Below are 57,671 nucleotides of genomic sequence, written 5' to 3'. Positions count from 1 at the left end.
AACCTGGTCCTCGATGAGGCACCAGCCGCCCCCGCCCACGACGTGTACTCCGGAGTCCTTCACGACGCCCTCGGTTACGCACGCATGACCCCGGTGCAGAAGAAGAAGGCGAGGGAGCAGTGCGTCGTCGTGTCAGGCCTGTGGGGGGCCCTCGGTTTCGGTGACCGTATTCCGGCCTACCGCCTGTCGATGTCGGTCGATCTTCCCGGCATGGGCCGCCTCGCCGCCTACTGGAGGAAGCACCTCTCGGCTCCGCTGCTCGAGCACGCCGGGTCAAAGCTGGTCGTCGACTGCCGCTCCAGTACATACACCGCAGCCTGGGCTCCGCCGCCGCAGCAGACCGCCGCTGTCAATGTGTTCCAGTTCCGCGGTGGAAAGCGGACTGTCGTCTCGCATTTCGCCAAGCACACGCGGGGCGAACTGGCCCGGCACCTCCTCACCCGGCGCGGGTCGGCACCCTCGACTCCTGCTGCCCTGCTTCGCGCAACGCATGAGAAATGGGCCGCGGAGCTGGAGCCTGCAACGAGCAGGAAGCCCGCCCAGCTCAATATCCTGCTCGACTGACCACCGACCGAGGCCGACTGACGACCGACTGAGGCCGCTTGACGGCCGCGGAACACGGACTGTCAGTCGGCGACCAGTTCCACCTCGAACCCCTCTTCATTCTCCAGGTAGGCGGCGTAGTGGTCGGGGCCTCCGGCGAAGGGATGGCGATCCGGGAACAGCACCGACCAGCCGTGGCTTGCAGCGCGGCGTGTCAGCAGATCGACGTCGGCACGGGAACCGGCGCTGAAGGCGAGGTGGTTGACACCGGGGCGACGACGATCGTGGGCACTGTCGGCGACATCGGGGCCGCTTTCCAGAACTACGTAGAATTGGTCCGAGCCGAAGCTGGTCCCGGTGTCCCAGGCTTCCCTGCGGGGAAAGCCCAAACGCTCGAGCAACCAGCCGAGGCTTGCGTCAGCCCGCTTCAGGTCCTTCGTCCACACCTCGACGTGGTGGAGCCTGCCTGCGGGACGGGGCGCGTCGGGGGGCGCCACAGATTCCTGCTGCGGCTCGGCGGCACGTCGCGGCTTCCATTCCACCCCCGCCATGCCTGCATCCATCCCCTCGTTCGACAGGCGGTCGGCATCCTTGTTGCGCTCACGCGGTATCCATTCGTAGGTCACGCGCCGCGGATCGAGGACCTTCCGCGCCTTCGCTGCGAGGACGCGCATGTCCGCGTGCTTGATCTGCCACCGGCCGGACATCTGCTCGACGACCAGCTTGGAGTCCATCTTGACGTGTACGGACGCCGTCGGGTTGATGTCCCGCGCCAACTCCAGTCCGGACACCAGGCCCGAGTACTCCGCGACGTTGTTGGAGGCCTTGCCGATATAGGCGGCCTTCTCCATCAGGATCCGTCCTGTGTCGGGATCGCGCACGAGCGCTCCGTAGCCGGCGTGCCCGGGGTTACCTCGGGACCCGCCGTCGGCCTCGACGATGAGGCGTGGGGGCGCACCCTCCGTACTTCTGTCGTCGCGCTCATAGGGGTCGAACAACTGCTGATCCGTCACGGCTGCTGGTTCCCCCAGTCACTCGAGCGGATCAGGATGCACCCCGAGTCGGGGCACAGGACGATATCGTCCGGTGCGGCGCCCGAGATGTCGGCCAGGTCACCGGGGCTCAGCTGCATTCCGGAGCCTTCCGACTTGCCGTGGAACAACCGTGCTGCTCCGACGCCGCGCCGTGCGAGGATCCGCTCGTAGATCGCCAGAAGTGCGGTATCGAAGGTTGCGGCGAGTTCGTTGCGCTGCGCCTGCACCTTCCCGCGCTGTGCCTCGATCTCGGCGAGCTCTGAGTCGCGAGCCTCTTCGAGGGCACGCAGTTCCTCGCGCACGGCGTTGGTCCGACCCTGCACTTCGGCCCGGGCCGTTCGCGCCGATTCGACGCGCTCCATCACGTCGAGCTCCACGTCCTCGAGGTCTGAACGCCGCTTCGTGAGCGAAGCCACTTCGTGCTGCAGGGCCGTCAGGTCTTTAGAGGTACCCGTACCGCTGTTGAGTCGTTTGTCATCGCGTTCGAGCCGTGTCACGACTGCCTGCACCTCGTCCTCCGCGCGGGTCAGTTCGCGTTCGAGGTCGCCGAGTTCGGTGGTGGCTCGCACCAGCTCGCCGTCGACCTCCGCCACACGTGACGCCACGACCCCGAGCTCGGGGTTGCTGCGCGCGGCGGTCGCCCTGCGGGCAAGCTTGTTGAGGGTCGAGTCGAGGGCCTGCAGGTCCAGCAGGCGGAGTTGTTCCTCGGGTGCAGCCTTGGCCACGGTTAAACCTCCAGGATGGTCGGATGGCGCACGACGAGCGGGCGTGGGCGTCGCTCAAGCCTAGGCCACGTCAGCTGCTCGAGGGGTCAGGCGGGGCACCAGCCGAGGCGCCAGGCGGGGCAGCCGTGAGCGCGCGCGTCGGAGTGTCAGCGGCCGGGGGTGAGGACGAAGTCCCAGGGGTCGGTATTGACACCGCTCACGCGGATGTCGGTGCTGAACCCCTGATCGGAGAGGACGTTCGCCAGGGCGTCGGCCGCAGGCGTGAGCCACAGCCACTCGCTGCCGAAGTGTGACACGTCGATCAGGTACGGCGTCGCTCCCCCGGCCGCTTCCCGCACCTCCGACGCGGGATGGTGCCGCAGGTCGGCCGTCACATAGACATCCGCGCGACTCGAGCGGACTCGGTCGAACAGCGAGTCCCCCGCGCCACCGCACACGGCAATACGGCGCACCAGTGCATCCTTGTCCCCTGCGACCCGCACCCCGCCGGCCACGGCCGGCAGGATCGAGAACACGGATTCGGCGAAGACTCCGAGGGTCACGGCGGACTCGAGGTTCCCTACGCGTCCGATCCCCTCCTCGGGCAGGCCCTCCGCTGCCCGGGTCAGCGGTTCGATGTCCTGGAGACCAAGGGCATCGGCGAGCACATCGGACACGCCCCCGACCGCACTATCGCCATTCGTGTGCACCGTGACCAAAGCGCAGCCCGCCTCGATGAGGCGATGGATCGCGTCGCCCTTGAACCCGGACGCCGCGACCGTCGATACGGGCTTGAGGAGGAGGGGATGGTGCGAGACGATCATCGTCGCCCCCCAGCCCAGCGCCTCGTCCAGGACGGCGGCCGTGGGGTCGACGGTGAACAGGATCTTGTCGACACGATTGCCCGAGCGTCCGGCAACGAGGCCGACGGCATCCCAGCTCTCCGCGAGACTCTCCGGCCACAGCTCTTCAATGGCGACGAGCACATCACCGACGGTCGGCGTTGTCGTGGGCGACGGTTCGGTCGGGGCTGCCCCGCTCGTCCCGGGTACCGACGGTCCGAGGCCGGCGTCGTGCTCGTTGTGTTCCATGACACCAGTAATACCCGTCGCCCGCGCACCCCTCCAAGTCTGTGCGTTCCTCTGCAGGCTGATCCGCATCGGGAATCTTCGGTGCGCGCCGTGCATTGACCTAGTCATGAAGACTTTTGTGCTTGGAGGGGGCTGTTTCTGGTGCCTCGATGCCCTTTACCAGAAGACCGTTGGAGTAACCGAGGTCGTCTCCGGCTACACCGGCGGCCATACGAAGCACCCCGACTACGACTCCGTCTGCTCCGGCATGACGGGCCACGCGGAGGTCGTCGCTGTCAGTTTCGAGGAGACCGTCGTCCCCGAGGATGTCATCCTCGACATGTTCTTCGTCTCCCATGACCCGACGACGCTGAACCGTCAGGGGTACGACGTCGGCACGCAGTACCGCAGCGTCATGTACTACCAGGACGCGGAGCAGAAGGCGACCTTCGAGGACGCCATAGCCAAGAACCAGGAGAACTGGAAGAACCCGATCGTGACCGAGGTCAGCCGACTCCCGGAGTTCCATGTCGCTGAGGACTGGCACCAGGACTACTACGCGAAGCATCCCGAGCAGGGCTACTGCCAGGTCATCATCAACCCGAAGCTGGCCAAGGCCCGGAAATATTACTCCCAGTGGCTTGCCGCGTAGGCGCCTCGACCCCCACCCGTTAAGCTGACCGCCGTCCGTCCGGTAGCGGTTTCCTTTTCTGCTGTCCGGCGCGCGACGTCCCGCAATACTCCCGATTACTGAACAGGCAGGCCCAGCATGGCAAAGATCTACGACGACGTCACCCAGTTGGTCGGTGGCACCCCCCTCGTGCGCCTCAACCGCCTCACGGAGGGGCTCGACGCGCAGGTCGCCGTCAAGCTGGAGTTCTACAACCCCGCCAACAGCGTGAAGGATCGGATCGGCGTCGCCATCATCGACGCAGCGGAGAAGGCCGGAGCCCTCCACCCTGGTGGGACCATCGTCGAAGGGACCTCGGGCAACACCGGGATAGCCCTCGCGATGGTGGGCGCTGCCCGCGGATACAGGGTCATCCTCACCATGCCCGAGACGATGTCCACCGAGCGCCGGGTCATGCTGCGCGCCTATGGTGCGGAGATCGTCCTCACCCCGGGCTCGGAGGGCATGCGAGGCGCCGTCGATCGGGCGAAGGACATCGTCGCGACGACGGAGAACGCGATCTGGGCGCAGCAGTTCGCCAACGCCGCCAATCCCGCCATCCACCGCGCGACGACGGCCGAGGAGATCTGGGAGGACACCGACGGCGCGGTGGACATCTTCGTCGCGGGGGTGGGCACCGGCGGCACGATCACCGGCGTCGGCCAGGTCCTGAAGAAACGCAAGCCCGGCGTGCAGATCGTCGCCGTCGAGCCCGCTGATTCCCCGATACTGAACGGCGGAGCTCCCGGGCCCCACAAGATCCAGGGCCTCGGCGCGAACTTCATCCCGGAGAACCTCGACCGCGACGCATACGACGAGGTCCTCGACGCGACGGTGGAGGACTCCGTGCGCGTGGCCCGCGCCCTGGGTACACAGGAGGGCATCCTCGGCGGGATCTCGTCCGGCGCCATCGTGTGGGCGGCGCTCGAACTTGCGAAGCGTCCGGAGAACGCCGGTAAGCTCATCGTGGCCATCGTCTGCGACTTCGGCGAGCGGTACATCTCCACGGTGCTCTTCGACGACATCCGCGGCTGAACAGGGTCCGACGGGACTCCTGACCCATCAACCCAGCACGACAACCCCATGTGAAGGTAGCCGGTGAGCTTTCTAGCACGATTGCACGAGGACCTCGAGACAGCGCGTACTCATGATCCTGCTGCCCGCGGGTCCCTGGAGAACACCGTGGTGTACTCCGGACTGCATGCCATCTGGGTGCACAGGCTCACGCACCGTATGTGGCGCAACGAAAGACTGCGCTTCCCGGCGCGCGCCCTCGCCCAGCTCGCGCGGGCCCTCACCGGAGTCGAGATCCATCCGGCAGCGACGATCGGGCGACGCTTCTTCATCGACCACGGCATGGGAATCGTGATCGGCAGTACTGCCGAGATCGGCGACGACGTCATGCTCTACCAAGGCGTGACGCTCGGCGGTCGGTCACTCGAGAAGGTGAAGCGACACCCCACCATAGGTGACCGCGTCACCATCGGCGCAGGGGCGAAAGTGCTGGGCCCCATCACCATCGGGGCGGGCAGTGCGGTCGGTGCCAACGCCGTCGTCGTGAAGGACACCCCCCCTGACTCGATCGTCACGGGCATCCCCGCAACCTTCCGCCACAGGGACTCGCGCCGCGAGACCCTGCCGGCGGTCGATCCGGCGGAGTACGTGGACCCCGCCATCTATATCTGAACCCTGAACGAGGAAGCCCCCGGACAAGCGTCCGGGGGCTTCCTCGTTCAGGGTGCGATCAGTGGGTGTCGACGGCTTCGATTTCCGATTTGTCCTCGCCCCAGAGGGTGTGGAATGTGCCTTCGGTGTCTACGCGGTTGTAGGTGTGCGCTCCGAAGAGGTCGCGTAGTCCCTGGGTGAGGGCTGCCGGCAGGCGCTTGCGGCGCAGGCCGTCGTAGTAGGCCAGCGATGCCGAGAAGACGGGCACGGGGATGCCGAGCTGAACGGCCGTCGCGACCACGCGGCGCCAGGCGGGGACGGCTCCTGCGATGGCTTCGGCGAAGGCGGGGGCGAGCAGGAGGTTGGCCGGGCGGGTGTCCGCTTCGGCGTAGGCCTTCATGATGTCGTCGAGGAGTTCGGCGCGGATGATGCAGCCGGCGCGCCAGAGCGAGGCGATCTCGTCGAGCTTGAGCTCCCAGCCGTACTCCTTGGCTGCGGCGGTGAGCATGTCGATGCCCTGGGCGTAGCTGACGAGCTTCGAGGCGTACAGGGCGAGCCGGACGTCCTCGACGAAGGTCTCGGGGAGATCGACCGACCCCTCATGACCCTGCAGAATGTCCTGGGCCAGCACTCGCTGCTCGAGCTGCGATGACAGCGCACGCGCGAACACCGATTCGGCGATACCCGAGGTCGGACTGCCCAGTTCCAGCGCGGACACCACCGTCCAGCGGCCGGTGCCCTTCTGCCCGGCGGCGTCGACGACGACGTCCACGAAGGGCTTGCCCGTACGCTCGTCGGTATGTCCGAGGACCTCGGCGGTGATCTCGATGAGGAAGGAGGACAGGGTGCCCGAGTTCCAGTCCGTGAAGATCTTCGCCTGGTCCGCCGGCTCGATACCGGCTCCTGACCGCAGGAGATCGAAGGCCTCCCCGATGACCTGCATGTCCGCGTACTCGATACCGTTGTGCACCATCTTCACGAAGTGGCCGGCTCCGTCGGTGCCGATCCACCGGCAGCAGGGCTCACCGTTGTACTTGGCGGAGATCTTCTCGAGCATCGGGCCGAGGGAATCGTAGGACTCCCGCGATCCGCCGGGCATGATCGACGGGCCCAGAAGCGCTCCCTCCTCGCCGCCCGAGACGCCGACACCGACGAAGTGCAGGTCATGCCGGGAGAGCGCGGCTTCGCGCCGGCGCGTGTCCTCGTAGTGGGAGTTCCCGCCGTCGATCACGATGTCGCCGGGCTCCAGGAGCGGGGCGAGCTGGTCGATCACGGAATCCACGGGCTTGCCCGCCTTGACCATGATCAACACCCGGCGCGGCTTCTCGAGCGAGTCGACGAGCTCCTGCAGGGTCTCCGTGCGGATGAACTCGCCGTCCCCGCCGTGCTTGTGCAGCAGCGTGTCCGTCTTCTCGATGGACCTGTTATGCAGGGCCACGGTGTAACCGTTCCGGGCCAGGTTCCGGGCCAGGTTCGCCCCCATCACTGCCAGGCCTGTAACGCCGATCTGTGCGCTCAATGTGTTCTCCGTCGTTTGTCAGCTGCATGCATGACGCTGCATGTACCGGTGCTCGGGCGCGTTCCTGCGCGGGCCGACCGGTCGCTTTCACACTATTACCGTCTGAACACCCGCCGCCACACCGGTGGGTGTGAACGGCGTTTTGTGTCTCCGGGCCCAGCAGGAGGGACGTGTCCGACCCGACAGGTTCCCGACTGGGACGCTGGCGCGATCCATGAAAGAATGGTAAGGATGTCCGACGTTACCCTTACCCCTGCTCCCCCCGCCCCGTCTTCCGCGCGCCCGCAGGTGCGTCCGGAGGTCGAGGGCGCACAGCCGATCGTCTCGAGCGATGGCCGGCCCCTGCTGCAGTTCAAATCCCCCCGCGTCAGTCAGCCGCCGGTCCACCTCGCCGATCTCACGCTTGCGGAGCGGCAGGATCGCCTGAAGGAACTTGGACACCAGGGCTTCCGTGCCAAGCAGCTGTCCAAGCACTATTTCTCGCACTACACCACGGATCCGGCCGCCATGAGCGACCTCCCGAAGGCCGGCCGCGAGGAACTGGTCAGTGCCATGTTCCCGCCGCTGCTCACCGAGGTGAAGCGCCTGACGACGGACAACGGCGACACCATCAAGTTCCTGTGGCGGCTCTTCGACGGTGCCCTCGTCGAGTCCGTCCTCATGCGCTATCCCGGCCGCGTCACACTGTGCGTGTCCTCGCAAGCCGGCTGCGGCATGAATTGTCCCTTTTGCGCCACCGGGCAGGCGGGCCTCACCCGGAACATGTCGACCGCGGAGATCGTCGATCAGGTCGTAGCGGCCAACCGCGCCCTGGCCGAGAACGCACTGGGCGGGTTGCGTACCGACGGCGGGCACGACGCCGACCGCGTCACCAACATCGTCTTCATGGGCATGGGCGAGCCCCTGGCGAACTACAAGCGCGTCATGGGTGCCCTGCACCGCTTCATCGATGAGTCCCCCGAGGGCCTCGGCATGTCGGCGCGGAACATCACGGTCTCCACCGTGGGCCTGGTGCCGGCCATCAACAAGCTGGCTGCGGAGTCCCTGCCGGTCACCTTCGCGCTGTCCCTCCACGCACCCGACGACGAGCTGCGCGACGAACTCATCCCGGTCAACACCCGGTGGAAGGTGGACGAGGCCCTCGATGCCGCCTACAACTACTACCGGACCACCGGCCGCCGCGTCAGCATCGAATATGCCCTGATCAAGGACATGAACGACCACGCCTGGCGTGCGGATCTGCTCGCGAAGAAGCTGAACCAGCGTGGACGCGGGTGGGTGCACGTCAATCCGATCCCCCTCAACCCGACGCCCGGCTCCATCTGGACCGCGTCCGAGAAGAGTGTCTCGACGGAGTTCATCAACCGCCTGCGTGCAGCCGGCATTCCGACCACGCTGCGCGACACCCGCGGCAAGGAGATCGACGGCGCTTGCGGCCAGCTCGCCGCCGGCGAATAGCGGTACGCAGCTCTTCCCCGATTGGCGCGATCGCTCGCCGAGCCGGTATAGTCGACCCTCGTGATGATGCCCGATCCGCCGAACACGGCGAGGGTGCAGCACATGCGTCAGGGTCTTTAGCTCAGCTGGTAGAGCGCCACGTTTACACCGTGGATGTCATCGGTTCGATCCCGGTAGGACCCACAGATTGATCAGGTAGAAGAAGGGAGCTCCGCGGCTGCGGGGCTCCCTTCTTCGTTGCGCTGATCCGTGGTCAGGTCAGTTCCCTGCCGGCCGCACTTCCTGCGCTTCGACCCCGGCGGCGTCGGTGCCCGTGCCCGGTTCCTCGAAGATCGGCTCGAGGAGCTCCGGGGGGATACCCGGAGGAGTGGGTTCATGGAAGGGGATCGACTGCGGGGGAAGGCAGGTGTAGGGATCCGACGGTTCCGTCCACCAGGCCCCCGCCTCTGTGATGGGGCACTGAGGGTAGGACGGCTCGGGCAGCGTCTCCGGCGGTAGGTCGCCGCCCATTCCGCTGCCGACTCCCCCGCCACCCTGGCCACCCGTTTGTGGGGCATCCGCACCCGATCCGGCTGCTGCGGGACCGACGTCGGCCGGAAGCGGCTGATCGATGACAGGGGCTGGTGTGACAGTGACCACGCCAACCGACGGGTCGATCGTCGACGGGCTGGTTCCAGGGAGGTCGACAGGAAGGTCGATCGTAGGCTCGAGCGGAGGGATGACCAAGGGGTCGATCGCGGAAGAACCGGGGGTAGCCGCATCGGCAACAGCTGCAGCACTGGTCGCCCAGGCAGTTTGGCCCGATGTCGATGCCGATTCCGGCACGGCGGCAACAGGGCTCTGCAGGCCGGCGGGCACCGCGCCGGCAACCACCAGGCCGGGAGTGCCCGGGCCGGCAGAATGGCGGCTGGGCGTGTCCGGAGTCGGCAATACCTCCTGGGGTGCGACCGATGCGGTAGCGCTGCCGGCTTCCTCACCCGGGGTGCTGACTGGCAGGACATCGCGCTGGACAGATCCGAAGGCCCAGGTGTGACCCGGCCCCTGGAAGTCGCAGGCAAGGGGCGCGACGACGACGGCCGCTACGGCACTGAGAGTTACGGCGAGAGACTTGATCGAAGAACGCATTTTCCACCCCGGCTTAGAGACCTATGGGATGACCATAGGGCGAACCGGCGGGAGCTGAACCAGTAACCCCTACTCACATCCGGGAGGGACTACTTGCACGGGCGGGAAACGACACCTAGTCCTGTGTCAGGTCAGGCAGGCGCTCGGCGAGGTAGGACAGGGCCTCGGAGACCCCGACTTCGACCTTCAGCGAGGCGAACTCGTCACCGCGTGTCCAGCCGCGGTTGACGATGACCACCGGCTTACCCGCTTTGTAGGCGTGGCGGACGAACCTCAAGCCGCTCATCACCGACAGGGAGGAGCCCGCAACGAGGAGGCCACCAGCCGCATCCACCATGGCGTAGGCATCGGCGACGCGGTCCTTCGGTACGTTCTCACCGAAGTAGACGAAGTCGGGCTTGAGCATGCCCCCGCAGACGGGGCACGGCGCCACGATGAAACCAGCCGTGTCGTCGACCTCGGCATCGGCATCGGGTGCGACGTCACCGGCGTCGGATTCACGCTCGAGATAGCCCGGATTCAGGTCCTCCAGGATTTCGGCGATACGGGCTCGCGGAAACGCGGAGGAACACTGGAGACACACCACCAGGTCGAAGGTGCCGTGAAGGTCGATGACGTTCGTGCTTCCTGCCGAGGAGTGCAGCTTGTCGACATTCTGCGTGATCAGGCCGGACAGCAGTCCGCGCTGCTCCAACTGCGCCACGGCTTCGTGTCCCATGTTCGGGTCGGCCCGGCGGAGGTGCCGCCACCCTACGTGGTTACGCGCCCAGTAACGGCGCCGCAGGGCTTCGTCGCCCACGAACTGCTGGTAGGTCATGGGGCTGCGCGGCACCGATTGCGGACCGCGGTAGTCGGGGATCCCGGAGTCGGTGCTCAGTCCCGCTCCAGTGAGGACGGCCAACCGTAGGCCGCTGAGGAGGGCGACAGCCTGATCCAGCAGTCTCCGCTCCTGCGGGTCGAGCAGCTTGAGCTCCCTGGTCGGCATGCCGCTGACGAAGCCGGTCAGACCGAGCCTCGGATGGGACTCCGGTCCGGGCTGGTCCTCACGCGCGCCCGAACCGTCACCCGCTTGGATCATCGGAAGGTCCGCTCCGGGATCATTGCAGGGTCACAGCGCCGCTTCGACCGCAGACAGTGCTCGGGAGTAATCGGCGATGGGGCGTCCCTGTCCGTGCTCGGAGGACACGACGGCTCGGACTGTACCGGCACCATCCAGGACATAGCTCACGCGTTCGGCATAACCCTTGGTCTCGTCGAAGGCAGCGAAGGTTCGGGTGACCGAGCCGTGCGGCCAGAAGTCGGCCAGGAGGTCGAAGGAGATATCGTTCGCGTCCGCGAAGGCACGCAGCGTGTACTTGTGGTCGACGGAAATCGCCGCGAGGGTGACGCCGGCGGCGTCGAACAGATCGAGGTTGTCCCGCAGTTGCCCCAGCTCGTCGGTGCACACGCGTGAGAACGCGAACGGGAAGAACACCAGGACGGAACCGCCGACGAGGGACGAGCTCTCGACCGTCTCCCCGAACTGGTTCGCGAGGGTGAAGGTCGGCGCGACAGACCCTATCTCCAACGGCACGGTCTACTGCTTCCGTCGGCTGACGAGCCGCGTCGCCGACCATTCCCTGGACACGCCCGCCGAGGAGGTCGAGTGCAGTCCGGCCGTCGGTGCAGCCTCCTGGACGTCGGCGGGAGAGACATAGCCGGGACGGCCGGACTTGGGTGTGAGGAGCCACACCACGCCGCCGGCTCCGAGCGAGGTGAGCGCGTCCACGAGAGCATCCACGAGGTCGCCGTCACCGTTCCGCCACCAGAGCATCACACCGTCGACGACGTCCTGGTCGTCCTCCGTGAGCAGTTCAGCTCCGAGCCCGTCCTCCAGTTCCTCCCGGAAGTCGAAGTCGACGTCGTCGTCGTAACCGAGTTCCTGAACAAGGTCTCCATCCTTGAAACCCAACTTGCCTGCCACGTTGACCGCAGTGGCGGCTTCAGCCTCGCTCACTTAGCTCCTCCTGGAAAAACGGGACTGTCGCCTGACGTGTCCTCGTATAGATATACATTGCTACCAGCCAACACCTTTATACGCCAAGCATCAAGCCGGAGGGCGCTTTTGGCCGCTCGGGCGGCCAAGGAGGTGCGGCAGCCGCCCATCCCATGGTGTCCGTGCACGCCCTCGGCGTAATCTGCCGGGCGGCCCTCCCCCCGCTACGCAGAGGAGGCACGGCGGCGATAGAGTGAATGGATAGATGGCCGCGGTGCTAACGCCGGTCGGCCCAGCATGCAACTCTGCGTGGGCCCATGAGCCGTGCGCAGGCATTAAGCGACACAGACATAATCTGTGGAAGTGGAGAGATATCGCGTGGCTGTAGAACAAGGTACGGCGGATATTCTGAGCGGTCTGACGGTCGGCAAGCCCGACGGGGATCCCGAGGAGACCGCCGAGTGGATCGAATCCCTCGACCAGCTGATCCGCACCCAGGGCACCGAGCGCGCGCAGTACATCATGCGCTCGCTCCTTCAGCGTGCGGGTGCGCAATCCGTGGGCGTGCCCATGGTCACGACGACGGACTACGTGAACACGATTCCGGCGGATCAGGAGCCCGAGTTCCCCGGCGATGAGGAGATCGAGCGGAAATACCGTGCCTGGCTGCGCTGGAACGCTGCCGTCATGGTGCACCGTGCGCAGCGCCCCGAGATCGGCGTCGGCGGTCACATCTCGACCTATGCCGGAGCTGCAACCCTCTACGAGGTGGGCTTCAACCACTTCTTCAAAGGCAAGGACCACCCCGGCGGTGGGGACCAGGTCTTCTTCCAGGGCCATGCCTCCCCCGGGATGTACGCGCGCGCCTATCTCGAGGGCCGGCTGACCGAGGAGGACCTCGACGGGTTCCGGCAGGAGAAGTCCAAGGAGGGCCACGCGCTCTCCTCGTATCCGCATCCCCGCCTGATGCCCAAGTTCTGGGAGTTCCCCACCGTTTCGATGGGCATCGGGCCCATGAACGCCATATACCAGGCACAGTCCAACCGCTACCTGCACAACCGCGGCATGAAGGACACCTCCGACCAGCAGGTCTGGGCGTTCCTCGGCGACGGCGAGATGGACGAGCCCGAATCACGCGGCCTGCTGCAGCTGGCGGCCAACGAGAACCTCGACAATCTCAACTTCGTGATCAACTGCAACCTCCAGCGCCTCGACGGTCCCGTCCGCGGCAACGGCAAGATCATGCAGGAGCTCGAAGCGTTCTTCCGCGGCGCCGGCTGGAACGTCATCAAGGTGGTCTGGGGACGGGAGTGGGACTCGCTCCTGGCCAAGGACGACGACGGCGCACTGGTCGACATCATGAACCAGACGCCCGACGGCGACTACCAGACGTACAAGGCCGAGTCGGGCGGATTCGTCCGGGACCACTTCTTCGGGAAGTCGCCTGCGACGAAGGCGATGGTCGAGGACCTGACGGACGCGGAGATCTGGAACCTCAAGCGCGGCGGCCACGACTACCGCAAGGTCTTCGCGGCGTACAAGGCCGCAACGGAGTTCAAGGGCAAGCCCACGGTCATCCTCGCCAAGACCGTCAAGGGCTACGGCCTGGGCCCGCACTTCGAGGGCCGCAATGCGACCCACCAGATGAAGAAGCTGACCAACGAGGACCTCAAGGCGTTCCGCGACCACCTGCGGATCCCCGTCACCGACGAACAGATCGACGACGACCTCTACAACGCCCCGTACTACCACCCGGGAGCGGATTCGCCCGAGATCAAGTACATGCTCGAGCGCCGCCGCGAGCTCGGCGGGTTCGTACCCGAGCGGCGCACGAAGCACGTCGACATCGTGCTGCCGGGCGACAAGGCGTACGAGATGGCCAAGCGCGGGTCGGGCAAGCAGATGGCCGCCACGACCATGGCCTTCGTCCGCATCCTGAAGGACCTCATGCGGGACAAGGAATTCGGCAAGCGGATCGCCCCGATCATCCCCGACGAGGCCCGCACGTTCGGCATGGACTCGTTCTTCCCCACAGCGAAGATCTACAACCCCAAGGGCCAGAACTACCTGTCCGTGGACCGTGACCTGATCCTCGCCTACAAGGAATCCGTCGAGGGGCAGATCCTCCACGCCGGCATCAACGAGGCCGGCTCCATGGCTGCCTTCACGGCAGCCGGAACGGCGTACGCCACCCAGGGACAGCCGCTGATCCCGATCTACGTCTTCTACTCCATGTTCGGATTCCAGCGCACCGGAGACTCCATCTGGGCCGCCGCGGACCAGATGGCGCGCGGCTTCATCATCGGGGCCACCGCCGGACGCACCACGCTCACCGGCGAAGGTCTCCAGCACGCCGACGGACACTCCCCGATCCTCGCGTCCACGAACCCCGCGGTGATCACCTACGACCCGGCCTTCGGGTACGAGATCGGACACATCGTCCGCGACGGCCTCAACCGCATGTACGGCGACGTCGGCGACAAACCCGAATCCTTCCGCAACGTCATGTACTACATCACCGTCTACAACGAGCCCTTCGTGCAGCCCGCGGAGCCGGAGGAACTCGACGTCGAAGGACTGCTCAAGGGCATCTACCTCCTCAAGCCCGCGAAGGTCGATGGGCCTCGCACCCAGCTGCTCGCCTCCGGCGTCGCAGTGCCCTGGGCGCTCGAGGCGCAGAAGATCCTCGCCAAGGACTGGGGAGTGTCCGCCGACGTATGGTCCGTCACGTCCTGGAACGAACTGCGCCGTGACGGCCTCGACGCCGAGGAGGAGGCCTTCCTCAACCCCGGCGCCGAAGCCCGCAAGCCGTTCATCACCCAGCAGCTCGAAGGCGCGACCGGCCCGATCGTCGCGGTCTCGGACTTCATGAAGGCCGTTCCAGACCAGATCCGCCAGTTCCTGCCCAACGAGTTCGCCACGCTCGGCGCTGACGGGTTCGGTTTCTCCGACACCCGCGCAGCGGCACGCCGGTTCTTCAAGATCGACAGCCACTCCGTCGTCGTCCGCGCCCTGGAAATGCTCGCCCGCCGCGGCGAGGTCGACGCCAACGCCCCCAAGGAAGCCATCGAGAAATACCGCCTGCTCGACGTCACCGCCGGCACCACAGGCAACGCCGGCGGCGACTCCTAACACGCAGCCCCCGGGAAGGGCGACGGCGGGAAGCAGCTTCGGGCTGCATCCCGCCGTCGCCCTTTTTGTAGCCTTCTCACAAATGGAGCCCAGCGGCGTCGAGACCGTATGCTCGAAGGATGCCGCAGCCCGAAGATGCTCCCGGTCGCTCTCCCGGCGCCGTCGGAGCGACGAATGCAGGAACCTCTCCCCCGGACCCCGCGACCGTCGAGAAGCTGCGCGCCACGATCGGGTCGCTGTCGACCGCGACCCTGAAACAGCTCGACGCCGACCTCCCGTGGTACCGCGGTCTTCGCCCGGACGAACGATCCGCCCTCGGGATGGTGGCTCAGAAGGGCATCGCCTCCTTCGTCAACTGGTACCAGAAGCCCGTGTCACCGGCGTGGGTGCTCAGTGATGTCTTCGGTACGGCGCCTACCGAGCTCACGCGGTCGATCAGCCTGCAGAAGGCACTTCAACTCATCCGGGTGGTGGTCCAGGTCGTCGAGGACCACGTGCCGTTCCTGGCGCCGGCCGCCGATCAGGCGCCGTTGCGGGAAGCAGTCCTCAGGTACTCGCGGGAGGTCGCCTTCGCCGCAGCAGATGTGTATGCCCGCGCAGCCGAGACGCGGGGGTCGTGGGACACGCGACTGGAGGCACTCGTCGTCGACGCCATCCTCCGGGGGGAGAGCTCCGACGCACTCCGCTCGCGCATCGCCGCCGTCGGGTGGAAGTCGCAGGCGCGCATCACCGTGATGGTGGGCAGCGCCCCGCAGGAACCCAATGCCGGCTTCCTCAACGAGCTCCGCCGCGTCACCGCGCGCCTCGCCGAAGATGTCCTCGTCGGCATTCAGGGTGACAGGCTCATCCTCGTGCTCGGTGGCGTGCGGGACCCGGGGAAGGCCTATCCGAGGATCAGCGAACTCTTCGGTGACGGCGCCGTGGTGTTCGGGCCGGAAGCGGAGTCGCTCGTCGCCGCCAGCAGTTCGGCGCAGGCCGCCTTCGCCGGTCTGACGGCTGCTCGTGCCTGGCCCGACGCGCCCCGCCCCGTCTCCTCGGAGGACCTCTGGCCCGAACGTGTGATGTCCGGGGACGACACCGCCCGACGCGCCATCGTGCGTAGCATCTACCGACCGCTCCTCGCGGCGTCGAACGGGCTGGAGCAGACCCTTTCCGCCTATCTCACCCTCGGTCACTCACTCGAAGCGACGGCGAGGTCGCTGTTCGTCCATGCCAACACCGTCCGCTACCGCCTGAGGCGTGTCTGCGACGTGACGGGTTGGGATCCCCTCATCCCGCGCGAGGCCTACGTCCTGCAGACCGCACTGGTGGTGGGACGGCTCGCTGCCGGCGCAGCCCCGCCGGCGTCCTCCGGCGGGACCACGGCCGGAATCACCCGGGCCGTCCGCTCGCGCGGCGCCGACAAGCGTGCACCTGCTGCCGTGGGCCGTCCCAACGGCTTGTAGACTTCCTACAAAGAGGCACAGCCAGCTTGGTTCAGCCGAACACCCGATAATGCTCCTTCTCTTTGGAAAGCTGGAACAGTGCTTGCAATCGCCTGCCCCGGACAGGGCTCACAGACCCCCGGCTTCCTGGCCCCCTGGCTCGACCTCCCCGGGGTCCGCGACCACCTCGAGCAGCTCAGCGACCGCGCGGGCACGGATCTGGTACGGCATGGCACCACCTCTGACGAGGACACCATCAAGGACACCGCCGTCGCTCAGCCGCTCATCGTCGCTGCCGGGCTCGTCACGGCCCGCCTGCTCCTGGCGGACTACTCGCTGACCGCAGCCACCGTCGTCGCCGGTCACTCGGTGGGTGAGCTCACCGCCTCCGGTATCGCCGGGGCACTGTCCGAAGACGACGCGGTCGCGTTCGTCCGGGTCCGGGCGAATGCCATGGCGGAAGCCGCCGCCGCAACGCCGACCGGCATGAGCGCGGTCCTCGGGGGAGATCCCGATGACGTAGCGGCGCGAGTGGCCGAACTCGGTCTCACCGCCGCGAACGCCAATGGGGGCGGCCAGGTCGTCGCGGCCGGGACGCTGGAGCAACTTGCGGCCCTGAGCGGGAACCCACCGGCAAAGACGCGCGTCATCGCCCTCAAGGTCGCCGGAGCGTTCCACACCGGTCACATGTCCCCCGCTGTCACCGCCCTCGAGGCATTGCGTCCATCACTCGCGCCTGCCGACCCCGTGGCTACGCTGATGTCCAACTATGACGGGAACCCCGTCGCTACCGGTGAGGGTAACCTCGACAGCCTGATCGCGCAGGTCTCCCGTCCTGTGCGCTGGGACCTCTGCATGGAATCGATGCAATCGATGGGCGTGACCGGGATGATCGAACTGTCCCCCGCAGGGACCCTGACCGGCCTCGCGAAGCGCGGAATGCGCGGGACGGCGACACTCGCCGTAAAATCGCCCGAGGACCTGGACGCAGCCCGCAGCTTCATCGGGGAACACTCCCGCACCACGGACCTCGATCCGACACTTACCTCCGAAGGACCTCAGTGAGCATCACCGCCATCAAGCAAGCCCCCCTCCGTGAGCACACGCGCATCCTCGGCGTAGGGGCGTACCGTCCGGAGATCATCGTCACCAACGAGGACGTCTGCCAGTGGATCGATTCCTCCGACGAGTGGATCCGGCAGCGGACGGGCATTGTCACGCGGCACCGGGCGCCCCGCGATGTCAGTGTCATCGACATGGCAGAAGCTGCCTCCCGCGAAGCACTCGTTACGGCCGGCATCGACGCCTCCCAGCTGGGGGCGGTGCTCGTCTCGACCGTGACCCACCCGTATGCGACGCCGTCGGCGGCCGCCCAATTGACCGACCGGCTCGGTGCGACTCCAGCGCCCGCATATGACATCTCTGCCGCTTGCGCAGGTTACTGCTACGGGATCGCGCAGGCAGACGCGCTGGTCCACGCGGGATCCGCGGAGTACGTCCTCGTGGTCGGTGTGGAGAAGCTTTCCGACTTCATCGACAACTCCGAACGCACCATCTCCTTCCTCCTCGGTGACGGTGCCGGTGCCGTGGTCATCGGTCCTGGCGAATCTGCCGGGATCGGTCCATCGGTCTGGGGTTCGGACGGCAGCAAGCACGAGGCCATCCGCATGAACCATTCACTGCTGGATGTCCGCGACTACTCGCTCGGGTCGGTCGCCACGGACACCGAGGGAGAGCAGGACACCGCGGAAGGCCGTGAAGGCCTCTGGCCGACGATGGTCCAGGACGGACCAACCGTGTTCCGCTGGGCTGTCTGGGAGATGGCGAAAGTCGCCCAGCGCGCCCTCGACGCCGCAGGTGTCTCCGCCGACGACCTCGCCGTGTTCCTGCCGCACCAGGCGAATATCCGTATCATCGATGAGATGGTGAAGCAGTTGAAGCTTCCCGGGCATGTCTACGTGGCTCGGGACATCGTGGACGCAGGCAACACCTCGGCAGCCTCCATTCCCCTGGCGATGCATCGAACCCTCAAGGAACATCCGGAGTTCAGCGGCAAGCTCGCGCTGCAGATCGGATTCGGCGCCGGCCTGGTGTTCGGAGCGCAGGTCGTGGTCCTCCCCTAGTTTTCAAGCCCAAACCGCGACCGTGCGGTTTGACCATCCCCGCCGGTGCACCGGCAAGAACAGAAAAGGAGCCACCATGGCTAGCAACGAAGAAATCCTGGCCGGTCTGGCAGAGATCGTGAACGAGGAGACGGGCCTCGCTCCCGAGTCCGTCGAGATGGACAAGTCCTTCACCGACGACCTCGACATCGACTCCATCTCGATGATGACGATCGTCGTCAACGCCGAGGAGAAGTTCGGCGTGCGGATCCCTGATGAAGAGGTCAAGAACCTGAAGACCGTCGGCGACGCCGTCACCTTCATCTCGGGTGCGCAGGCCTAAGAACCCGCCGTTCCCCGTGCTGCGGCCGCTCCCGGTGTCACCGCCGGTGGCGGCCGCATCCGTCCTCCCTTCGCCCCGGTTCGGCCGGCGCACGCCCTAGCTTTGAAAGAGTGACCATGCCACGCAAAGTCGTCATTACCGGACTCGGTGCAACCACCCCCATCGGCGGGGACGTCCCAACGATGTGGGCCAACTCCCTCAAGGGAGTCTCGGGCGCACGAACCATCGAGGCCGACTGGGTGCAGAAATACGAACTGCCGGTCACCTTCGCCGCGCAGATCACCGTCCCGGCGTCGGAGGTCCTCACACGCGTCGAAGCCAAGCGCATGGACCCTTCGACGCAGTTCGCTGTGGTCGCCTCCCGGGAAGCCTGGCGTGATTCCGGGATCGAGGACGTCGATAAGGATCGTCTCGCCGTCGCCTTCGCTACAGGTATCGGCGGGGTGTGGACCCTGCTCGATGCCTGGGACACACTGCGCGAGAAGGGCCCGCGGAGGGTCCTTCCGATGACGGTGCCGATGCTCATGCCCAATGGCCCTGCCGCGGCCGTGAGTCTCGACCTCGGTGCCCGTGCCGGCGCACACACCCCGGTGTCGGCCTGCGCCTCGGGCACCGAAGCCCTCCACCAGGGTCTCGAACTGATTCGATCCGGCAAGGCCGACGTCGTCGTCTGCGGCGGTGCCGAAGCTGCCATCCACCCGATGCCCATCGCCGCCTTCGCCTCCATGCATGCGCTCTCCCGTCGAAACGACGAGCCTGAACTCGCGTCCCGCCCCTACGACACGGGCCGGGACGGTTTTGTCATGGGCGAGGGAGCCGGCGCCATCGTCCTCGAGGCGGAAGAACACGCCCTCGCGCGTGGTGCCCGGGTCTACGCCGAGCTCGCCGGTACTTCCGTCACGGCCGACGCGTACCACATCACGGCTCCCGATCCCGGCGGACTCGGAGCAACCCGCGCCCTGAAGGCTGCTCTCTTCGACGCGCGAGCGCAGCCGGAGGACGTCGTGCACATCAACGCTCACGCTACGTCGACTCCGGTCGGGGACAAGCCCGAGTACACAGCCCTCAAGGCAGCTCTGGGAAACCACCTCGACGAGGTGGCCGTATCCGCTACCAAGTCCCAGACAGGACACCTTCTCGGCGCTTCCGGCGCTGTCGAGGCCGTCATGACGGTGCTCGCCCTCTACGAGCGGAAGGCGCCGCTCACCATCAACCTCGACAACCAGGATCCCGAGATCCCGCTCGACGTCGTGACCGCACCCAGGGACCTGCCGTCGGGCGACATCGTCGCTCTGAGCAACTCCTTCGGTTTCGGCGGACACAACGCCGTCATCGTCCTACGCAGCGTCTAGGTCGGCCACACACACGAGAGGCGCAGCCCGGCCGGGCTGCGCCTCTCGTGTGTGTGGAGCAGATTGCGTGTCGTCGTCGGCGTTGGCCGCAGCGTCAGAATGCCCTGGTGTCCTGCGGTCGACGCGCCGCCGAACGTCCTAGCCTGTACCAGCTCCCGATCATCCGACCTGGTGCAGCCAGCGCACAGGAGCACCCTCCGCAGCATGACGGAACGGTTCGAGCTCCTCGTCCCAGGACTCGCCGAGTGCAAGGGACAGCTCGTGATAGACGGCTGCAGGATCACCGGCACCCGTCTCGTAGGCATAACGGATCCGGTCCTCGGTCACCATGATGTTGCCGTGGACGTCGGTGGTGGCATGGAAGATGCCGAGCTCAGGGGTGTGCGACCAGCGGCCACCATCTGCCCCTGCACTCTGTTCCTCGGTGACCTCGTAGCGCAGATGTGCCCACCCTCGCAACGCAGAAGCGAGCTGGGCTCCGGATCCCTGCAGGCCGATCCACGACAGCTCGGCGCGCAACATTCCAGGCGCGGCAGGTTGCGCTGTCCACTCCATGTCGATGCGCTTATCCAGCACAGAGCCGATAGCCCACTCGATATGAGGGCACAACGCAGTAGGGGCCGAGTGCACGTACAAGACACCGCGCGCCATCACAACAGACATTCCATCCTCCATAGCTGTAGGTACGTCTTCCCCAACGACCTTCAATGGATGATGAAACAGCAAACGGATGTGCCAGAGCTTTACGAGACCCACCCGCACGGCGTGCGGGTTCGATGTGACTACTGCTTATTGTGCACGAGAAGCCTCAATTCCGCCACTGCACCTACCACAGTGCCAGTGCTGGGGCGTCCCGGCTTGCTCGAGGAGTTCTGACGGGCGGCGAGGCTCCTACGCCCGCGGGTGCGCCTGCTCGTAGCTACGCCGGAGCCGATCAACGGACACGTGGGTGTACAGCTGCGTGGTGGCGAGGCTCGAGTGGCCGAGCAACTCCTGCACGGCGCGGAGATCAGCACCACCGTCCAGGAGGTGAGTGGCAGCAGTGTGCCTCAGCGCGTGGGGACCTCTCGCTGCAGTGTCACCCAATCCTTCGAGGGCTTCCCTGATCTGGGTGCGGACGGCCCTCTGGTCGATACGTCCTCCACGGCGGCCAAGGAACAATGCCGGGCCGCTCCTCCCGTTCACCCACTGCGGGCGGCCGCGACGCAGCCAGTCATCAATGGCATACCCGGCAGGCACCCCATAGGGAACGGTACGTTCCTTGTCCCCCTTGCCCGTCACGACGAGGGTTCGGCGCTCCGTATTGACGTCGTCCACGTCGAGGCCGACCAACTCACCGACCCGGACACCCGTCCCATAGAGCACCTCGAGCATGGCCCGACGTTGGAGCTGGTGGGCATCGCCCTGCTCGCTGCGCCCTCCAAGGCCCTCGAACAGGGCCTGCGCCTGCGGGTGGCTGAGTACCGCCGGCAGGGTGCTGTTGCGCTTGGGTGCTCGTAGGCGTAGAGCGGGATTCAGCGGGACGATCTCCTCGCGCACGGCCCAATCCATGAAGGACCGAACCGCCGCTGCTCGTCGCGCCAACGTGGATCGCGCCAGACCTGCTTGATCGAGCGCTCCGAGCCATGCCCGGAAGTGACGGAGTTCGAGCTGCCCCAGGTCTGATGCACCAGCCCCTGCAGCGTGAGTCAGGAACAGGGCGACATCCTTCTTGTACGCCCGTACCGTGTGCTCGGATCTGTTGCGCTCCAGCGTCAGGTACTTCTCGAACCCCTGAAGGGCCCTAGCAGGTCCTCCGTATGATTCAGCGGTGCCGTCAGTCATGTCTTCCTCCGCCCACCAGTATCCACGCCTCGTCGGTTCGATGAAGGCACTTCACCCAGCGCGTTTCGCAATCCTGCGCCGACTGGGCGTGCGCATTGGCCTAGGTGGGAGAGATCGACATCCGAATTCGTGGGGAGCAGGGCGTCAGCAGCCTGATAATCGACAGGCGGCCAACGGGGGCGGCCACGGGTGATGAATCCGAGGTGCGACAGATTCACAGTGATAGTGGCGGTCCAATGGAAGGAGTAGAAGGGTGGGCATCAAGGCCCGCTGCGCAGTGCGGCCCTGGCTGCCCGAGAGACTCCCTGGCCCGCGTCGGCCGGTTCATCGGGTCCTGGAACACCCCGGTCTGCGTTCACCTCACGCCTGGCGAGCCCGGCGCGTCGACGACGCTCTCCTTGCTTCCCGACGCGACCGGGTCTGCATCTGGAACTCCGTCCGATTCCCTCTCAAGCAACTCCGTCTTCGTCGCGTTGCCCGCGGCATAGCCGACCACAGCGCCAGTGCTGCTGACCACCCTGTGACCGGGCACGATGATCGACACCGGATTGGCCCGTATGGCCGCTCCGACAGCACGCCCCATACCGGCATTACCCAGGTTCGCGGCGATGTCCCGGTAGCTGCGGCGTTGACCGTAGGGTATTCCGGACAGGGCAGTCCAGACCATTCGCTGGAACTCGGTTCCCCGAAGATCCACCGGCACGTCGAAGTGACGCCGTGAGCCGGCGAAATACTGCCCGATCTCACTCGCCGCCCGCCACAGGAGAACCTCTGTCGCGCTCGGACTGACGTCAGGCCCTGCCTCCGCCTGATTCCCGTCTGCTGGCACGACGACGGACGGCTCCAGTGGCCGTCCGAGGAGCGACCGTGCGGGCACCGGAGAGTGGTCCTCGTGATACAGGCCGACGATCGCCTCGCCGTTCGCGACGATGCGCAGGACCCCGACAGGAGAGTCGATGTCCAGGTATCGTCGTTCCGCGCCTGGGGCGTTGGGGCCTTCTTCTGCACTGCTGGACTCGATGCTTGTCATGAGGGTTCTCCGCGAGGTGTTCGTGATGGGCAGGGCGTTGTTCGGGGGACTCGGCAAGACGGAAGAGCGAAACGGCGCGTCATTCCTTCTGCCGTCGCCATCCGACGCTCGTCCTGTGGGCAAGGCCGGCAAGTTCCAGCCGGGCGAGTCCGCTCAGGACCTCACGGATGGACAGACCGGCGACCGATGCCAGTTTGTCGACGGTGGTGAAGGCGCGAACGGGTAGTCCGTCGAGCACCAGAAGATCGGGGATGGTCAAGCCATCCTGATCCCGGGCCGGCTCAGCGTCCTCCCTGGCGCGGTCGCCCAGGGGTGGTTCGCCGAGCGGGCCGGCTAGTTCGGCGACGTCGGCAGCGTCGGTGACACAGACGGCTGTACCATCCCTGAGCAACCGGTGGCATCCCGCGGAGTTGGCAGAGTGGACCGAACCAGGGACGGCTCCAACCGGCCTTCCGAGGCCCGCCGCATGGTGGGCTGTATTCAGGGCGCCGGACCTCCAACGAGCCTCGACGACGACTGTCACGGCGCTGAGAGCAGCGATCAACCTGTTGCGCTGTAGAAATCGCCACCTTGTCGGAGAACTTCCCGGTGGTACCTCCGAGATGAGCAGGCCGCTGCGCGCGACGGTGCGGAGTAATTCCTCGTTCCCGGCTGGGTAATAGCGATCGACGCCGCAGGCCAGCAGCGCGACGGTGGCTGGGAAAGCACCGTCATCGGTCGTTGCGAGCGCTGCCCTGTGAGCCTGCGCATCGATCCCGTAAGCGCCACCTGAGACCACCGCGTAGCCGCGGGACGCAAGGCCGGAGGTCATGTCGGCTGTCACGGAGGACCCATAGTTCGTGCTGTCCCGCGAACCTACGACGGCGGCCAGCCGACCGAGGTTCGGAATCTCATAATTACCTCGTACCCACAGGCACAGGGGCGCCGAGGTCTGGAGATCGTGCAGCGCCGCCGGCCACTCGCTCGATTCCGGAGTGACGAGCCGGCCGGCCAGTCGCTCGAGCGTGGCGAGATCACGCTCGGGAGCCAGATCCCCGAGACGCGGGTCCCATCGAGCCAATCCCTCCTGCAGGTGGTCACGGCGGTCATCCGGAATCCCGAGTAGGTCATGAAGCTGAGCCCGGACGTCGTGCCCGGCGTGGATCTCGCCGCGGGCGATGCGCAGGGCATCGATTGGGCCGACCACGGACACGAGGCCCAGACCGATGGTGTCGGACGGCTCGAAGAGCCTCGAAAGCGCGGCCCTGGCCGTTGTTGTGCTGTCCGTCCCGCCCGTCGTCACTGTGCACTCTCCTGGAGGCGGAACCCCAGGGCCGTGACGACGTCATCGGCCTCCGGGGTGTCACGACCAGCGAGATCCGAGATGGTCCAGGCGACGCGGAGAACACGATCCCAGCCACGAGCGCTGACCAGGCTCCGGTCCAGCGCCTTATCCAGGGACGCCGTCACCTTCCGCGGCAGGGCGAGGTCTCCCCGCAATATCCGTCCCTGCACCTCCGAATTCGTGGTGTAGTTCCAGCGGCGCAGCCGGCTGCGCTGTGCAGCCCGCGCTCCGGCGACTCGTGCGGCTACAACGGCCGAGGTCTCGGCAGACGTGCCCCCGGCATAATCGGCGAGACTCACCCTTTGCACGACCACCTGCAGATCGACCCGATCCAGCAGGGGCCCCGACAGCCGGTTGAAGTACCTGCGACGTTGCTGGGCCGTGCACAGGCAATCGATTCCTTTTCCATTGGCGAGCCCGCAGGGACAGGGGTTGAGCGCGAGAACCAGCTGGAAGCGCGCAGGGTAGGACGCGGTGCCCGATGCACGATGAAGGACGAGGCACCCGCTCTCGAGCGGCTCCCGCAGCGCTTCGAGAACCCGGCGCTCATACTCCGGCGCCTCGTCAAGGAACAGGATGCCCCGATGCGCCCGTGACGCGGCTCCCGGTCTCGGGATACCGCTGCCGCCCCCGATGATGGAGGCGGGAGTTGCCGTGTGGTGGGGGCTCTCGAAGGGTGGCTTACGGACCAGCTCGGCGCAGAGCCGATCACCGCTCAGGCTATGGATGGCGGTGACCTCCATGGCGTGATCATCCTCCAGATCTGGCAGGATGCCCGGCAGTCGCTCGGCAAGCATCGTCTTGCCCGCACCGGGAGGTCCCATCATGAGCAGGTGGTGCGCACCGGCCGCCGCGATCTCGAGGGCGAATCTCGCTTCCTGCTGACCTGCGATATCCGACAGGTCCTTGAGCGGCGCGGATGGCAGGACTCGGGTCATGGCCCCGGTGCGTATCGACGGGTCGGGACGATCCACGTCGCCGACCTCCGCTCCGAACGCCACCGCGACGTCCGCAAGGGTCTGGAACGCCCGGACCTCCGCTGCGGGGACGAGTGCCGCTTCCGCCTCATTCTCCTCGGCAACCACTATCCGATGGTGTCCGGCGTCGACAGCGGCCATCACCGCCGGGAGGACACCATGCACGGGACGCAGTTGCCCATCCAGTCCGAGCTCGGCGATGAAAACCGTCGAACCGCACCCCCGGACATCGCCCGCTGCGGCAAGCGCCGACATGACGATCGCCAGGTCGAAGGCCGACCCTCGTTTCGGCAGGGACGCAGGAATGAGGTTCACCGTGATCTTTCGGCGGCTGAGCGGAACCCCCGCGTTCCGGGCGGCCGCCCTGATACGGTCCTTGGCCTCGTTGAGCGACGCATCCGGAAGACCGAGCAGTACGAAGGCCGGCAGGGTCTGCCCGATATCCGCCTCGACCTCGACGATGTGCCCGTTCATGCCGACAAGGGATACTGCGTAGGTCCGCCCGAGCACCGTCAGATCACTGCCCGGACATGCTCGATCCGCGGAGTGCCGGAGCCGTCGTCGAGGACTCCGACGGCGTCGACGCGGAACCCGCTGAATCGCAGGTTGTGCCCGCGCGCCCATTTCGACGCGAGCAGGTACAGCCGCTCGAGCTTGCTCGCCGTGATGGACTCGAGCGGTTGCCCGAAATCATCCGAACTGCGCGTCTTGACCTCGACGATCACCAGCGTCGACCCGTCGATCGCGACGAGGTCGATCTCCCCCGCGGGACACCGCCAATTGCGGTCGACGATCGTAAGCCCGGCCCGTTCCAAGAAGTCAGCGGCCGTCGCTTCCCCGCGACGCCCCAATTCATCCTTTGCCAACATGGCTACCACCTCCGCCCCCAGCTTCAGGGAGGCAGAGAAGGTGCACGGCAGGCTGCTGTCCTATGTGGACAACCTCAGGCAGAACCAGGCGGAGCGGCGGACCGACTCAGTTGCCCAGCGTCCCGTCCTTCGGCAGCGCCATGTCGTCGGACTTCGACAGTTCCTCCACGTTGACGTCCTTGAACGTGATGACACGGACGTTCTTCACGAAGCGGGCGGAGCGGTACACGTCCCACACCCAGGCATCCTGCAGGGTCAGGTCGAAGTAGACCTCGCCGTCCGCCGAGCGGGCCTGCAGGTCCACGTTGTTCGCCAGGTAGAACCGGCGCTCCGTCTCGACGACATAACTGAAGAGCCCCACGACGTCCCGGTACTCGCGGTACAGCTGGAGCTCCATGTCGGTTTCGTAGTTCTCAAGATCTTCGGCACTCATTCGACCATCATCCCTCAATATCGACGCGTGGCATGTCGGGCCTGTCCATGCTTCCCAGCCGCCAGGTCTTCCGGTGATACTCACTGGGCCCGACGGCGTCGATGGACCCCCTGTGCGCCTCGGTGGCGTACCCCTTGTTCACGTCCCAGCCGAAGGCGGGGTGCTCGGCAGCGAGAGTCACCATCAGGGCGTCGCGCTCCACCTTGGCGAGCACACTGGCTGCAGCGACACTCAGGCACGTGAGGTCTGCCTTGATCTTCGTGTGCACGGGCGCCGCGCAGGCGATGGTTCCCACCGGCGGTGCACCCTCGTCCGTCTGGAAGAGCACGCCCTGTGATCGGGCGGAAAGCCAGTCGTGATTGCCGTCGAGGACGACGACATCCGGAGTGACGGTCTTGAGGACATCGGCCCAGGCCCGGCTTCCGGCGGCCCGCAGGGCGGCCATGAGGCCCAACGCATCGACCTCGGCCGCGGTCGCGTGTCCGACGGCGGACGCGACGGACCAGCGCCGGATGCGTGGCACCAGCGCCTCACGCTGGGATGCCGGCAGCAGCTTGCTGTCGCGCACTCCGCGAAGTCCGGCCGTAGCGTCGAGGTCCACGACGACGATACCCACCGATACAGGTCCGGCCAGCGCTCCCCTGCCCACCTCATCGCAGCCGGCGACGTAACGGTGTCCGTCCGCCCCGAATGATTTCTCGAAACTCAGGTTCGGGGCGGTGGATCGCTTCCTGCGCGGTGCTGTCATCGTCCTGCCGGAATCAGCTGTGCCGCAGCCTCCGGTTCGGGAATTCCACCGAAGACATCGGGATGGTTGCCGAGGAAGCCAATGCGATCGAGAGGCCAGGCGATGACGGCCGCCTTGCCCTCGATGTCATCGACGCTCACGAACCCCTCCCCTGGCTTGTCGCGGTTGGCACGGGAGTCGGCGGAGGCATTGCGGTGGTCGCCCATGACCCAGATCCTGCCGTCGGGCACGACGACGTCGAACGGCACGTCCGACGGGTTGGCGCCGGGATAGAGGTAGGGCTCGGTCAAGGGCTCGCCGTTGACCGTGATGCGGCCCTGGGCGTCACAGCAGATGACATGGTCACCGGCCAGTCCGATGACGCGCTTGACGAGGTGCTGATGGGACTCGTCCGGAGCGAGGCCTATGAAGATGAGGGCTTCCTTGAACCAGCCGATGTCCGTCCCGGCCTGAGGTGGCAGCCACTCCTGCTCGTCACGGAAGACGACGATGTCACCGCGCTCGAGGTCGAAGGGCTGCGGCACGAGCTGGTTGACGAAGATGCGGTCGTCGATCTCGAGGGTCTCCTCCATGGATCCCGACGGGATGAAGAAGGCCCGGAAGAAGAAGGTCTTGATGAGGAAGGACAGCACCAGCGCGATCACGACGATCGTCGCGATCTCCTTCAACCATGCGCCGACCCCGTGGTCGGCCTCCTTCTTGTCCCGTGGCGACCTCGCGAATCCCTTGCCGGGGGCACCTGAGACCTCGGCAGCGTTGGAGGCGTTGGGTGCGACGGCGCCATCGCCGGCCTCGGAGGAGTCGGGATCGACGGGGTGTGGTGCGGGTGCCTCGGCTCCCGAGTGTGACTTCCTGCGGAAGCTCCGTGCCATGTGCGAAATGTCCTCTGTAGTCGTGATACCCGGGGGCTACCCCACCGGACGCGGTTCTGCGGCGTCGACGCCGCTGAACCGCCGGGCTCAGCCGACGTGCTGCTCGATCGGGGCGAACCGGTCAAGTGGCCAGACTAGCTGAAACGCCCGCCCGATGATCCGGTCCTCGGCGATGAGGCCGCCGCCCGGAGCACCCAGGAGTGCCCGCGAGTCCATGGATGCCGATCGATGGTCTCCCAGCAGCCATACCCGGCCCTCCGGAACGACGACGTCGAAGGCCTGATCGCTCGCCACATCCCCCGGATGGACGTACGGCTCGTCGATCGGGTTCCCGTTGAGCGTCAGCCGACCGTCGGCGGAGCAGCATACGACGTGGTCCCCCCCGACCCCGATGACGCGCTTGACGTACACCGTGTCGCTGCCGGACATCCCGAGCCATTGGCTCACTCCGGCAGCAACCTGCACGGGAACGCTGCGCGGATCCGTGATCGGATCGAAGGACCCTCGCCCGTCGAAGACGACGATGTCTCCGCGCTCCACTGCTCCGCGCTTCTCCTCGAGCTTGCTGACGAGGACGCGATCGCCCTCGGCGAGCAGGGGTTCCATCGACGCTGACGGGATGAAGTAGACATCGAGGAGGAAACCGCGGATCAGTCCCGTGAGGACAGCGGCGAGGACGACGGTGGAGAACACAAAACGCCAGCCCACACAATGGGACCGGCGTTTCGCGTGCGCTCCAGCCGAAGGGCGGAAAGCAGGTTCTTCGTGCACTGAAGAAGAGTTACTTGACCGTCTTGGGGTCGCGCTTCTCCTTGATCTTCGCTGCCTTGCCGCGCAGATCACGCATGTAGTACAGCTTGGCGCGGCGCACATCACCCTTGGAGACGACCTCGATCTTGTCGAGGACCGGGCTGTGGACGGGGAACGTACGTTCCACGCCGACACCGAAGCTCACCTTGCGGACCGTGAAGGTCTCGCGGATGCCGTCGCCCTGGCGTCCGAGGACGAAGCCCTTGAAGATCTGAACACGGGTGTTCTTGCCTTCGATGATGTTCACATGGACGTTGACGGTGTCGCCGGCGCGGAAGTCCGGGACGTTGTCGCGGAAGGATACGGCGTCGACGGAATCGAGAATATGCATTTTCGTGCTCCTGGTGAACGCCACAGGTCATTCACGTGGGTCACGGCGGACAATGACCGGACGCGAGGTCAGGGCAATACCGCCGAAGTAGTGTCCGACCGATCCGATGATTCGGCGGCCGGTGTGTGGAACTGTTGGCTGGACGCCCCCTGTGGCAGGGTCCGGCCCAGTGGACACAAACAACCATTCTTCCACAGCGATCGGTTCAACCGCTAATGCGGAGGCCGCACGAGCCTGCCGTCGACGACGTCGAATCCTGCGGCGCGTAACGCCTTCATATCTGCTGGGGACAGGGTAGCGGCCTCGACGTCGGCGAGGAGGTCCGGCCGCCGCTCGGCTGTCCGCTGGAACTGCTCCACCCGGCGCCATTGCGCGATCTTCGCGTGGTTGCCGCTCAGCAGCACCTCCGGGATGTCGCGCCCGCGCCAGGATGACGGCTTGGTGTAGACCGGGTACTCGAGCAGACCGTCGGAGTGCGACTCCTCGACGAGGGACTCGGGGTTGCCGACGACGCCGGGGATCAGCCTTCCGACAGCCTCGACCATGGCCAGCACCGCGACCTCTCCCCCATTGAGGACGTAGTCGCCGAGGGACACGGGACGGACGTCGAACTGCCCTCGCGCCCAGTCGATCGCCCTCTCGTCGATACCCTCGTACCTGCCGCAGGCGAAAACCAGGTGGTCCAGATCGGCGAGCTCGTGGGCCATCGCCTGGTTGAAGACCGCTCCGGCCGGAGAGGGGACGATGAGCGTCGGTCGTCCCGCTGCGGTCGGGGACTCTGCCACCACGGCCTCCAGGGCGAGCGCCCACGGCTCCGGCTTCATCACCATGCCCGCACCGCCACCGTAGGGTGTGTCGTCCACCGTCCGGTGGCGGTCCGTGGTGAACGTGCGGAGGTCGTGGACCCGTACATCGAGGACGCCGTCCTGCCGCGCCTTGCCGATGAGCGACAGGTCGAGTGCGGCGAGGTACTCCGGAAAGATGGAGACGACGTCGATGCGCACTAGCCGCGCGCCTCGCCGGGCGTGACCTCGGGCCCGACCGCTGATGCGGCGTCCACGTCATCGCCGTCGTCGGGCGCCTGGTTGGACCCGGGGGTATTCAGGTCGAAAAGCCCCGCCGGCGGAACGATGACGATGTAGCCGGCCTTCGGATTCACCTCGGGCACGATGTCCGCGACGAATGGCACCAGTGCCTCATGTCCGCCTGGCAGTTCGACGACCAGCAGATCCTGCACGGCCATGGTCCTCAGCGCCGTCACCTTGCCCACGGACTCGCCGTCCACGCGGGCGTCCAGGCCGACGAGCTCGTGCTCGTACCAGGCGTCGTCGTCGTCATCCTGCGCACCAGCGGTGTCGATGAAGAGCTGCGCGCCCCGCAGGGTCTCGGCCTGGTTGCGGTCGGAGACCTGCTCGAAGGCAACGATCAGGATGTCCTTGTTCCACCGGGCCTTCGCCACGGTCAACTCCGTCACGGCGGCTCCCTCGACGCGGAAGGTCCCCCCGGCATCGAATCGGGCTTCAGGGGCGTCCGTGAAGAGCTGGACGGTGACCTCTCCCTTGATTCCGTGGGGCTTCCCGATCCTGGCGACGAGTACGTCCATGGTGGTGCTCCTGCTGTTGTGCTGATGCGGATTCGGGTGATTAATGCGATCGGCCCCACCACCGGGTCCTGGTGGTGGGGCCGATCAATGCCGTTCGTCGGTGAAGCTCGGGCCGGTCAGCCCCGGCGGCGGTCGGTGTCGACGACGTCGACCCGTACGGGCTCGCCGTCCGCGAGTGCGGCCACCACGGTGCGTAGCGCACGGGCGGTGCGCCCTTGGCGACCGATCACGCGCCCCAGGTCCTCCTGGTGCACGCGGACCTCGAGCGTCTCGCCGCGACGGTTGTTCTTCGCGGCGACCCGGACATCGTCAGGGTTGTCGACGATGCCGCGGACGAGGTGCTCCAGAGCTTCGGCCAGCAATTTACTCTGCCTCGGTCGCTTCCGGGGCGTCGTCGTTCTTCTTCGCCTTCGACGTGATCGCCTCGGGGACGATCACCGAACCCTTCTCGGGGGCCACGAACGCTGCCTTGGGTGCCTTGGTCCTCAGGGTGCCTTCCTGGCCCTTGAGTCCCTTGAACTTCTGCCAGTCACCGGTGATCTTGAGCAGGACGGAGACCTGCTCGGTCGGCTGAGCGCCGACGCCGAGCCAGTACTGCGCACGCTCGGAGTCGATCTCGATGAACGAGGGCTCCTCGGTGGGGTTGTACTTGCCGATCTCTTCGAGGGCACGGCCATCACGCTTGGAGCGTGCATCCATGACGACGACACGGTAGAACGGTGCGCGGATCTTGCCCATGCGCTTGAGGCGAATCTTTACGGCCACTTGTGTGGTCACTCCTTGTGAATAAAAAGGGCGAACCCATCATCCTGCTCCCGTGGGGCGGGCCATTCATGGGGGTTCAGAGGACACAATGCACGCGCAGAGAGAGGGGCTGCACGGATCGAGTACGGATCCATTGTGCCAGACCGCCGTGCTTTAGGCGATTCCGTCGAACGGACCGGCGACGGCGACGCGGAGCTGATTGCGCCACGGGTCCTCGAAACGCAGTTCGGCGCCCGTGTGATGACTACCGAAACCCGCGTGGGAGAGGCGATCGGCAAGCGCCGCCACCTCGTCGGCCACGGGGACCCGGATGAGGACCTCACCGAGCCCGAGGGTGTCCTTGCGCGGTCCGGCTCCCCGGCTGTTCCAGACATTCATGGCCATGTGGTGGTGGTAGCCGCCGGCAGACACGAAGAGCGCCTGGTCGTGCCACCCCGCGGTGCGCTCGAATCCGAGCACGTCCACGTAGAAGCGGTGCGCCGCGTCCACGTCACCCACCTGGAGGTGCACGTGCCCGACGGCGGCACTCCTCGACTCCGCCTGCGCCACCGCTGCCTCCGTGAGGTGCTTCTCGATGTAGCCGCGCGGCGGGAGTGGCAGGCTTCCCATCACCACCGTGCGGCCACCCCGCTCGTCGCGCGACCAGTCCCAGGTATCCCTTGGCCGGTCCACGTACAGCTCGATGCCGTTGCCCTCGGGATCGGCGAAGTAGAAGGCCTCGCTCACGAGGTGGTCGGCGCTGCCCACATAGGAGCTCAGTGGATGCCGCGCGGCGGAGGCGACGACGGCGGCGAGGTCCGCCTGATCCTCGAAGAGGAGAGCCGTATGGAAGAGGCCTGCCTGGCCGGGCTGTGCCAGGTGGAGGTGACGCGCAGCTTCCAGGCGGACCACCGCCCTCCCCCGGCGTCCCAGCACGACGGCGTCGGTGCCGTCGTCGAGCACCTCGAGGGCGAGGGCTGTCCGGTAGTAGGCGGACATTCCGGCGAGATCACCGACCTTGAGCGTCAGCGTTCCCATGGTGGTGTCTGTGGGCAGCAGATCCTGCGTGGACATCGAGGCTCCTTCTTATGCGGATGGGTCAACACCTGCATAACTACTTGAAGCTTCAAGTTACTCCGCGGGGTTACGGCTGAGGTCCTCTCCGCGCAGCACGACGGCCCGGAGGGAGGCGAGCGTCGTCACGTCGATGCGGGGATCGGCGGAGCACACGATCGCGTCGGCGCTCGCTCCCTCCTCGATGCCCGGGAAGCCGAGCCAGGATCGCGCGGCCCAGCACGCGGCATCGACCGCGGCGGCGGCCCCGAGCCCGGCGGCGGCCAATGCCGCGACCTCGTCGGGAAGCCTCCCGTGCGGAATGACGCTGCCGGCATCGGTACCCGCGTAGACGGCGATACCGGCGTCGTGGGCCTGACGGACCATGGCGTGGCGACCGCTCCATAAACGACGCATGTGCGCCGCATAGTCCGGGTACTTCCCGGCAGCGCCGTCGGCGATATCCGGAAAGGTATCGATGTTGATGAGCGTCGGCACGATGGCGACGCCCTGCTCGACGAAGCGCGGGATGTGGCGGGGCAGCATCCCGGTGGCGTGCTCGATGCAGTCGATGCCGGCGTCGAGCATCCCGTCGAGCGTCTCCGCGGCGAAGCAGTGTGCGGTGACGCGCGCGCCCTCGGCGTGGGCGGCGGCGACCGCCTCCTGCAACGCGTGGGTCGGGAAGGCCGGCGCGAGGTCTCCGATGGATCGGTCGATCCAGTCCCCGACGATCTTGACCCAACCGTCTCCGGATCGCGCCTGCTCGGCCACCGCGGTGGCGAGCTGGTCCGGCTCCACCTCGACGGCGTAGTCGCGGAAGTAACGGCGGGTCCGTGCCACGTGTCGCCCTGCGCGCACGAGCCGGGGCAGGTCCGCGCGCTGCTGCACCCAACGCGTGTCATTGACCACGCCCGCGTCGCGGATGAGCAGGGTTCCCGCGTCCCGGTCCTGCAGCGCCTGCTGTTCGGCCAGCTCATCGGGCACCCGGCCCCGCCGGTCGAGGCCGACATGGCAGTGCGCGTCCACCAGCCCCGGCAGCACCCAGCCCTCGAGCGTCCGGCGCGGCCTGCCGGGCGGGCGACGGAAGGTGAACAGGCCGTCCTTCACGTAGACATCGGGAACCGTGTGCGACGGCGACAGCAGCACGGTGCCTGTGAGGTGCAGGTAGCCTGCGTCCCCGCGGCTCCCACCGCCCTCGCCGGAGAGTTCCCTCACGCCGCCACGTCCTGCCTCATGGACCGCAGGAACGCGCGGATCACCGCATCGCCCTCCGCCGAGTCATGGGGCCGATGCGCGCCCGGCGCCACCCGATGGACCGCGCCCGTGCCGGCGAGGTATCCGGCGACCTCCTCGTACAGCGGCTCCCACCCGCCCGTCAGCACGAGGGTGGGGACGCCCGGCACGATGGACAGCGGCGCATCCCACGGCGGACTCTGGAGTCGCAACCGGGCGGCGTCCCTCCGCGCGTCCGCGGTGGTGGGCAGGTGCGCGTCCGCGGAGAACACACGGCGCACGAACCTGCGGAGATACTCGTCGTCCGTCAACTCGTCCCGTTCGGCGAACAGCGGCGCCATCAGCTCGATGTGCGCCCTCGTCGCGGGGTGGTCGACGGTGAGTGACAGGCATGCAGGTTCGACCAGGGTGAGCGACCGCACCAGGTCCGGGCGCTCCACGGCGACCATCAGGGCCGAGACGGCGCCCTGCGAATGCGCGACGAGATGCCCGCCCTTTCCGAGGGCCTCCACCAGGATCTCCCCGTCACGGGCGTGGTCGGTCGGCAGCGGATCCTCGGAGAGCGAGTATCCGTGACGTCGGACGTACAGGCAGTCGAAGTCGAGCGACAATCCGTGCTGCCGGGGCCAGGCGGCAGCACCGAAGGAACCACTCCCGTGGACGAACACCACGCGCTCGGTAGCCATCAGGATCCCGGCACCGCATGGAACGGACGATCGGGCAGCACCGCGGATGCTACTTCCCGAGGAACTTCTCGAAGCCCTTGGGGAGATTCATGGCGGACGGGTCGAAATCCTCCTGGCCGCCGAAGGCCGCACCGGTGGGCGCAGCAGTACGGGCTGCGGCGCGGCGTGCCTCCGCCTCGCGGGCCTCCAGCGCTGCCTTGGCGGGGTTCCCCGAGCGGGGCTTCTTCTTCCCCTTGGCCGCCGTGGCCTTGCGGGGACTTCCGAACCCACCGGGGCCGGCCATGCCGGGCATCCCGGGGATCCCGCCGCCGGACGCCATCTTCTTCATCATCTTCTGCGCCTGCGTGAAGCGCTCCAGGAGGCCGTTGACCTCGGAGACGTGCACTCCGGAGCCTCGGGCGATGCGCGCGCGCCGCGAGCCGTTGATGATCTTGGGAGCGACGCGCTCGTGCGGGGTCATCGAGCGGACGATCGCCTCCACGCGGTCGATCTCGCGCTCGTCGAAGTTCTCCAGCTGCTCACGCATGTTGGCCGCACCAGGCATCATCATGAGCATCTTCTTCATGGAGCCCATGTTGCGGATCTGCTGCATCTGCGACAGGAAGTCGTCGAGCGTGAAGTCCTCCTGGTCGGCGAACTTCTTCGCCATCCGGGCCGCTTCGTCCTTGTCCCAGGACTTCTCCGCCTGCTCGATCAGGGTCAGGACGTCGCCCATGTCGAGGATGCGCGAGGCCATCCGGTCGGGGTGGAACAACTCGAAGTCGTCCAGCCCTTCGCCCGTCGAGGCGAACATGACGGGCTTGCCGGTGATGGAGGCGACCGAGAGGGCGGCACCGCCGCGGGCATCGCCGTCGAGCTTGGTCAGGACGACGCCGGTGAAGTTGACGCCCTCGTTGAAGGCGAGCGCCGTATTGACCGCGTCCTGGCCGATCATCGCGTCGATGACGAAGAGGACCTCGTCGGGGTTGATGGCCTCCCGGATATCCGCGGCCTGCTGCATCAGTTCGGCGTCGACGCCGAGGCGGCCCGCGGTGTCGACAATGACGACGTCGTGCAGGCGCGCCCGCGCCTCGGCGATGCCCTGACGCGCGACGGCGACCGGGTCACCCGTGGCTGACTCGAAGTCGGAGCTGACACCGGGGTGAGGTGCGAAGACGGGAACTCCCGCACGCTCCCCGTTGACCTGGAGCTGACGTACGGCATTCGGTCGCTGCAGGTCGCAGGCGACCAGCAGGGGGCTGTGTCCCTGGCCCTTGAGCCACTTGGACAGCTTGCCCGCGAGCGTGGTCTTACCCGCTCCCTGGAGGCCCGCGAGCATGATGACCGTGGGCGGGTTCTTGGCGAGGCGGATGCGGCGGGTCTCGCCGCCGAGGATCCCGACGAGTTCCTCGTTGACGATCTTGACGATCTGCTGGCCCGGGTTCAGTGCCTGGGACACCTCGAGTCCGAGGGCGCGTTCCTTGACGGAAGCCGTGAAGGAACGGACGACGGGGACGGCGACGTCGGCGTCGAGCAGGGCGCGCCTGATCTCGCGCACCGTCGCGTCGATGTCCGCCTCGGTGAGGCGGCCCTTGCCGCGCAGGTTCTTGAAGGTCGCAGTCAGCCGGTCGGAGAGTGAATTGAACACGTGCCGTGAACTACTTTCATCGGGGATCAGGGAGGCTCAACTCCCTAGGGTATCAACTGGCACTGCAGGAGGACCGACCGCGGGCGAGCCTGCCCCTCCGCGGATCGGCCGGGAGCTACACCATCGGCACGACCCTTCGCCCGGTGCGCACTCACGTCCCGGGTTTTGCCGCAGGGCGGGACACCCGCAGGGATAGGTGGCAAGGTGAAGACGTGGATACTCACTCACTCGCAGAACACGATTCCATCCCCGCCGAGGCCGAGACACGCGTGCAGACGCTGCTGATCCTCGGAGCCTCCGGTGACCTCACCGGACGGCTCCTTCTTCCCGGCCTCGCCCGGCTCATCCGCCTCGGGCGGGCCGACGGCCTGCACCTCGTGGGGGCGGGTTCCGACGACTGGACGGACGAACAGTGGCGTGAGCGGCTCGACGGGGCGTTCGCGCCGGCCCTCGCAAAGGCCGACGACGCCGGGCGAGCGGCGCTTCAGCAGGTGCGGGACGACAGCTCCTACCACCTGCTCGACGTGACCAGGGACGGCCTCGCGGAACTCGTCCGGACCCTCGAGGGGCCCGTTGCCATCTACTTCGCGCTGCCACCCGCCGTGAGCCAGATGGCCTGCAGCGCGCTTGGTCCGGGCTCGCTGCCGAGAAGCACCCGGCTCGTCATGGAGAAGCCCTTCGGCACGGACCAGGCGAGCGCCCACAGCCTCAACGACAAGCTGTCGAGGCTGGTCCCGGAGCAGAACATCCACCGTGTCGACCATTTCCTCGGCAAGGCGACCGTCTTCAACATCCTCGGGCTCCGTTTCGCCAACCGCATCCTCGAGCCGGTCTGGAACAACCTGCACATCGAGAAGGTCGAGGTGATCTTCGACGAGGACCTCGCGCTGGAGAACCGGGCGCGCTACTACGACGGCGCCGGGGCGCTGCGGGACATGATCCAGAGCCATCTGCTGCATGTCATGGCGCTGCTGGCCCTCAACGCGCCGTCGACCCTGCACGAGCGTGACCTGCGCGACCACATCGGGTCCGTGCTGCGGGCGAGCACGGTGAACCTCGACGACCCGACCAGCAGCCGTCGTGCCCGGTACACCGCGGGCACGATCGGCGACCGCGCGATCCCCGACTACGTCGCGGAACCGGGCGTGGACGCCTCCAAGGGTACGGAGACGCTCACGGAGATCACGGTGTCCATCAACAACCAGCGCTGGTCCGGCGTCCCGTTCGTCCTGCGCTCGGGCAAGGCGCTGGGGGCCAAGCGGAAGGAAGCCGTCATCACCTTCCGTCCGGTCAGCCACCTGCCCGTCGGCTTCACGGGCCAGGATGCACCGACCAGGCTCCGCATCGGGTTCGGCCCTGACACGCTGCAACTGGAACTCGACGTAAACGGACCCGGTGACATCTTCTCGCTGGACCGCGCGACCCTCAGTGCGGACCTCAACGAAACGGATCTCCTCCCCTACGGCGAGGTGCTCGACGGCGTCCTCGCAGGGGATCCGACCCTCTCGGTCCGGGGTGACACGGCGGAGGATTGCTGGCGCATCGTGGAGCCCGTCCTGAAGGCGTGGTCCGAGGACCTGGTGCCCCTCGAGGAGTATCAGGCGGGCTCCGTCGGACCCGATGCCTGGCCGTCCTCCCACGGGCGGGCCTGACACCTCCCGGACAGGACACACAGGACAGACACAGAGGGAGGGCCCCCACCTGCGTGGGGGCCCTCCCTCTGTGTCTGCTCTCTACAGTGCTGCGTCCCCGCGCTCACCCGTCCGGACGCGGACGGCCTCCTCGACCGGGATCACCCAGACCTTGCCGTCTCCGGCCCGCCCGGTGTTGGCCGTGGACACCAGGACATCGACGATGTCACTGACCCAGGCGTCCGCGACGAGGACCTCCACGCGGGCCTTCTGCAGGAGGTCCACGGTGTACTCGGCTCCGCGGTACACCTCGGTGTGGCCGCGCTGGCGGCCGTAGCCGCTCGCCTGGCTGACCGTGAGGCCCTGGACACCGTAGTTCTCGAGGGCCCCCCGAACTCCGTCGAGCTTGTCGGGACGGACGATCGCTGTCACCAGTTTCATGAATGTACGCCCTCCGTGACGTTCTGCTTCGTGGTCTGTGGCTGCTTCTGCTGTGTGAACATCTGCTCGGCGAAGGGGTGGAAGGATCCGCCGACCCCGAGACCGCCGAACTCGTAGGCCGTCTCCGCATGCTCCGACAGGTCCACTCCGGATACCTCGTTGTCGGGGCTGATGCGGAACCCGATGGTCTTGTGGATGGCGAGACCGATGATGGCGGTCATCACGGCGGACAGGGCGATCGCGATGGCGGCTGCCACGATCTGTGCGACGAGCTGACCGGCGCCGCCGCCGTAGAAGAGACCGCCACCTTCGCCGTCGACGGGCAGGGCGATGAAGCCGAGCGACAGCGTCCCGACGATGCCGGCGACGAGGTGCACGGCGACGACGTCGAGCGAGTCATCGAAGCCGAGGCGGTACTTGAGCCCGACGGCGAGGGCGCAGATCGCGCCGGCGACCAGACCCAGGCAGACGGCACCGACGGGGCTGACATTGGCGCAGGCCGGAGTGATGGCCACGAGACCGGCGACGATGCCCGAGGCGGCACCGAGGGACGTGGGGCGTCCGTCGCGGACGCGCTCGGTCATGAGCCAGCCGACCATGGCGGCTGCCGGAGCGGCCATCGTATTGATCCAGATGAGGCCGGCTTCCTCGGCGGTGCCCGCTGCACCACCGTTGAATCCGAACCAGCCGAACCAGAGGAGGGCTGCTCCCAGCATCACGAACGGGATGTTGTGGGGGCGCTGCGCCGGATCCTTGCCGAATCCCTGGCGCTTGCCGAGGATCAGCGCGAGGACGAGGGCTGCGACGCCGGCACTGATGTGCACCACGGTGCCGCCTGCGAAGTCGATCGCCTCGCCGACAGCACCTCCGACGGAGCCGTCAGCGCTCAGGAGGCCTCCACCCCACACCATGAAGGCGAGGGGGCAGTAGACCGCGGTGACCCAGATGGGGACGAAGATGACCCAGGCCCCGAACTTGGCGCGGTCGGCGATCGCGCCGCTGATGAGTGCCACCGTGATGATGGCGAACGTCGCGCCGTATCCGGCACCGATCAGGTCCTCGGTGCCGATCAGGCTGGTCAGTCCGAAGGACGTGAACGGATTGCCGAAGAGTTGCGCGATGCCGTCACCGCTGGTCATCGAGTAGCCCCACAGGACCCACACGACTCCCACCAGTCCGACGGCTATGAAGCTCATCATCATCATGTTCAGCGCTGCCTTGGCGCGGGTCATCCCGCCATAGAAGAAGGCGAGGCCGGGGGTCATGAGGAGTACGAGGGCGGCTGAGATCATCACCCATACGTGGCCTGCTGTCAGATCCATCAAACACGGTCCTTCCAAAGGGGCGGGTACTTCCCGCACCTCAAGAATGAGCGGGTCGTGTTTCCGTCCTTTGGGCTTCGCATTGCGCGCAGGTTACATCAGTCTCACGCACGTAAAAGCCGCGTGACGCCGATGTTTCCAGCACGTTTCCAGGGCCGGGATCCCTTGCTGATGGAGGCTCCAGGGTCTATGCCACGGCTCAGTTCAGCAGCGCGTCGACGAATGCCTCGGCGTCGAACGGTGCAAGATCATCCGCTCCCTCGCCCAGCCCGACCAGCTTCACGGGCACACCGAGGCTGCGCTGGATGGCTACTACGATGCCGCCCTTGGCGGTGCCGTCGAGTTTGGTGAGCACGATACCGGTGATGTTCACCACCTCGGCGAACACGCGTGCCTGGGCGAGCCCGTTCTGGCCCGTCGTCGCGTCGAGGACCAGGAGGACCTCGTCCACCGTGCCCTGCTTCTCGATCACGCGCTTGACCTTGCCGAGCTCGTCCATCAGCCCGACCTTGTTCTGCAGGCGACCGGCGGTGTCGATCAGGACGACGTCGACCTCCTGGTCGATGCCCGCCTTGACCGCCTCGAAGGCGACGGACGCCGGGTCGGCACCGTCGACGTCGGACTTGACCGTCGGCACGCCTACGCGGGCGCCCCAGGTGGCCAGCTGCTCGGCTGCGGCTGCGCGGAACGTGTCTGCCGCTCCCAGGATGACGTCCTTGTCGTCGGCGACCAGCACGCGGGCGAGCTTGCCGACGGTGGTCGTCTTGCCCACTCCGTTGACCCCCACCACCATCACGATGGCCGGCCGGTCGGCATGACGCTGCGTCGCTAGCGAGCGGTCCATCGACGGGTCGACCAGCTTCACCAGCTCCTCACGGAGCATGTCCTTGACCTCGGCGGGACTGCGACTGCCTGCCACCTTCACACGCTCGCGCAGGGCGTCGACCAGCTCCATGGTCGGCTCGGTGCCGAGATCCGCCATGAGGAGGGTCTCCTCGACCTCGTCCCACACGTCCTCGTCGATCCTGTCCCTGGACAGCAGTGCGAGCAGGCCCTTGCCCAGCGCGTTGTTGGACCGGACGAGGCGGGCACGCAGGCGTGCGAGCCGCCCCTGGACGGGGTCGACGGTGTCGAGGCTCGGCCCGGCAGGGGCACCTTCGAGACCGCTGAGATCGTCGGGGACGAGGACGTCGGTCGTGGTGCCGTCCGGGCGCTCGAGCACATCCGTGGACGTCGAGCCGTGGGCACCGCCGGTGATCTGGTCGTCAGGATCGCGGGGGGAGGAGTACAGGCCCGGGGGCGTGCGCCTGCCGCGTACCAGCAGGGTCACCACTGATCCGATCACGGCGAGCGCGAGGATGACGAAGATGACAGGCAGGAGGATATCGTTCACCGATCCACCTTCTCATATGGTCCGTATCCCGCAGGGGCTGATTGAGCGTCCGCTCGCTGCAATGACAGAATGCGAGGACCATGGCCCGACCTCCGCGCGCGCGCAAGAACTCCCCCTTCTCGACCTTCTCCCCGATGAAGCGGAGGGGGCACAGTGCCCCACCCGCGGCCAAGCAGCAGCGCATACCGAGGGAGATCAGGGTCCTCATCGCCGCGGCCTTCGTGATTGCCATCGGGTTCGGCCTGGTGGCTCCGATCCTCCCCCAGTTCGCCCGGAGCTTCGACGTCGGTGTCACCGCCGCGTCGGTGATCGTCAGCGCCTTCGCCCTCACCCGGCTCCTGTTCGCCCCGGCGGGCGGCTGGCTCGTCGAGCGGCTCGGCGAGCGCCCCGTCTATATCGGCGGGCTGCTCATCGTCGCGATCTCGACGGCGGCGTGTGCGTTCGCGGGTGACTACTGGCAACTGCTGGTGTTCCGGGGTCTCGGCGGCATCGGATCGACCATGTTCACGGTCTCCGCGATGGGCCTGATCGTCCGGCTGGCACCGCCGTCGATCCGCGGGCGGGTGTCCGGCGCCTATGCCACTGCCTTCCTCCTGGGCAGCATCGGCGGACCGATCCTCGGCGGGCTGCTCGCAGGGCTGGGACTCCGCGTTCCGTTCCTCGTCTACGCGTGCGCCCTCGTCGTCGCGTCCGCCGTCGTCTTCACCCAGCTGAAGGGGACGTCGCTGGCCGACCGGAAGGCCGCCAGGGAACAGACTCCCCTGACGGTGCGTCAGGCAGTCACGGACTCCGGCTACCGGGCGGCCCTCGTCTCCAGCTTCACGAACGGGTGGTCCTCCTTCGGCATCAGGATGGCCCTGGTGCCGCTCTTCGCGTCGGCGGTGCTGGATGCCGGCCCGCAGATCGCGGGCATGTCCCTGGCGTTCTTCGCAGCGGGGACCGCCCTCGCGCTGACGATGTCCGGGCGGCTCGCCGACAGCATCGGCAGGAAGCCGCTCGTCATCACCGGACTGATCGTCAACGGTTCCGCGATGGCCGCGCTCGGCTTCTCCGGCAGCGTCGTGGTCTTCCTCGCGATCTGCGTGGTCGGCGGTATCGGCACGGGCCTGCTGAATCCTGCGCAGCAGGCAGCCGTCGCGGACGTGATCGGCAACGGCCGGAGCGGCGGCAAGGTGCTGGCCGCCTTCCAGATGAGCTCCGACCTCGGCGCGATCATCGGCCCGATCGTCGCGGGCGTGATCATCGACCGCCTCTTCGTCGGCTCCTACGACGTGGCCTTCGTCGTGACGGGTGCATTGGCGATAGCAGCCGCGGCCGTATGGTCCGGCTCCCGCGAGACCCTTCCGCCGCAGTTCCGCGCCGCCGCGCGGACCACCACGTGCGACGACACGACCCGGCGTCCGGAGTCCTAGGGCGCCCCTCCACCCCGAGGCCACTCCGCGGTCACCCCGGGGCCACCGGTGCGCCCGCTAGTCGAGGACCTTCCCGACCTCCGCGGCGAGCCGCTGGCTGACGACGGTCGAGACGCCGTCGCCCTGCATGGTCACGCCGTAGAGCGCGTCCGCGACTTCCATGGTGCGCTTCTGGTGGGTGATGATGATGAGCTGGCTCGATTCGCGGAGCTCCTCGAAGATCGTGATCAGCCGACCGAGGTTCGTGTCGTCGAGTGCGGCCTCCACCTCGTCCATGACGTAGAACGGCGATGGCCGCGCCTTGAAGATCGCGACGAGCAGGGCCACCGCCGTAAGGGACCGCTCGCCTCCGGAGAGCAGTGACAGCCGCTTGATCCTCTTGCCGGCCGGCCTTGCCTCCACCTCGATCCCGGTGGCGAGCATGTCGGTGGGGTCCGTCAGGACGAGGCGGCCCTCCCCGCCGGGGAACAGCGTGGCGAAGACGCGCTCGAACTGCTCGGCGGTATCCCGGAATGCCGCGGTGAACACCTGCTCCACGCGCTCGTCGACCTCGCGGATGATCTCCAGCAGGTCCTTCCGCGTCGCCTTCAGGTCCGCGAGCTGCGTGCTGAGGAACTGGTGCCGCTCCTCGAGGGCCGCGAACTCCTCCAGGGCCAGCGGATTGACCCGGCCCAGCGCGGCGAGATCACGTTCGGCCCGCTTCAGCCTTTGCTCCTGCTGCTCGCGCACGAACGGGATGCCCTCGGGGACCGCATTGCCGTCGTCGTCGACCGGCGTGCGCAGGGCGGCCCACTTGTCCTTCGTCGCGGGATCCTCCGGAACAGGGAGGTGGGGACCGAACTCCTCAACGAGGTGATCCGGCGTGAGACCCAGCTCCTCGATGGACCGGTTCTCCAGCGCTTCGATCCGCAGCCTCTGCTGCGCCCGCGCGAGTTCGTCGCGGTGGACCGAGTCCGTCAGCCGGGCGAGCTCGACGCCGAGGTCCGCGTTCGCCGTGCGGACCTCCTGGAGCTCGGTGTCCTGCTGGTCGCGCAGCCGCTCGGCGTCGTCCCGCTGGTCCACTGCGACTGCTACCGAACCGGCGGCGCGCTGCTCGGCCCGGCGGGCAGCGGCTGCAATCGCCGCAGCCCTGATCGCCTGGGCCTTCCGTATCCTGGCCTTCTCCGCCGCCTGCTCCCTGGCCCAGCGCTCCGACTGTGCCGCGCGTTCGAGGGATACTGCCCGGTTGGCCAGTGCCGTTAACTGCTCCTCCCGGCTTCGCAGCGCCAGCCGTGCCTCCAGCTCTGCCTGCCGCGCAGTGACGGCGGCACCCTGCAGGGTGTCGCGCTGCTCGGTCGACGGCTCAGCTTCGACGGGCTGCTCCTGCAGGTCCTTCAGGCGCTGCGCCACCTCCTGCAGTCGGATCTCCTCCCTCGCGAGGTTCGCCTCTGCGGCGCGCTCGAGGGCCGTCAGGCGCTCGGCTTCGCCCGCGGCCGAGCGGAGGCCGGTATTCAGCTGGCCGAGCTTCTCGGCGACTGCCGCCATGCGGGCATCGGAGTCATGGAGGCGTTCGAGTGCGGCGTCGACACGCTGCTGCGCGGCCTGCCGACCCGCCCTTGCGGAGGACAGGCGGAAACGCAGGCGTTCGGTCTCGGCCACCACCCGGGCGAGATTGTCCGCAGTCTCCTCGGCCGCCGCCCGCAGCTCGAGGTAGCCGGCCGCCCCCGGAGTTCCTCCCCGGGCCGTGTGCCGGGAGACGACGTCTCCGTCGAGCGTGACCGCGATACCAGCGGTGCCGTCCTCGACGACGGCACGCGCCCTCCCGAGGTCCCGGACGACGACGACGCCCTGCAGCAGGTTCCCGATGGCTGCATCGAGCTCGACCGGCATGGCCACGAGATCGATCGCGGGGATGCCGCCGTCAGCAGCCGGCGCCGTCGGGGCTCCGGGCACCTTGACGGCAGCAGGTTCGATGTCCGCAGAACCGGGTGCGACGACGAGCGACACCTGGCCGGCGTCGTCGTGCTTCATGAGCTCGAGGGCCTGCACCGCCGCAACGACGCTGTCCACGGCGACGGCGTCTGCCGCACCCGACAGTGCCGCGACGACGGCCTTCTCGAAGCCAGGGGCCACCTGCAGGAGTTCGGCGAGCGGTCTGGACACGCCGTCGAGGCCGGCGGCCAGGAGTGCGCCGGAGCCATCGCGCTGCCGAAGCCCCTCGCGCTGTGCCTCGAGCCGGGCCGCGAGCGCGCCGCGTTCCGTCTCTGCGGTCCTTTCCTGCTCGACGAGCGCGTCGAGGTCGACCGTGACGGACGCGAGGAGGGTGGAAGCCTCCTCGTATTCGGCGTCGAGGCCCTCCTCGCCCTCCTCGTGACCGGCGACCTGTCCTTCGAGCGCCGCGAAGTCACGCTCGGCGGCGCGCCGTCGTTCTTCGGCTGCAGTGATGGAGGCCCGGAGCCGTCCGAGCTCGGCGACTGCGGACTCGACACGCGAGCGGGCCGCGCCCACCGTCCCGGCGAGCCGGGCGTCACCCTCCCGGCGATCGGCCGCCGCCCTGAGGAGCCGAGCCAGGCGGACATCCTCCGCGGCGGAAGCATCCTCGGCTGCACGCCGGACCACGAGCGATTCCTCGAGGACGCGTCGAAGCGTCTGCACCTCCCCCTCGAGGTCCGAGACCTCGATCCGCACGCGTTCGGCCTGCCGGTCGAGGTGATCCGGGTTCCGGGTCTGATCCGATTCGACCCCGCCCTGTCCCAGCAGGTGGCTGCGGTCCTCCGCCCGTGCGGCCAGCGCACCGAGCTTCTCCCGCACACTCGACAGGGCGTACCAGGTCTCCCGGGCACGGTTAAGGGCGGGAACGGCGGCAGCAGCAGCCTGTTCGAGGGCCGCCTGCCGCTGCCGTCCCGATCCGAGCTGCCGCTCCACCTCCTCTCGGCGTGCCTGGAGGGCCGCCTCGGCAGCGACGTCCCGCTCGAAGCCGGATCGGAGGTGGACCAGCTCATCCGCAAGGAGGCGGGACCGCGCGTCACGGACGGCGAACTGGACCTGCTGGGCCCGCCTTGCCACCTCCGCCTGTTTCCCCAGAGGCGTCAGCTGGCGTCGCAGCTCACCGGTCAGGTCGGAGAGCCGCGCGAGGTTCGCCTGCATGGCGTCCAGCTTGCGCACGGTCTTCTCGCGGCGCCGGCGGTGCTTGAGAATCCCGGCAGCCTCCTCGATGAAGCCGCGTCGATCCTCGGGTGTGGCATGCAGCACCTTGTCGAGCTGGCCCTGGCCGACGATGACGTGCATCTCGCGGCCGAGCCCGGAGTCGGAGAGCAGTTCCTGGATGTCGAGGAGACGGCAGTTCTTGCCGTTGATCGCGTACTCGGAGCCGCCCGCGCGGAACAGCGTCCGCGAGATGGTCACCTCGGAGTACTCGATGGGGAGTGCGCCGTCGGCGTTGTCGATGGTCAGGGAAACCTGGGCCCGTCCCAGCGGAGCCCGGCCCGACGTGCCGGCGAAGATGACGTCCTCCATCCTGCCGCCGCGCAGGGTCTTCGCGCCCTGCTCCCCCATCACCCAGGCCAGCGCGTCCACCACATTGGACTTGCCGGAACCGTTGGGCCCGACGACGGCTGTGACGCCCGGCTCGAAGTCGAAGGTGGTCGCCGAGGCGAAAGACTTGAACCCTCGCACGGTTAGACTCTTCAGATGCACAGTGTCAGGATCTCCAGGTGGGGTAGGACTTCCCCAATCTACTGGAACGCACCGACCGTGCGGGGTATCGGGCGGCGGACAAGACTGCTGGGCCCTATTAATCCGAGTGACCCGCCCGCGCAATAACAAGTAGGCTTACAAAAGTTCCAGCAGTATTCAAAGGCGTCCAGGCCGATCCATTCGTGGGTACCTCACGGCCGTACACCGGCGCTGACCAGTTGACGAGGCAGGAAATTTGACCGGTAACGCGACGTTTCGACATGACAACACGGCCCTGCTTGCCGTCACGAGTGTGGAGGCGCCGGTAGTCGTCACTTCCGCAGAGTTCGACGAACGGCTGGCACCCAGTCTCAAGAGGCTCCGGCTCTCCAAGCGGCTCCTCGAGCGCGTGGCAGGAGTCACGGAGCGTCGATGGTGGTCCCCGGGCTCCGACTTCGACGACGCCGCGATCGAGGCCGGCGCCAAAGCAATGGCGGAGGCCGGGATCGAGCCGAGCGACGTCGGTCTGCTCATCAACACCTCGGTGACCCGGCGCAATCTCGAGCCGTCCGTCGCCGTCAAGATCCACCACTCCCTCGGACTTCCCTCCTCCGCCATGAATTTCGACCTGGCGAACGCATGCCTCGGTTTCGTCAACGGGATGACCCTCGCCGCGAACATGATCGACTCGGGTCAGATCAAGTACGCCCTGATCGTTGCCGGCGAAGACGCCCAGAAGACGCAGGAGGCCACCTTCAAGCGCCTCAACCGCGAGGAGTCCACGCGGGAGGACTTCCTCAGCGAGTTCGCGACCCTCACCCTCGGGTCCGGCGCGGCCGCCGCCGTCATCGGTCCGGCAGACCTCCACCCCGGATCCCACCGCATCCTCGGCGGAGTGTCCCGCGCGGGCACCCAGCATCATGAACTGTGCGTGGGCGGGGTCGACGGTATGTATACGGACACGAAGGGCCTGCTCGACGGCGGCCTGGAACTCGTGGTCACCGCGTGGCACGAGGCGCAGTCGGATGGCTGGAAGTGGGACGCGATGGATCGCTACGTGACGCACCAGGTGTCCAACTCCTACACCAACGCCATCATCAAGGCGGTGGATCTCGAGCGCGAGCGAGTCCCCATCACATTCCCGCACTGGGGCAATGTGGGCCCGGCATCGCTGCCGATGACGCTGGCGCAGGAATCCCAGTCGCTCAATCCGGGCGACCGCGTGCTGTGCCTCGGCGTGGGTTCGGGCCTCAACACGTCGATGATGGAGATTGCGTGGTAGCACTCCCCGGCATCGATCCCTCGTGGTCGATGTACGTCGACGTGCCCTCGACCAGCGGCGCCGATGCCCCGGGAACACGTCACCGCTGGCATTACCTCGACAACGGCGTAGGCACCGATGGCTCGGCCGTGAAGGGCACTCTCCTCTGTGTCCATGGGAATCCGACCTGGTCCTACCTCTGGCGGACCTACCTCGCAGCCGGTCTGGCGGAAGGCTGGCGCGTGATCGCCGTGGACCAGCTCGACATGGGCTACTCCGGGAGGACGGGTGTCTTCCGCCGGCTGGCGCACCGCATCGCCGACCTCGAGGACTTCGTCGGCGCCGTCGGCCTCAGTGGGCCCCTCGTGACCGTCGGCCATGACTGGGGCGGCGTCATCAGCCTCGGCTACGCCCACCGCAATCGCCAGGGACTCGCGGGCGTCGTCCTGACCAATACCGCCATCCATCAGGACCCGACCCGCCGGATCCCGGCGCCGCTCAGGCTCGCGCTGGCCCCCGGCGTGCACCATATGGGTACCCGGGCCACCACCGCGTTCCTCGACGTAACGCTCGCCCTTGCCCGGCCGGCGCTGGAGCGTGACGTCCGCAAGGCCTTCCGGGCTCCCTACCGCAGAGTGGCGGACCGTCAGGGCATCGCGAATTTCGTCTCCGACATACCTGCCGATCCCTCCCACCCGAGCTACACCGCCCTGACCGGAACGGCGGAGGGTATCCGCAGCATCGACGTCCCCGTCCTGATGATGTGGGGTCCGCATGATCCCATCTTCTCCGACCCGTACCTCGAGGATCTTGCGCAGCGGTTGCCCCATGCGGATATCCACCGCTTCGAACGGGCGGGCCACCTCGTCCAGGAGGACGCCGACACCGCGTCCACGGCAATGGAGTGGCTGGAAGCCCGGTCGGTCGGGAACACCGCGCCCGGCCTCCGTCCTGCCGTCGACGACAGGACGGGTGGCACGGCGACGAATGCTGCCGCGGACGAGAACGCCCTTTCCGGTGGCGCCGCGACCGGAGAAGCTACCCCCTACAGGCCGCTCGGCCGGCGGATCCACGAGCTTGCCACCGGCCCCGACGGCGAGACCACGGCCGTCGCCGAGATGAAGCCCACCGGACCACCACGCGTGCTGTCCTGGCGGGAACTCGACGACGACGTCGCCGCTGTCGCCGCCGGCCTGGCCTCGCTGGGCTACGGACCGGGCAGCAGGGTGAGCCTCCTCGTCCCGCCCGGAGTGGACCTCACGGTCCTCATCTACGCGTGCCTGCGGATCGGCGCGATCATCGTCGTCGCCGACGCCGGCCTCGGCACACGTGGATTGAGCCGTGCCGTCAGGGGTTCGGCGCCCGATGTCGTCATCGGCATCGAACGCGCCCTCATCGCCGCACGGGCCTTCGACTGGCCCGGGCGAAGGATCAGCGCCGCTCCCCTGTCCGCGGTACGGCGACGAGCACTGCGCGTGGACGCATCCCTGAACGACCTGCGTGCCGCCCGTCCCGCCGACGCGACACCTGAACGATCCGATGCCGATGCCGATGCCGCTATTCTCTTCACGTCCGGCTCGACCGGCCCTGCCAAGGGCGTGGTGTACACCAACCGCCAGCTCTCCGCGATGCGGGATGCCGTCGAGTCGACACTCGGTCTGGGCCCTGGCAGTTCACTCGTCGCCGGTTTCGCTCCCTTCGCCCTCCTCGGCCCCGCACTGGGAGCCACGTCCGTGACACCGGACATGGACGTCACCGCACCCCGGACGCTGACGGCGCAGGCGTTGGCCGACGCAGCCGCAGCGATCAGCGCGAACGTCGTCTTCGCCTCACCGGCGGCCCTCCGGAACGTCCTGGCCACCTCGTCGGATCTCTCAGCCGATGGCAGGACAGCTCTCGGGCCGATCGCGCTGATGCTCTCGGCGGGCGCACCGATCCCGGTTCCCCTCCTGGAAGCCGTGCAGGAGCTGGTCCCCGCCGCAGCACTCCACACGCCGTACGGCATGACGGAATCGCTCCTGGTCGCCGATATCGACCTCGATGGGATCCGGCGCGCTGCAGCAGCCGCTGACGCCGGGCTCGACGGCGCCGGCAACGGCGTGTGCGTCGGGTTGCCGGTCCACGGCGCCCGGGTGGCCATCAGTCCGCTCGGGGCCTTCGAGGGACACAGCACGTCCGACAGTGATCATGACGGCGGTCCGGACGGCGGCCTGCGCGGCGGCCCCCGCGATGACTCCCGCGACGGCGAGGCGGTCGGGCCGCCGACCACGACGCCCGGCGTGACCGGAGAGATCCTCGTCGACGCGCCCCATGTGAAGGACCGCTACTTCCGCCTGTGGAAGACACAGCAGGACTCCGCCCACACCCGTCCCTGGCACCGCACGGGCGACGTCGGACACTTCGACGCCGATGGCAGGCTATGGGTCGAGGGCCGTCTGGGTCACGTCGTCACGTCGCCCGCCGGGATCGTGACACCTGTCGGACTCGAGCAGGCACTGGAAACCCTCGACGCCGTTCGCCTCGCCGCCGTCGTCGGCGTCGGGCCCGCGGGTACCCAGGCCGTCGTCGCAGTCGTCGAGACCGCATCGGCAGGACGACGGCCGCAGCTCGCTTCCGCACCACTGGCCGCAGCAGCCCGCGCCGTCGCCCGGCAGCGGGGCGTCGAGGTGTCGGCCGTCATCGAGGTAGCGGCGCTGCCGGTGGACATCCGCCACAACGCGAAGATCGACCGCGCGCGCGTCGCTGCCTGGAGCGCCCGCTTCCTCTCGGGTGGGCGGGCCGGATCCCTGTGACGGTCCTCGTCACCGGGGCGAGCGGCATGCTCGGCCGCGCAGTCGCAGAGCACCTCCTCGGCCAAGGTGAGGCGGTGCGGTGCTTCCAGCGAAGGCCCTCGGGTGTCGGCGGAGCAGAGGACGTTCTCGGATCGATAGAGGACGACGACGCCGTCGAGGAGGCCGTCCGCGGGTGCACCGCGGTGATCCACCTCGCAGCGAAGGTGTCCTTCACCGGGCACGCCGCCGAGTTCGACCGCATCAATGTCCAGGGTACGGATCGGCTGCTCCGGGCGGCAGAACGTGCCGGAGCCCCCGACGTCGTCCACGTCTCCTCACCGTCCGTGGCTCACGGCGGGACCTCGCTCGTGGGCGCTCCTGCCGGCCGCGCGGATCCTGATCACGCACGGGGCCACTACGCCCGCACGAAGGCGTCAGCCGAGCTGCTGGCCCTCGATCGTTGCTCGGCTTCGTTCCGGGTGGCCGCGGTGCGGCCCCACATCGTCTGGGGCCCGGGCGACACCCAGCTCGTGGAACGCGTCCTCGACCGCGCGCGAAGCAAACGCCTCCCACTGCTCGACGGCGGCACCGCCCTGATCGACACGACCTACGTCGACAACGCAGCGTCGGCGATCGTCGCCTGCCTGCGGAGGATGGACCAGGCGCGGGGCCTGTCCCTCGTCGTCACGAACGGGGAGCCCCGCCCTGTGGCAGAACTGCTCGCCGGAATCTGCCGTGCCGGGGGCGTCACCCCTCCGGAATGGTCCGTACCGGGAGCTGTGGCGCGGGGCGCGGGCGCCATCATCGAGCGTGCCTGGCTCGCCCTCGGGCGATCGGATGAACCCCCGATGACCCGGTTCCTGGCCGAACAGCTCTCCACCGCCCACTGGTTCGACCAGCGCCGTACCCGGGCCGTACTCGATTGGCAGCCCACGATATCCGTCGACGAGGGCTTCGAACGGCTCGGGACGTACTACCGCCGCTGAGGGTCCGACGCATTCGTCACGGAACAGCGCGGCGCCACCTGCACGAAGAAGGACGGGATGCCAGGCATCCCGTCCTTCTTCTATCACTCTCGAGCGCCACCGCCCCCGCATACCTTCCGCGGGGCCGGCGACCGCCTGCTAGCGGGTGTAGTACCCGTCGACCGCCATGACGCCGACCGAGTGCACCTGCGTACCCTGCGAGGGGTTGAGCGCACTGATCATCTGGCCGTTGCCGAGGTAGATACCCACGTGGCTTCCGCCGTTCTGGCTCACGAGGTCACCCGGCTGCGGGTTGCTGGTAGGACGCAGCGCCGCGAACTGCGACCACGTGGTGCGCGGAAGGTTGATGCCGTTCTGCGCATAGGCCCACTGGACGAAGCCCGAGCAGTCCCAGGCGCCGCGCGCCGTGCCGCCGTAGACGTAGCCCGAACCCTCACCCTGCATTGCCGTTGCGGCGATACCACCGGCCGGTGCGACCGACGCGGACTGGAAGCTGATGGCGGGCTGCGCCGCGACCGGCGCTGCAGGAGCCGCAACCGACACTGCAGCAGCAGCGGCCGGAACTGCGGCGATGGATGCCGACTGGGTGGAGTACTGCTGGGGTGCTGCCGAACCACCGAGCGAGATGGACTGGCCGGGGTAGATGACCGAGCCGTACCCGAGACCGTTCGAGGCGAAGACCGCCTCGAGGCTGACACCGTGGGCGGCTGAGATGCTGCCCAGCGTGTCACCGGCCTGGACCGTGTAGGTGCCGGCTGCGGACGTGGTGACCGCTGCCTGCTGGGTGCCGGCGGACTGGACGCTGATCTCGCCTGCTGCGCTGGCGGGAAGCGCTGCACCGAGCATGATGCCCGAAGCGGCTACGACGACGGCGGCAGGCTTGCCTGCGACCGACGCACTCGCGGTGACCGCGCGTGACGCTGTGATGATGGGGTTGATGCGCGTAGGGACTGCCCTGTGGCGCGCGATATTGCTCTTCCTGGACATGCTGCTGCCTTTCCCAATGCCGGCGAAGTTAGCTGTCGGGTTCGGATGGGACATCCGGACACGTTCCTCGCAGACCAACGCCCCCGGGCTGGTCTACGCGCGTCTTTACCCCTAGGACTCGTAAGCGAGTCCACTTTCGGTTCCCCCGCCCCTGTCGAAATGTGTAGCGAACGGTCCGTCCTCATCGACAGGGTTAGGCAGAGTGAGGAAGGGCGCCCCTCCGTGGTGGAATGAGCGCGGGATCAACGGTACGCGTTGGTCGAACTCTTGTCACATTTGGGTTACGGAGCGGCACTGTTCCGCTGCTCGACCCACGGACTAGGGTCTTGCGTTGCGCGGCCTGGGCTGGCAGTAGGGACACAGACAGGAGGATCTGTTCATGAAGGACTCCCTGCGCAGGAGCGTGTGCCGGCCTTCCGCAGCGCACCGCCGGCAGGGCAGGCCCGAGCGCCCGTAGGCCTCGAGGTCGCGTGCGAAGTAGCCGGATGCGCCGTTGACGTTGACGTAGAGCGAGTCGAAGCTCGTCCCGCCCGCGGCCAGCGCCCGCGCCATGACGCTCGTGGCCGCCTCGACGATCCGCAGCGTGTCCGGGCGCCGCATGGTGTCGGTGGGACGGGCGTAGTGGAAGCGGGCCGCCCAGAGAGCCTCGTCCGCGTAGATGTTGCCGATGCCCGAGATGAGTCCCTGATCGAGGAGCGCGCGCTTGAGGCCGGTCCTTCGGGCGCGCAGCCGATGGTGGAAGTCCTCCACGGAGAAGGCCGGGTCGAGGGGGTCGCGTGCTATGTGTGCGGCCTGGTGCGGAATGAGTGGCAGCGCACTGGCACCCGTCCCACCCGGCTGCCCATCCACCGTCGGTTCCAGGTCCGCGACGAACATCCCCCCGAAAATCCGCTGATCGACGAAACGCAGGTCGGCAGGGAGCGGCGCGCTGCCGTCCTCGCCTCTGGCGGCCGAGAGGCTCAGGCGCACCTTCAGGTGCTTCTCCCGCGGAGCGTCGGCCTCCTCGATGAGCAGTTGACCGCTCATACCGAGGTGGGCCATCAGGGCCACCTGCGGAGCGTCGGCGCGGTGGTCGCGGTCCTCGAGCGTGAGCCAGAGAAATTTCCCGCGTCGCACGACATCCGTCACCCGTGCTCCGGTCACCCTGCCCCTGAAGTCCTCGACGCCGGGAACGTGACGGCGCAGGGATCGCGGGTCGATCACCTCCACGCCCTCGATGATTCGACCGGTGACCCAGCGGGCCAGGCCGCGCCATACCACCTCCACCTCGGGCAGTTCAGGCACTCAGGAGCCGTCGCTACGCGACCCGGCCGGGGCCTCGTGATCGAGATGCGCGGAGCCGTCGGACAGCAGCTTCCAGGAGGCCGCCGCTGCAGCCTGCTCGGCTTCCTTCTTGGAGTGCCCGCTGCCGGAGCCGTAATCCACTCCCCCGATCACGAGACGCGCGGTGAAGCTGCGCGCATGGTCGGGACCGGAGCCGTCGACCTGGTAGTCGATCAGGCCCAATCGCCGGGCAGCGGCAGTCTCCTGGATGCGCGTCTTCCAGTCGGTGCCCTCGCCGAGGACGGCGGAATCGCGCAGCAGCGGCCCGATGAGGCGCATGACCATCACACGCGCGGTCTCGATACCGTGGCTCAGATAGGTGGCGCCGATGACGGCTTCCATGGTGTCCGCGAGGATCGAGGCCTTGTCGCGCCCGTTGGTGAGCTTTTCACCCTGGCCCAGCAGGACGAAGCTGCCGAGGTCGAGGGTCCGGGCGACGCCCGCGAGCGCCCTGGTACTCACGACGGCGGAACGGCGCTTGGCCAACTCCCCTTCGGACAGATCAGGGTTGTCCCTGTACAGGGCATCCGTCACCGCCAGGCCGAGCACGGAGTCACCGAGGAACTCGAGGCGCTCGTTGGTCGGTATCCCACCCTTTTCGTAGGCATAGGACCGGTGTGTCAGGGCAAGACGAAGCGTCTCGGTGTCTATATCGACACCGAGACGCTTCGTAAGATCTTCTGTATTCTTCACAACCGCATCAGCTGATCCAGTATCGAACGAACGTCCACCGCTGCGCCTGGCGCGTCATGGACACGTCCGTTGTTAGACGTCGGCTACCTTGCGGCCCTTGTATTCGAGGAACAGCGGGGTGCCGGCCGAGTCGGTGACGACCTTGGCCTGGTGCGCAAGGCTGTAGGTGATGCGGCCGTTCTCGAGGGTCTTGACCAGCTTGGGGGCGGTTGCCTTCCACTGGGACCGGCGTGCGCGGGTATTCGCGCGGGACATCTTCCGTTTCGGGACAGCCACGGCTAAATCTCTTCTCTCTCGTCTGACTCTGACTTGGGTGCCGCATCATTCTCAGCGGCGGTGCCTGCCAACCCGGCGAGGGCTGACCAGCGAGGATCCAGAACTTCGTGGTGGTGGTCCGGATCGTCGTTGAGTTGGGCTCCGCATTCGGAGCACAAGCCCTGGCAATCCTCCCGGCACACCGGCTGGAATGGCAGTGATGTGACCACTGCATCCCTCAGCACGGGCTCCAGAGCGACCGAATCGTTCTCCACCCTGTGCTGTTCTTCTTCCTCTTCTACCGACAGCGACTCGGAGTCGCTGTAGAAGAAGAGTTCCTGGATATCCACCTCGCGGTCGAACCGCAGTGGCTCCAGGCAACGGCCGCACTCGCCGGTTACCTCGACGTTTGCCGTTCCCGACACCAGGATTCCCTCGTACACGGATTCGAAGCGCAGCTCGAGCTCCATGTCGGAACCCTCCTGCACGCCGATCAGCGCCACGCCGAAATCCTTCGGCGCCGGTACATGTTCCTCGAGTGTCCGCATGCTACCCGGACTGCGTCCGAGATCCTTGACACTGAATGTCAAAGGCGAACTGAGATCGCTTTTAATGGTGACTCCTGTAGAACATATGACCGACGTACCATCCTAGCCTGATATGGCGGGCATGCCCAAAACGCCGGTGCAGCGCCGGCGTGTACCGACCTAGGACGATGGTCCACCACCGGTGGAGGGAACGTCGTCGTCGACCGCCGGTACGAGTTGCCGCAGGACGGCTTCCGGCACGAACGGACGGATGTCACCGCCGAGAGCTGCGACCTCCTTCAACAGGGTCGAGGAGACGTGGGCGAACGCGGTGCCCGTGGGCAGGAAGACCGTGTCGACGTCGGCCAGGTGCCGGTTCATAGTGGCCATGGGCACCTCGTAGTCGAAGTCCAGGCCGGACCGAAGGCCCTTGACGAGCGCCGTCGCCCCGTTCTCCCTGCAGAAATCCGCCACGAGACCGGCACCCATCCGGACCACGCGGACGTTCGGCAGATGCGACAGGCTGTCGGCGCAGAAAGCGAGGCGTTGGTCGATACCGAACCGGTACTTCTTCGAGTAGTTCGTCGACACCGCGACGAGTACCTCGTCGAAGAGCCGGGCGGCACGACCGATGACCTCGATGTGTCCGTTGTGGAGGGGATCGAACGATCCGGGGCAGACGGCGCGGCTCATGCGTCCACGGTACCCAGTCCCACGCGGGACCGCCGTATCGCCCCGTCCACCGGCGGCTCCGCCGTCGTCGACCGGTCGCGCACAGGGCAGGACCCGCGATACTTGAGTCATGACGACTGATGCGCAGCGAAGGGTACCGCGGGACACGGGGGCCGCCCCGTGGACGAGGGCCGCACGCGGAGCGAACCTGCTCGGCAGCGACGGCGGACTCGGTATCACCATCTTCGAAGAAGTGACCGCCCTCGCCCAGAAGCACTCGGCCATCAACCTGGGCCAGGGGTTCCCGGACGAGGACGGACCGCGGGAGATCCTGGACGCCGCTCGATCGGCCATCGCCGACGGAGCCAACCAGTACGCCCCGGGCCAGGGACTGCCGGTCCTTCGTTCCGCGATCGCCGCGCACCAGGAGCGGTTCTACGGCCTCACCGTGGATCCGCACACTGAGGTGATCGTCAGCACGGGGGCGACCGAGTCCATCGCCGCGGCGATCCTCGCCTTCGCCGGCCCGGGTGATGAAGTATTGACGTTCGAGCCGTTCTACGACTCCTACGGAGCCGTGATCGGCCTCTCGGGCGCCACGCATACGACCTCGCCGCTACTGGCACCGGACTTCCAGCCCGACGCCGCCGCACTCGAAGCCGCGTTCACCGACCGGACGAGGATCATCGTCGTCAACAACCCCCACAATCCGACGGGCAGCGTCTTCCGGCGCGAGACCCTGGAGCTGATCGTCCGGCTGGCGGAGCGCCATGATGCCATCATCGTGACGGACGAGGTGTACGAGCACCTGACGTTCGGGGCCGAGCACGTGCCGGTCGCGACCCTGCCCGGAGCCGCTGCACGCACCCTGACGATCTCCTCCGCCGGCAAGACCTTCTCCGTGACCGGCTGGAAGGTCGGCTGGCTCACCGGGCCCGCCCGGCTCGTGGCCCAGGTCCGCACCATCAAGACGTTCCTCACCTACACGTCCGGGACACCGTTCCAGGGCGCCGTCGCGCTGGGGCTCGGACTACCGGACGCGTTCTACACCACCGCGGCGTCGACACTCCGCCGGAAGCGCGACCTGCTCGGCGAGGGACTCAGGGCAGCAGGTTTCAAGGTCTTCGAACCGGAAGGCACCTTCTTCACCATGGTCGATGCCGCGCCGCTGGGCATCGAGGACGCCACGGCGCTGGCTCGGCGCCTGCCGTCGCTCATCGGAGTCGCGGCGATCCCCGTGGCGATGTTCTGCCACGAGGAAGGTGCCCTGCGCACGCGGTCCCTGCTCCGCTTCGCCTTCTGCAAGAAGTTCGACGTGATCGAGGAGGGCGCCCGGCGCCTGGCCACCCTGAAGGAACACGTGTGACCGATGAACCGGGAACAGGACCTCCCGCAGCAGAGGAGTTCGAGGTACCCACGTCCTGGCTCCCTGGTGCCGGCGCGTATGCGGAGATCGACGAGGACGCCCATATCGAGGGTGCACTGATTCTCAGTATCGGCGGCGCCCAGCAGTCGCATGTGGACATGGCCCACCCCGATCGGGTGTTCTACGAGTATCTCCAGCGCATTGCCCACGTCATCGACCTGCTCTCGACTCCGGGAGCTCCCCTGCGGGTCCTGCACCTCGGCGCGGGGGCGCTGACGCTCGTGCGGTACGTGCAGGCGACGCGTCCCGGATCGTCCCAGGTGGCCGTCGACCTCGAGGCCGACCTCATCGCCCTGGTCCTCGCCGAGATGCCGCTGCCCGACGGCACGGCGTGCGAGATCATCATCGGTGACGCCGCGGACGTCGTCCTCGAACAGGCGGACGGGGCCTTCGATGCCGTCGTGCTCGACATCTTCGCCGGAGCGGACGCGCCCGCCCACCTCACGTCGGCCGATTTCGCGGCGCACCTGCTGCGCATCTGTGCTGACGACGGCGTGGTCCTGGTCAACGTCGGCGACGATCCACCCCTGACGTTCGCCCGCGCACAGAGCAGGCAACTCGCGTCCCTCGCCGTGGCGACGGCGGTCCTGACCGAAGCCGGGATGGTCGATGGCAGCCGCGCGGGCAACGTCATCGT

General features: G+C 67.4%; 55 protein-coding genes, 1 tRNA gene and 1 riboswitch (2 of these 57 only partly in view). Of the genes, 19 read left to right on the top strand and 37 right to left on the bottom strand.

The window, feature by feature from the left end:
- Positions 1-564 carry the 3' portion of a YaaA family protein gene (locus RCH21_RS02615; RefSeq protein ID WP_326963077.1) on the top strand. Its footprint begins 198 nt before the window's first position, so 564 of the gene's 762 nt are visible here — the last part of the coding sequence; its start codon lies beyond the left edge, outside the window; its stop codon occupies positions 562-564.
- A 62-nt stretch (positions 565-626) separates the two neighbouring features.
- Here RCH21_RS02615 and RCH21_RS02610 read toward each other — a convergent pair whose 3' ends face one another.
- From RCH21_RS02610 to RCH21_RS02600, 3 genes are all read right to left on the bottom strand, one after another.
- Positions 627-1,556, bottom strand: coding sequence for a reverse transcriptase-like protein (locus RCH21_RS02610; protein ID WP_326963076.1), 930 nt, complete (start codon positions 1,554-1,556; stop codon positions 627-629).
- Positions 1,553-2,302 carry a zinc ribbon domain-containing protein gene (locus tag RCH21_RS02605; RefSeq protein WP_326963075.1) on the bottom strand — a complete coding sequence of 250 codons (750 nt, stop codon included), beginning with the start codon at positions 2,300-2,302 and terminating at the stop codon, positions 1,553-1,555. Before RCH21_RS02605 ends, RCH21_RS02610 begins: the two co-directional genes overlap by 4 nt.
- Before the next feature lie 146 nt (positions 2,303-2,448).
- Complete coding sequence (locus tag RCH21_RS02600; protein ID WP_326963074.1) at positions 2,449-3,372, bottom strand: Nif3-like dinuclear metal center hexameric protein; 924 nt, start codon at positions 3,370-3,372, stop codon at positions 2,449-2,451.
- 106 nt (positions 3,373-3,478) lie between these two features.
- Between RCH21_RS02600 and msrA the strand changes: the two genes are divergently transcribed.
- From msrA to epsC, 3 genes are all read left to right on the top strand, one after another.
- On the top strand, positions 3,479-4,003 hold the full coding sequence (msrA, locus tag RCH21_RS02595) for a peptide-methionine (S)-S-oxide reductase MsrA (RefSeq protein WP_326963073.1): 525 nt from the start codon (positions 3,479-3,481) through the stop codon (positions 4,001-4,003).
- 117 nt (positions 4,004-4,120) lie between these two features.
- Entirely contained in the window at positions 4,121-5,056 is a 936-nt protein-coding gene (gene cysK / locus RCH21_RS02590; protein ID WP_120147800.1) for a cysteine synthase A, read from the top strand.
- A 63-nt stretch (positions 5,057-5,119) separates the two neighbouring features.
- On the top strand, positions 5,120-5,707 hold the full coding sequence (epsC, locus tag RCH21_RS02585) for a serine O-acetyltransferase EpsC (protein WP_326963072.1): 588 nt from the start codon (positions 5,120-5,122) through the stop codon (positions 5,705-5,707).
- A 58-nt stretch (positions 5,708-5,765) separates the two neighbouring features.
- On the opposite strand, the gene gndA is transcribed toward epsC, so the two are convergent.
- Entirely contained in the window at positions 5,766-7,205 is a 1,440-nt protein-coding gene (gene gndA, locus RCH21_RS02580) for an NADP-dependent phosphogluconate dehydrogenase (protein ID WP_326963071.1), read from the bottom strand.
- 231 nt (positions 7,206-7,436) lie between these two features.
- Between gndA and rlmN the strand changes: the two genes are divergently transcribed.
- Together rlmN and RCH21_RS02570 are read left to right on the top strand one after the other, a co-directional pair.
- Positions 7,437-8,663, top strand: coding sequence for a 23S rRNA (adenine(2503)-C(2))-methyltransferase RlmN (gene rlmN / locus RCH21_RS02575; RefSeq protein WP_326963070.1), 1,227 nt, complete (start codon positions 7,437-7,439; stop codon positions 8,661-8,663).
- A gap of 110 nt (positions 8,664-8,773) precedes the next feature.
- A tRNA-Val gene (locus RCH21_RS02570) sits at positions 8,774-8,846 on the top strand.
- A 75-nt stretch (positions 8,847-8,921) separates the two neighbouring features.
- Here RCH21_RS02570 and RCH21_RS02565 read toward each other — a convergent pair.
- The 4 genes from RCH21_RS02565 to RCH21_RS02550 all read right to left on the bottom strand — a co-directional run bounded on the left by RCH21_RS02565 (position 8,922) and on the right by RCH21_RS02550 (position 11,784).
- Entirely contained in the window at positions 8,922-9,788 is an 867-nt protein-coding gene (locus RCH21_RS02565; RefSeq protein ID WP_326963069.1) for a hypothetical protein, read from the bottom strand.
- A 115-nt stretch (positions 9,789-9,903) separates the two neighbouring features.
- Complete coding sequence (locus tag RCH21_RS02560; protein ID WP_442784658.1) at positions 9,904-10,773, bottom strand: NAD-dependent protein deacetylase; 870 nt, start codon at positions 10,771-10,773, stop codon at positions 9,904-9,906.
- Positions 10,774-10,896: 123 nt separating this feature from the next.
- On the bottom strand, positions 10,897-11,361 hold the full coding sequence (locus tag RCH21_RS02555) for a redoxin domain-containing protein (protein ID WP_326963067.1): 465 nt from the start codon (positions 11,359-11,361) through the stop codon (positions 10,897-10,899).
- 3 nt (positions 11,362-11,364) lie between these two features.
- The gene (locus RCH21_RS02550) at positions 11,365-11,784 is read right to left on the bottom strand and encodes a DUF3052 domain-containing protein (RefSeq protein WP_120147807.1); all 420 of its coding nucleotides are present in this window, start codon (positions 11,782-11,784) and stop codon (positions 11,365-11,367) included.
- Between the two features lie 357 nt (positions 11,785-12,141).
- On the opposite strand from RCH21_RS02550, the gene aceE reads away from it, so the two are divergent.
- The 6 genes from aceE (at position 12,142) to fabF (ending at position 20,116) form a co-directional block, all read left to right on the top strand.
- A complete protein-coding gene (gene aceE, locus RCH21_RS02545; protein WP_326963066.1) occupies positions 12,142-14,895 on the top strand; it encodes a pyruvate dehydrogenase (acetyl-transferring), homodimeric type in 2,754 nt (917 codons plus the stop codon).
- Positions 14,896-15,014: 119 nt separating this feature from the next.
- A complete protein-coding gene (locus RCH21_RS02540) occupies positions 15,015-16,340 on the top strand; it encodes a PucR family transcriptional regulator (protein WP_326963065.1) in 1,326 nt (441 codons plus the stop codon).
- 78 nt (positions 16,341-16,418) lie between these two features.
- Complete coding sequence (locus RCH21_RS02535; protein WP_326963064.1) at positions 16,419-17,384, top strand: ACP S-malonyltransferase; 966 nt, start codon at positions 16,419-16,421, stop codon at positions 17,382-17,384.
- On the top strand, positions 17,381-18,442 hold the full coding sequence (locus RCH21_RS02530) for a beta-ketoacyl-ACP synthase III (protein WP_326963063.1): 1,062 nt from the start codon (positions 17,381-17,383) through the stop codon (positions 18,440-18,442). The genes RCH21_RS02535 and RCH21_RS02530 overlap by 4 nt, the downstream gene beginning before the upstream one ends.
- Before the next feature lie 76 nt (positions 18,443-18,518).
- Complete coding sequence (locus RCH21_RS02525) at positions 18,519-18,764, top strand: acyl carrier protein (RefSeq protein WP_026552001.1); 246 nt, start codon at positions 18,519-18,521, stop codon at positions 18,762-18,764.
- Between the two features lie 116 nt (positions 18,765-18,880).
- Positions 18,881-20,116, top strand: a complete 1,236-nt coding sequence (fabF, locus tag RCH21_RS02520) for a beta-ketoacyl-ACP synthase II (RefSeq protein ID WP_326963062.1) — start codon at positions 18,881-18,883, stop codon at positions 20,114-20,116.
- 159 nt (positions 20,117-20,275) lie between these two features.
- On the opposite strand, the gene RCH21_RS02515 is transcribed toward fabF, so the two are convergent.
- From RCH21_RS02515 to ffh, 19 genes are all read right to left on the bottom strand, one after another.
- Positions 20,276-20,779 (bottom strand): DUF3145 domain-containing protein, encoded by a 504-nt coding sequence (locus RCH21_RS02515; protein WP_326963061.1) that lies wholly within the window; start codon positions 20,777-20,779, stop codon positions 20,276-20,278.
- 228 nt (positions 20,780-21,007) lie between these two features.
- Positions 21,008-21,940, bottom strand: coding sequence for a tyrosine recombinase XerC (locus RCH21_RS02510; protein WP_326963060.1), 933 nt, complete (start codon positions 21,938-21,940; stop codon positions 21,008-21,010).
- A gap of 355 nt (positions 21,941-22,295) precedes the next feature.
- The gene (locus RCH21_RS02505; protein ID WP_326963059.1) at positions 22,296-22,970 is read right to left on the bottom strand and encodes a methylated-DNA--[protein]-cysteine S-methyltransferase; all 675 of its coding nucleotides are present in this window, start codon (positions 22,968-22,970) and stop codon (positions 22,296-22,298) included.
- Positions 22,971-23,049: 79 nt separating this feature from the next.
- Positions 23,050-24,252, bottom strand: a complete 1,203-nt coding sequence (gene dprA, locus RCH21_RS02500) for a DNA-processing protein DprA (protein ID WP_326963058.1) — start codon at positions 24,250-24,252, stop codon at positions 23,050-23,052.
- Positions 24,249-25,745 carry a YifB family Mg chelatase-like AAA ATPase gene (locus RCH21_RS02495; RefSeq protein ID WP_442784649.1) on the bottom strand — a complete coding sequence of 499 codons (1,497 nt, stop codon included), beginning with the start codon at positions 25,743-25,745 and terminating at the stop codon, positions 24,249-24,251. Before RCH21_RS02495 ends, dprA begins: the two co-directional genes overlap by 4 nt.
- Positions 25,746-25,783: 38 nt before the next feature.
- Positions 25,784-26,149: a YraN family protein gene (locus tag RCH21_RS02490; protein ID WP_326963056.1), complete on the bottom strand. Its 366-nt coding sequence runs from the start codon at positions 26,147-26,149 to the stop codon at positions 25,784-25,786.
- Positions 26,150-26,246: 97 nt separating this feature from the next.
- On the bottom strand, positions 26,247-26,573 hold the full coding sequence (locus RCH21_RS02485; RefSeq protein WP_120147819.1) for a DUF2469 domain-containing protein: 327 nt from the start codon (positions 26,571-26,573) through the stop codon (positions 26,247-26,249).
- A 7-nt stretch (positions 26,574-26,580) separates the two neighbouring features.
- Positions 26,581-27,321, bottom strand: coding sequence for a ribonuclease HII (locus RCH21_RS02480; protein WP_326963055.1), 741 nt, complete (start codon positions 27,319-27,321; stop codon positions 26,581-26,583).
- Positions 27,318-28,193 carry a signal peptidase I gene (gene lepB, locus RCH21_RS02475; RefSeq protein ID WP_326963054.1) on the bottom strand — a complete coding sequence of 292 codons (876 nt, stop codon included), beginning with the start codon at positions 28,191-28,193 and terminating at the stop codon, positions 27,318-27,320. The genes RCH21_RS02480 and lepB (RCH21_RS02475) overlap by 4 nt, the downstream gene beginning before the upstream one ends.
- 87 nt (positions 28,194-28,280) lie before the next feature.
- Positions 28,281-28,901, bottom strand: a complete 621-nt coding sequence (gene lepB / locus RCH21_RS02470) for a signal peptidase I (RefSeq protein ID WP_326963053.1) — start codon at positions 28,899-28,901, stop codon at positions 28,281-28,283.
- Between the two features lie 73 nt (positions 28,902-28,974).
- The gene (gene rplS, locus RCH21_RS02465) at positions 28,975-29,334 is read right to left on the bottom strand and encodes a 50S ribosomal protein L19 (protein ID WP_120147823.1); all 360 of its coding nucleotides are present in this window, start codon (positions 29,332-29,334) and stop codon (positions 28,975-28,977) included.
- A 212-nt stretch (positions 29,335-29,546) separates the two neighbouring features.
- Entirely contained in the window at positions 29,547-30,338 is a 792-nt protein-coding gene (trmD, locus tag RCH21_RS02460; protein ID WP_326963052.1) for a tRNA (guanosine(37)-N1)-methyltransferase TrmD, read from the bottom strand.
- The gene (gene rimM / locus RCH21_RS02455) at positions 30,338-30,937 is read right to left on the bottom strand and encodes a ribosome maturation factor RimM (protein ID WP_326963051.1); all 600 of its coding nucleotides are present in this window, start codon (positions 30,935-30,937) and stop codon (positions 30,338-30,340) included. Before rimM ends, trmD begins: the two co-directional genes overlap by 1 nt.
- Positions 30,938-31,053: 116 nt before the next feature.
- The gene (locus RCH21_RS02450; protein ID WP_105030847.1) at positions 31,054-31,299 is read right to left on the bottom strand and encodes an RNA-binding protein; all 246 of its coding nucleotides are present in this window, start codon (positions 31,297-31,299) and stop codon (positions 31,054-31,056) included.
- 1 nt (position 31,300) lies between these two features.
- A complete protein-coding gene (gene rpsP, locus RCH21_RS02445) occupies positions 31,301-31,702 on the bottom strand; it encodes a 30S ribosomal protein S16 (RefSeq protein WP_120147826.1) in 402 nt (133 codons plus the stop codon).
- A gap of 153 nt (positions 31,703-31,855) precedes the next feature.
- The gene (locus RCH21_RS02440; RefSeq protein ID WP_326963050.1) at positions 31,856-32,755 is read right to left on the bottom strand and encodes a VOC family protein; all 900 of its coding nucleotides are present in this window, start codon (positions 32,753-32,755) and stop codon (positions 31,856-31,858) included.
- A 57-nt stretch (positions 32,756-32,812) separates the two neighbouring features.
- Positions 32,813-33,949 (bottom strand): amidohydrolase family protein, encoded by a 1,137-nt coding sequence (locus RCH21_RS02435; protein WP_442784648.1) that lies wholly within the window; start codon positions 33,947-33,949, stop codon positions 32,813-32,815.
- Positions 33,946-34,653, bottom strand: a complete 708-nt coding sequence (locus RCH21_RS02430; RefSeq protein WP_326963049.1) for an alpha/beta fold hydrolase — start codon at positions 34,651-34,653, stop codon at positions 33,946-33,948. Before RCH21_RS02430 ends, RCH21_RS02435 begins: the two co-directional genes overlap by 4 nt.
- Before the next feature lie 49 nt (positions 34,654-34,702).
- Positions 34,703-36,280, bottom strand: coding sequence for a signal recognition particle protein (gene ffh, locus RCH21_RS02425; RefSeq protein ID WP_326963048.1), 1,578 nt, complete (start codon positions 36,278-36,280; stop codon positions 34,703-34,705).
- 212 nt (positions 36,281-36,492) lie between these two features.
- Here ffh and RCH21_RS02420 point away from each other — a divergent pair, with 212 nt between their 5' ends.
- Complete coding sequence (locus RCH21_RS02420) at positions 36,493-37,932, top strand: glucose-6-phosphate dehydrogenase (protein ID WP_326963047.1); 1,440 nt, start codon at positions 36,493-36,495, stop codon at positions 37,930-37,932.
- An 81-nt stretch (positions 37,933-38,013) separates the two neighbouring features.
- On the opposite strand, the gene RCH21_RS02415 is transcribed toward RCH21_RS02420, so the two are convergent.
- The 3 genes from RCH21_RS02415 to ftsY form a co-directional block, all read right to left on the bottom strand.
- Positions 38,014-38,352: a P-II family nitrogen regulator gene (locus tag RCH21_RS02415; protein WP_120147830.1), complete on the bottom strand. Its 339-nt coding sequence runs from the start codon at positions 38,350-38,352 to the stop codon at positions 38,014-38,016.
- Positions 38,349-39,674, bottom strand: coding sequence for an ammonium transporter (locus RCH21_RS02410; protein ID WP_326963046.1), 1,326 nt, complete (start codon positions 39,672-39,674; stop codon positions 38,349-38,351). The genes RCH21_RS02415 and RCH21_RS02410 overlap by 4 nt, the downstream gene beginning before the upstream one ends.
- A gap of 199 nt (positions 39,675-39,873) precedes the next feature.
- On the bottom strand, positions 39,874-41,067 hold the full coding sequence (gene ftsY / locus RCH21_RS02405) for a signal recognition particle-docking protein FtsY (protein WP_326963045.1): 1,194 nt from the start codon (positions 41,065-41,067) through the stop codon (positions 39,874-39,876).
- Between the two features lie 134 nt (positions 41,068-41,201).
- Between ftsY and RCH21_RS02400 the strand changes: the two genes are divergently transcribed.
- Positions 41,202-42,479 (top strand): MFS transporter, encoded by a 1,278-nt coding sequence (locus RCH21_RS02400; protein WP_326963226.1) that lies wholly within the window; start codon positions 41,202-41,204, stop codon positions 42,477-42,479.
- Between the two features lie 57 nt (positions 42,480-42,536).
- Here RCH21_RS02400 and smc read toward each other — a convergent pair whose 3' ends face one another.
- A complete protein-coding gene (smc, locus tag RCH21_RS02395; protein WP_326963044.1) occupies positions 42,537-46,154 on the bottom strand; it encodes a chromosome segregation protein SMC in 3,618 nt (1,205 codons plus the stop codon).
- Between the two features lie 235 nt (positions 46,155-46,389).
- Between smc and RCH21_RS02390 the strand changes: the two genes are divergently transcribed.
- The 3 genes from RCH21_RS02390 to RCH21_RS02380 are packed head-to-tail and all read left to right on the top strand — an operon-like array spanning position 46,390 to position 51,151.
- Positions 46,390-47,415: a 3-oxoacyl-ACP synthase III gene (locus RCH21_RS02390; RefSeq protein WP_120147835.1), complete on the top strand. Its 1,026-nt coding sequence runs from the start codon at positions 46,390-46,392 to the stop codon at positions 47,413-47,415.
- A 29-nt stretch (positions 47,416-47,444) separates the two neighbouring features.
- Positions 47,445-50,186: an alpha/beta fold hydrolase gene (locus RCH21_RS02385; protein WP_326963225.1), complete on the top strand. Its 2,742-nt coding sequence runs from the start codon at positions 47,445-47,447 to the stop codon at positions 50,184-50,186.
- Entirely contained in the window at positions 50,183-51,151 is a 969-nt protein-coding gene (locus tag RCH21_RS02380) for an NAD-dependent epimerase/dehydratase family protein (RefSeq protein WP_326963043.1), read from the top strand. Before RCH21_RS02385 ends, RCH21_RS02380 begins: the two co-directional genes overlap by 4 nt.
- Before the next feature lie 138 nt (positions 51,152-51,289).
- Here the strand turns inward: RCH21_RS02380 and RCH21_RS02375 are convergent, their stop codons facing one another.
- From RCH21_RS02375 to coaD, 6 genes are all read right to left on the bottom strand, one after another.
- Positions 51,290-52,138, bottom strand: coding sequence for a C40 family peptidase (locus tag RCH21_RS02375; protein ID WP_120148049.1), 849 nt, complete (start codon positions 52,136-52,138; stop codon positions 51,290-51,292).
- A 2-nt stretch (positions 52,139-52,140) separates the two neighbouring features.
- Positions 52,141-52,317: riboswitch (cyclic di-AMP (ydaO/yuaA leader) on the bottom strand.
- A 139-nt stretch (positions 52,318-52,456) separates the two neighbouring features.
- Positions 52,457-53,422: a bifunctional DNA-formamidopyrimidine glycosylase/DNA-(apurinic or apyrimidinic site) lyase gene (mutM, locus tag RCH21_RS02370; RefSeq protein ID WP_326963042.1), complete on the bottom strand. Its 966-nt coding sequence runs from the start codon at positions 53,420-53,422 to the stop codon at positions 52,457-52,459.
- Positions 53,423-54,154 carry a ribonuclease III gene (gene rnc / locus RCH21_RS02365; RefSeq protein ID WP_326963041.1) on the bottom strand — a complete coding sequence of 244 codons (732 nt, stop codon included), beginning with the start codon at positions 54,152-54,154 and terminating at the stop codon, positions 53,423-53,425. It lies immediately after the preceding gene.
- Positions 54,155-54,226: 72 nt separating this feature from the next.
- Positions 54,227-54,430 (bottom strand): 50S ribosomal protein L32, encoded by a 204-nt coding sequence (rpmF, locus tag RCH21_RS02360; protein ID WP_120147839.1) that lies wholly within the window; start codon positions 54,428-54,430, stop codon positions 54,227-54,229.
- A gap of 2 nt (positions 54,431-54,432) precedes the next feature.
- Positions 54,433-54,999: a YceD family protein gene (locus RCH21_RS02355; protein ID WP_326963040.1), complete on the bottom strand. Its 567-nt coding sequence runs from the start codon at positions 54,997-54,999 to the stop codon at positions 54,433-54,435.
- A 117-nt stretch (positions 55,000-55,116) separates the two neighbouring features.
- Complete coding sequence (coaD, locus tag RCH21_RS02350) at positions 55,117-55,629, bottom strand: pantetheine-phosphate adenylyltransferase (RefSeq protein ID WP_326963039.1); 513 nt, start codon at positions 55,627-55,629, stop codon at positions 55,117-55,119.
- A gap of 109 nt (positions 55,630-55,738) precedes the next feature.
- Here coaD and RCH21_RS02345 point away from each other — a divergent pair, with 109 nt between their 5' ends.
- Positions 55,739-56,974: an aminotransferase class I/II-fold pyridoxal phosphate-dependent enzyme gene (locus RCH21_RS02345; RefSeq protein WP_326963038.1), complete on the top strand. Its 1,236-nt coding sequence runs from the start codon at positions 55,739-55,741 to the stop codon at positions 56,972-56,974.
- On the top strand, positions 56,971-57,671 hold the 5' portion of the coding sequence (locus tag RCH21_RS02340) for a spermidine synthase (protein ID WP_326963037.1). It continues 124 nt past the right edge of the window; only the first 701 of its 825 coding nucleotides appear in the window; the start codon lies at positions 56,971-56,973; the stop codon falls past the right edge of the window. Before RCH21_RS02345 ends, RCH21_RS02340 begins: the two co-directional genes overlap by 4 nt.

Origin of the sequence: Arthrobacter sp. PL16, from assembly GCF_035985055.1 — a bacterium.
GTDB classification, from domain to species: Bacteria; Actinomycetota; Actinomycetes; order Actinomycetales; family Micrococcaceae; genus Arthrobacter_D; species Arthrobacter_D cheniae.
This window is presented reverse-complemented; position numbering and strand designations above follow the sequence as displayed.

Coding starts and splice junctions, on each gene's coding strand:
- RCH21_RS02600 (WP_326963074.1), bottom strand. CDS start 3,372: ATGGAACACAACGAGCACGACGCCGGCCTCGGACCGTCGGTACCCGGG.
- msrA (WP_326963073.1), top strand. CDS start 3,479: ATGAAGACTTTTGTGCTTGGAGGGGGCTGTTTCTGGTGCCTCGATGCC.
- cysK (WP_120147800.1), top strand. CDS start 4,121: ATGGCAAAGATCTACGACGACGTCACCCAGTTGGTCGGTGGCACCCCC.
- rlmN (WP_326963070.1), top strand. CDS start 7,437: ATGTCCGACGTTACCCTTACCCCTGCTCCCCCCGCCCCGTCTTCCGCG.
- RCH21_RS02565 (WP_326963069.1), bottom strand. CDS start 9,788: ATGCGTTCTTCGATCAAGTCTCTCGCCGTAACTCTCAGTGCCGTAGCG.
- RCH21_RS02560 (WP_442784658.1), bottom strand. CDS start 10,773: ATGCCGACCAGGGAGCTCAAGCTGCTCGACCCGCAGGAGCGGAGACTG.
- RCH21_RS02540 (WP_326963065.1), top strand. CDS start 15,015: ATGCCGCAGCCCGAAGATGCTCCCGGTCGCTCTCCCGGCGCCGTCGGA.
- RCH21_RS02525 (WP_026552001.1), top strand. CDS start 18,519: ATGGCTAGCAACGAAGAAATCCTGGCCGGTCTGGCAGAGATCGTGAAC.
- fabF (WP_326963062.1), top strand. CDS start 18,881: ATGCCACGCAAAGTCGTCATTACCGGACTCGGTGCAACCACCCCCATC.
- RCH21_RS02515 (WP_326963061.1), bottom strand. CDS start 20,779: ATGTCTGTTGTGATGGCGCGCGGTGTCTTGTACGTGCACTCGGCCCCT.
- RCH21_RS02510 (WP_326963060.1), bottom strand. CDS start 21,940: ATGACTGACGGCACCGCTGAATCATACGGAGGACCTGCTAGGGCCCTT.
- RCH21_RS02505 (WP_326963059.1), bottom strand. CDS start 22,970: ATGACAAGCATCGAGTCCAGCAGTGCAGAAGAAGGCCCCAACGCCCCA.
- RCH21_RS02495 (WP_442784649.1), bottom strand. CDS start 25,745: ATGAACGGGCACATCGTCGAGGTCGAGGCGGATATCGGGCAGACCCTG.
- RCH21_RS02485 (WP_120147819.1), bottom strand. CDS start 26,573: ATGAGTGCCGAAGATCTTGAGAACTACGAAACCGACATGGAGCTCCAG.
- RCH21_RS02480 (WP_326963055.1), bottom strand. CDS start 27,321: ATGACAGCACCGCGCAGGAAGCGATCCACCGCCCCGAACCTGAGTTTC.
- lepB (WP_326963054.1), bottom strand. CDS start 28,193: ATGGCACGGAGCTTCCGCAGGAAGTCACACTCGGGAGCCGAGGCACCC.
- rplS (WP_120147823.1), bottom strand. CDS start 29,334: ATGCATATTCTCGATTCCGTCGACGCCGTATCCTTCCGCGACAACGTC.
- rimM (WP_326963051.1), bottom strand. CDS start 30,937: ATGGACGTACTCGTCGCCAGGATCGGGAAGCCCCACGGAATCAAGGGA.
- RCH21_RS02440 (WP_326963050.1), bottom strand. CDS start 32,755: ATGTCCACGCAGGATCTGCTGCCCACAGACACCACCATGGGAACGCTG.
- RCH21_RS02430 (WP_326963049.1), bottom strand. CDS start 34,653: ATGGCTACCGAGCGCGTGGTGTTCGTCCACGGGAGTGGTTCCTTCGGT.
- RCH21_RS02415 (WP_120147830.1), bottom strand. CDS start 38,352: ATGAAACTGGTGACAGCGATCGTCCGTCCCGACAAGCTCGACGGAGTT.
- RCH21_RS02410 (WP_326963046.1), bottom strand. CDS start 39,674: ATGGATCTGACAGCAGGCCACGTATGGGTGATGATCTCAGCCGCCCTC.
- RCH21_RS02400 (WP_326963226.1), top strand. CDS start 41,202: ATGAAGCGGAGGGGGCACAGTGCCCCACCCGCGGCCAAGCAGCAGCGC.
- RCH21_RS02385 (WP_326963225.1), top strand. CDS start 47,445: ATGTACGTCGACGTGCCCTCGACCAGCGGCGCCGATGCCCCGGGAACA.
- RCH21_RS02375 (WP_120148049.1), bottom strand. CDS start 52,138: ATGTCCAGGAAGAGCAATATCGCGCGCCACAGGGCAGTCCCTACGCGC.
- coaD (WP_326963039.1), bottom strand. CDS start 55,629: ATGAGCCGCGCCGTCTGCCCCGGATCGTTCGATCCCCTCCACAACGGA.
- RCH21_RS02345 (WP_326963038.1), top strand. CDS start 55,739: ATGACGACTGATGCGCAGCGAAGGGTACCGCGGGACACGGGGGCCGCC.